Genomic DNA, 56832 nt, shown 5'->3' on the forward strand with positions numbered 1-56832 from the left:
GGAAGCGGAACCCGACGGCGAGAGGGAGCACCATGGAACCCGAACGCGTCGTTCTGGAACTCCCCCGACGCATGCGAGTGAGGGAAGCGATGCCTCGACTGAGCCGCGCGAAGAAGCGGGAACAGAAACGCGCCGACACCGCGGACTCCGTGACCGCGCCGATCGACGTGCATGTCCCCGTCGCCGGTCCGGGCGCGGGCGGTGCGTCGATCGGCGGCGTCCCCGTCACCGCGTCCCCGGGCGAGGAGATCCAGCACGTCGTCCTGACCCACCTCCAGCGCATCGCCCTCGCCGCCGGCCACGCCACCGTCCACGACGAGCGCATCGGTTACGTCGTCCCGCTGCTGGTCGAGGCCGACGGATCCAGCCGCTTCACCGCCGAGCCCCTCCGGACGGCTCCGCCGCCGCCCCCGGCGCTCGGGCATGCCGTACGGCCCGCGCTCCCCGCGGCGCCCGCCCCCGCGGCGAGCGACCCCGCACCGGACACCGAGCCCCATGAGGACCGGTTCACCCAAGTCCTACGACCGCTGCCGGGCCCGGCGCAGGACCCCTCGCCCACCTTCCGGCTGCGCCCCCTGCCCGAGCCGGTGCAGGACGCCGCCCCCGGCACGGTCGCGCCACCGCTGGGCGAGTTCGGCCCACCGCCACGCATGGACGCCCCCGCGGACGTCCCGACAAACACCCCCGCGGACGTCCCGACAAACACCCCCGCGGACGTCCCGACGCACGCCCCCATCGAGGCACCGGTGGACGCGCGGCCGGAACCGAAGGACGGACCGCAGGCCGCCACCCTCATCCCCGTCTCGGACCCGGCGCCGCTGCCGGTCTCCACCCCGGCCCCCAGCCCCAGCCCGGTCCCGATCCCGGTCACCAACCCCGAACCCCACCCGGACCCCGACCCGAAACCCACCCCGCCCCGCGGCTTCGACGCGGTCGCCGAAGCCGTCCTCGGTGAGGCGTCGCCCGGCGCCACAGCCGATGCCTCCCCGTTCGCCGAGCCGATGGCGCGGATCAACGAAGCCGTGACGGCGGGGCGGACCGCGGAGGCGTCGGAGCTCGTGGAGCGGACCGTGGCGGAGGCGTCGGCGGTGCTGGGCCCGGAGCACCCCGAGGTGCTCCGGATCCGTGAACTCGGCGCGTACATCGCCTACTTGGCGGGCGACCCGGAGCGTGCCTTCGCCCTCTCCCTCGACGTGGCGCGCAGGCACCACGGCGCCCGGGACGCGGAGGCGGCGTACGGCAGCCTCCATGGCGCGGCCACGGCCTGGCGTGCCGTGCGGGACCCGGCGCTGGGGCTGCGCCTGGGCCGGGACCTGCTCGGGCTGTGGGCCGAGCTCACGACCGAGGGCGGTCCGGCCGCCGACGACGTCGAGGAGCTGGAGTCGGCCCGTGCCCGCATGGACCGCCTCGCCGCCCGAGCCGCCAAGTCGGCCGAACCGCCCAGGAGTTGAATCAGTCGGTCACTCCGACAGCTCCCACACCGCGTAGGCGACGGCGTCGCTGTTGCGGTCGAGGGCGGTGTCGTTGATGTTGGACGTGGTGTCGCAGGACGAGTGGTAGCAGCGGTCGAAGGACTGCCCGGCCGTACCGCCCCACTTGGTCACCTGTGCCGCGGTCTTCGTGCGGCTCGCGCCCGTGAACAGGCCGCCCACCGGCACGCCGGCGCTCTTGAACGGCGCGTGGTCGGAGCGGCCGTCGCCCTCGGTCTCGATCTCGGTCGCGACGCCGAGGCCGGCGTAGTAGTCCTTGAAGGTCTTCTCGATCGCGGGGTCGTCGTCGTAGACGAAGTAGCCGGGGTTGGGTGAGCCGATCATGTCGAAGTTCAGGTAGCCGCTGATCTTCGCGCGGTTGGTGGAGGAGAGGTTGTTGACGTAGTAGCGGGAGCCGACGAGCCCCAGCTCCTCCGCGCCCCACCAGGCGAACCGCAGATGCTTGGTGGGCTGGTAGGCGGCCCGTGACACGGCGAGCGCGGTCTCCAGGACCGCCGCCGAGCCGGAGCCGTTGTCGTTGATGCCGGGGCCGGAGGAGACGCTGTCGAGGTGGGAGCCGGCCATGACGACCTGGTTGGTGTCGCCGCCGGGCCAGTCGGCGATCAGGTTGTAGCCGGTGCGGCCGGAGGACGTGAACTGCTGGATGGCCGTCGTGTATCCGGCGGCGTCCAGCTTGGCCTTCACATAGTCGAGGGAGGCCTTGTAGCCGGGGCGGCCGTGGGCGCGGTTGCCGCCATTGGCGGTGGCTATGGACTGGAGCTGGGTGAGGTGGGCCTTCACACCGGCCACGGGGATGTCGGGCGCGGCGGCCACCGAGGGCGTGGACGCCGCGCCGGCTATGGATCCGCCGGAGATCAGCAGGACGACCGAGGCGGCGCCGGCCGCCATCGCACGCCCGGAGACGGAGAGCTTCATGTGGGGGGCTCCGAATTCCGTGGGGAACTCTGCGGGGTTGGCCACAGGAGTTCCACAGTGAATGGGGTGCCTGGATGGTGAAGCTGAAACTGACTCTCCGTCAAGAGGGCTATTCGGACAGGGGGTTAGAAATAGGGAAAACCCTGTGTGCGCGTCACTGCACGCAGAACTCGTTCCCCTCCGGATCCGCCATCACCACCCACTCCCCGCCCGGCTCCTGCACCCGCCGCAGCACACTCGCCCCCAGCCCCTCCAGCCGCCCGACCTCACCCTCACGCTCACCGGGCGCCGCGTGCAGATCGAGATGGAGCCGGTTCTTGACGGTCTTCTCCTCCGGCACGCGCTGGAACAGCAGCCGCCGTCCCCGTCCGGTGCCACTGTCCTTGTCGTACGGGTCGTCCGGATGCCGTACGGCCACCAGGTCCCGGAAGGCGAGCCGGGCGTGGAACTCGACGGCGGCCTCCCGCGGCAGCGCGCCGAGTTCCAGCAGCCGCTCGATGAGGGCGTTGTTGTCCTCGACCTCGTAGTGCAGCGCGGCGGCCCAGAAGTCGGCCTGGGACTGGGGGTTGGCGGAGTCGATGACGAGCTTGAAGTGCAGGGGCGCAGGGGTGGTGCCGGATTCCTGAGTCATGCGACCACTCATAGGCGGTACGGGAGCCGGGGCGCAATGGGAATCGCCGGTCGGCGGACCGGGGTCGCCCACCGGTGCCGACCGGTGCTCGCGTGTCAGGCGTCCACGGCGGCGGACGCCGGCTTCTCCCGGTCGCCGCCCGGCTGCGAAAGCCCCCGCGGGACGCTGATCGCGGCCACCCTGGCCCGCCGCGCCGCGCGCCACGCGTCCGCCGTGAGCAGCGTCAACGCCAGCCAGACCAGCGCGAACCCGGCCCATCGCTCGGCCGGCATGGCCTCGTGGAAGTACAGGACACCGATCAGGAACTGGAAGACCGGCGCCAGGTACTGAAGCAGCCCCAGCGTCGAGAGCGGCACCCGGATCGCCGCCGCGCCGAACAGGACCAGCGGCAGCGCGGTGACGGCGCCGGCGGCCGCGAGCAGCGCCGCGTGCCCGAACCCCTCCGTGGTGAAGGTCGACTTCCCCTGTGCCGTCAGCCAGGCCAGATACCCGACCGCGGGCAGGAACTGGATCGCGGTCTCCGCGGCCAGCGACTCCACGCCGCCGAGATTGACCTTCTTCTTCACGAGCCCGTAGGTGGCGAAGGAGAAGGCGAGGACGAGGGAGATCCACGGCGGCCGGCCGTAGCCGACGGTCAGCACGACCACCGCGGAGAAGCCGACGCCGACCGCCGCCCACTGCACAGGCCGCAGCCGTTCCTTCAGGAGCAGCACGCCCATGGCAATGGTGACGAGCGGATTGATGAAGTACCCGAGCGAGGCCTCGACGACATGGCCCGAGTTCACGGACCAGATGTAGACGCCCCAGTTGACGGTGATCACGGCCGAGGCCACGGCGATCAGCGCCAGCCGTCGCGGCTGCCGTATCAGCTCACGCGCCCAGGCCCAGCGCCGTATGACGAGGAGTGCTCCCGCCACGAACACGAGGGACCAGGCCATCCGATGGGCGAGGATCTCGACCGACCCGGCGGGTTCCAGCAGCGGCCAGAACAGCGGGAACAGTCCCCAGATCCCGTATGCCGCGAAGCCGTTCAGCAGACCTATGTGCCGCTCGCCCTTGGACTTCCCGGTCACGGCCCCTCCTTCGTGCCCTCTGGTGCCGCGTCCCTACGTCGGCCCGCACGAAGGTAACGCCGAAAGCCCCCGCGTGTCATGCCCGTATCGCCATACGGTCATGACAGGCAGGGGCTGGAGCGCCCGGGTTGCACCGGGGGGTGCGGGTCAGCCCTTCAGTGCGGCCGAGATCGCCTCGGTGAGCGGCGTGGTCGGACGGCCCGCCAGACGGGACAGGTCCCCGCTGTCGATGACCAGCTCGCCCTTCGCGATGGAGGCGTCCACGCCGGCAAGGATCGCGGCCAAGGGCTCCGGCAGTCCGGCGCCGGCCAGGATGCCGGTGAGGACCTCGCCGGAGACGGGGTTCTCGGCGATCTCCCGGCCGGTCTGCCCGCTCAGCTCGGCGGCGTACTCGGCGAGGCTCCAGGCGACGTCGCCACCCAGCTCGTACGTCTGGTTCTCGTGCCCCTCGCCGGTCAGTACGGCGACGGCGGCGGCCGCGTAGTCGGCGCGGGAGGCGGAAGAGATACGGCCCGCGCCGGCGGCGTGGGTGACCGCGCTGTGCTCCAGGACGGGGGCGAGGTTCTCGGTGTAGTTCTCGTGGTACCAGCCGTTGCGCAGCAGCGCGTACGGCAGCCCCGACTCCAGCAGCGCCTTCTCGGTGCCGCGGTGGTCGTCGGCGAGGGCGGCGGTGAGGCTGCCGGGGGCGCTGGTGTAGGCGAGCAGGGCGACGCCGGCGGACTTGGCGGCGTCGATGACGATCTGGTGCTGACCGACGCGGCCCTTGTCGAACTCGTTGCCGGATATGAGCAGCACCTTGTCGCCGGCCGCGAACAGTCCGTCGAAGGTCTCGGGGGTGTTGTAGTCCGCGACGGCGAGCTTCACGCCCCGTTCGGCGAGGTCGGCGGCCTTCTCGGGGGTGCGGACGACGGCGGTCACCTGGCCGGCCGGAACCTTCTCCAGCAGCTGCTCCAGGACGTGGCGGCCCAGGTGTCCGGTGGCTCCGGTGACGACGATGCTCATGATCAGAACTCCTTGTGGGGTGCGTTGTCACTAACCCTAGGAGCGGCACTAACTCAGCGAAAGTACCCACTTTGAAGTAAGGTACTGGCATGACGGTAAGTGGCGTGGAGAGTGTGACGGCAAGCAGGTACTACGTCGGCGAGCAGATGTGTCCGCACCGGCTGGTCCTGGAGCACGTCACCAGCCGCTGGGGCGTCCTCGTCCTGATCCAGCTCCAGGAGCGGCCCTTCCGCTTCAGCGAGCTGCGCCGTGCGATCGGCCGGGTGAGCGAGAAGATGCTGACCCAGACCCTCCAGATCCTGGAACGCGACGGCCTCGTCCATCGCGACGCCAAGCCCGTGATCCCCCCGAGGGTCGACTACTCCCTCACCGATCTGGGCCGCGAGGCGGCGGAACAGGTGCGTGCGCTCGCGCTGTGGACCGAGCGGCGGATGGGCGAGGTGCAGAAGGCGCGCGAGGTGTACGACGCGCGAAAAGGCGGCTCTGAGCAGGGATGACGCGGGCGCCCGGGCCTCGTCGGCAGGAATGCCCACGGCGCCTGGGGGCACACATATGTCAGGGCGTTGGTCGACATGCGAGACACGTCCTTCCATGCGCCCCCTTTCCGCCTCCCACGCCGCCTTTGACGGGCGGGCAATGTGGAGGCGGAGTGCTACGCCCACCCGTGTGCCGACTCGCGCTGCCACCGCATGGCGCACGTTCACTGGACCCAGGGGGTTGCCTTGACATGGCCACACAGACTCCGGCCGCCCGGCCCAGCAGGATCGGTTCTGCGGTAATGGTGGGACTCGGTTTCGTGCGTGCGCCGTTCAGCCGTGGCCGTCGCCGGCGTCAGGAGGAACTCATGCTGGAACTGTTGCGCCAGCTGACGCGGATGACCGAGGAGATGCGCCGGGCGAATCTGATCCAGCAGTACCGGCTCTCCGTGGAGCAGATGGATCGAGCGATCGACGATCCGGCGCTGGCTGCGGCCATGAGCACGCTGACTGGGCTCTCCGAGCGCAGACGCCGGCAGATGCTCTTCTCCAACCGTCAGTACGGGGTGCTTCTGATGGCTCACCGCGTGGGTGTCTACGACTGGGACGAGCTCGTCGGCCACCTGCGTGTCCTGTGCCGCAACGAGGTGTTCGCGGAGTACTGGGCCTCCACGGTCGAGCATCGGCGCAGCGTCCCCGACGAGTCCCTCGAAAGCCGCGTCGGGTCGGTCGTGGACGGCATGTTGGAGGACTTACGGGATGATCCGGACGAATGGTGGGTCGTAGGCCCCGTTCCTGAGTCGCGGGAATGAATGTGAGAGGGGTCACATTTGAGGGCGCACCCCATGTAAGATCCAGAGCACTGTGAACCCAAGGGGCGTCACTCATCGAGTGGCGCCCCTTGAGACGCGGGGCTGCGCGGCCCCGAGAGGGGACCGCTCAGGTGCGCGACGAAGTCTCGCCGTTCCGAATCGCCCGTCGGATTGGGGACGCTCCTGCCTTGCGGGGGAGTGGAACCGGCGAGACATGTCCGGACCTGTTCGAACTCAGCAACGGCGATTTCGCGGTCATCGGCACCGAGGCCACGGCCGACCTCGACCCGCACCTCCCCCCGGACGCGGCCCGGGCGGACTACGAGCGCATCGTCGTCATCACGCGTGACACCCTCATCCGCGCCAAGAGGGACATCCCCGACGCCTGACGCAGAGGGCCCGGACGCCGTAGTGCGCCCAGGCCCTTCGTCATACCGTCGATCAGCCGCTGGTCAGCCGACCACCGTCCAGGTGTCCCCACCCGCCAGCAGCGCCGCCAGGTCCCCCTTGCCGTTCTGCTCGATCGCCGAGTCCAGCTGGTCGGCCATCTGTGTGTCATACACCGGGCGGTCCACCGCGCGGAACACGCCGATCGGGGTGTGGTGCAGGGTGTCCGGGTCGGCCAGGCGGGACAGGGCGAAGGCCGTGGTCGGGGACGCGGAGTGGGCGTCGTGGACCACGATCTGCGACTCGTTCTCCGGTGTCACCGTGACGACCTTCAGGTCACCGGTCTGCGCGTCGCGGACCACGCCGCGTGCGCCGTCGGTGCCGAAGCGGATCGGCTGCCCGTGCTCCAGGCGGATCACCGCCTCCTCCGCCTGCTGCCTGTCCTTCAGGACCTCGAAGGCGCCGTCGTTGAAGATGTTGCAGTTCTGGTAGATCTCGATCAACGCCGTACCCCGATGGGCCGCCGCCTCGCGCAGCACCTGGGTGAGGTGCTTGCGGTCGGAGTCGACCGTGCGGGCCACGAAGGACGCCTCCGCGCCGATCGCGAGGGACACCGGGTTGAAGGGCGCGTCCAGCGAACCCATCGGCGTCGACTTGGTGATCTTGCCGACCTCGGAGGTCGGGGAGTACTGGCCCTTCGTCAGGCCGTAGATCCGGTTGTTGAACAGCAGGATCTTGAGGTTGACGTTGCGCCGCAGGGCGTGGATCAGGTGGTTGCCGCCGATCGACAGCGCGTCGCCGTCGCCCGTGACCACCCACACGCTCAGGTCCCGGCGCGACGTGGCCAGCCCTGTCGCGATCGCGGGGGCGCGGCCGTGGATGGAGTGCATCCCGTACGTGTTCATGTAGTACGGGAAGCGGGACGAACAGCCGATGCCCGAGACGAAGACGATGTTCTCCTTGGCCAGCCCCAGCTCCGGCATGAAGCCCTGGACCGCGGCCAGGATCGCGTAGTCACCGCAGCCGGGGCACCAGCGCACTTCCTGGTCGGACTTGAAGTCCTTCATGGACTGGCGGGCCTCGGCCTTGGGGATGAGCGAGAGCGCCTCGATCGTGCCTTCCGTGGACGTCTCAGGCATCGATGGCCTCCTTGAGAGCCTTGGCAAGCTGTTCCGCCTTGAACGGCATGCCGTTGACCTGGTTGTACGAGTGGGCGTCCACCAGGTACTTCGCCCGGACCAAAGTGGCGAGCTGGCCGAGGTTCATCTCGGGGATCACCACCTTCTCGTAGCGCCCGAGTACCGCGCCCAGGTTGCGCGGGAACGGGTTCAGATGGCGTAGATGCGCCTGCGCGATCGACTCGCCCGCGGTGCGCAGGCGGCGTACGGCGGCCGTGATCGGGCCGTACGTCGATCCCCAGCCCAGCACCAGCGTCTTCGCCTCGTGCGGGTCGTCGACCTCCAGGTCCGGCACCTCGATGCCGTCGATCTTGGCCTGGCGGGTGCGGACCATGAAGTCGTGGTTGGCCGGGGCGTACGAGATGTTGCCCGTGCCGTCCTCCTTCTCGATGCCGCCGATCCGGTGCTCCAGGCCCGGGGTGCCCGGGATCGCCCATGGCCGGGCGAGGGTCTGCGGGTCGCGCTTGTACGGCCAGAAGACCTCGCTGCCGTCCTCCAGGGTGTGGTTCGGGCCCTGCGCGAACTGCACGGTCAGATCCGGCAGCTCGTCCAGCTCCGGGATCCGCCAGGGCTCGGAGCCATTGGCCAGATAGCCGTCCGACAGCAGCATCACAGGAGTGCGGTACGTCAGCGCGATCCGCGCCGCCTCCAAAGCCGCGTCGAAACAGTCGGCCGGAGTGCACGGGGCGACGATCGGGACGGGTGCCTCGCCGTTGCGCCCGAACATCGCCTGGAGCAGGTCCGCCTGCTCGGTCTTGGTCGGCAGGCCGGTGGACGGCCCGCCCCGCTGGATGTCGATCACCAGCAGCGGCAGCTCCAGGGAGACCGCGAGGCCGATGGTCTCCGACTTCAGCGCCACGCCCGGGCCGGACGTCGTCGTCACCGCCAGCGAGCCGCCGAAGGCCGCCCCCAGTGCCGCGCCGATGCCCGCGATCTCGTCCTCGGCCTGGAAGGTCCGTACGCCGAAGTTCTTGTGCCGGCTCAGCTCGTGCAGGATGTCCGAGGCCGGGGTGATCGGGTACGAGCCCAGATAAAGCGGCAGGTCCGCCTGGCGGGACGCGGCGATCAGCCCGTAGGACAGCGCCAGGTTCCCGGAGATGTTCCGGTAGGTGCCGACCGGGAAGGCCGTAGTCGCCGGGGCGATCTCGTAGGAGACGGCGAAGTCCTCGGTCGTCTCGCCGAAGTTCCAGCCTGCGCGGAAGGCGGCGATGTTGGCGGCCGCGATGGCGGGCTTCTTGGCGAACTTCGACTTCAGGAACTTCTCGGTGCCCTCGGTCGGGCGGTGGTACATCCAGCTCAGCAGGCCCAGCGCGAACATGTTCTTGCTGCGCTCGGCCTCCTTGCGGGTGAGGTCGAACTCCTTCAGCGCCTCGACCGTCAGAGTCGTCAGCGGCACCGGGTGGAGGCTGTATCCGTCGAGCGAGCCGTCCTCCAGCGGAGAGACGTCGTAGCCCACCTTCTGCATCGCCCGTTTGGTGAACTCGTCCGTGTTGACGATGATCTCCGCGCCGCGCGGCACATCGCCGAGGTTGGCCTTCAGGGCCGCCGGATTCATCGCCACCAGCACGTTCGGTGCGTCGCCCGGGGTCAGGATGTCGTGGTCGGCGAAGTGCAGCTGGAAGGAGGACACGCCCGGCAGGGTTCCGGCAGGAGCGCGGATCTCGGCGGGGAAGTTCGGCAGCGTCGACAGGTCGTTGCCGAAAGACGCCGTTTCCGAGGTGAAGCGGTCGCCGGTGAGCTGCATACCGTCGCCCGAGTCCCCCGCGAATCGAATGATCACTCGGTCCAGCCGGCGGACGTCCTTCGTCGTCCCTGCCGGTTTGCGCTGCTCTCCCACGACGGCTTCGTCGGCCTGCTCGGATGGGCTACTGACCTGGCTGGTCACTGAACTGGACCTCCTTCGAGGCGGCTGTCTGGGCATGGCCTTCCCGCAAGCCTTCCCAGGATCAACCCTACGTCCGTAAAGGTCGCCCTCCCCGGGCCATTCGCATGACGGACATGGATGTGAAGCGGTTCGCCACCCTGACTTGTCATGATTCACACGCCCCCCGGCGCTGCTTTTGAAGACGCTCCCTGTTGTTTGTTCGGTTGCCGTATTCGCATCCGTCCGGTGGACGCCGGAGCGGTCACCCACCTGACTGACACGGGATCGGCCCGTCAGGAGTTCAGGTAGGTGAGGACCGCGAGTACGCGTCGGTGATCCCCGTCGCTCGGGGACAGCCCGAGCTTGAGGAAGATGTTGCTGACGTGCTTCTCGACGGCGCCGTCGCTCACCACCAGCTGCCGGGCGATGGCGGAGTTGGTCCGCCCCTCGGCCATCAGCCCCAGGACCTCGCGCTCGCGTGGGGTGAGCCCCGCGAGGACGTCCTGCTTGCGGCTGCGGCCCAGCAGCTGGGCGACGACCTCCGGGTCCAGCGCCGTACCCCCCTGGGCCACCCGCACCACCGCGTCCACGAACTCCCGGACCTCGGCCACCCGGTCCTTGAGTAGATAGCCGACCCCTCTGCTGGAGCCGGCCAGCAGCTCCGTGGCGTACCGCTCCTCCACGTACTGCGACAGCACGAGCACTCCGAGTCTTGGGTGGACCTTGCGCAGCAGCACGGCCGCCCGCACCCCCTCGTCGGTGTGCGTCGGCGGCATCCGTACGTCCGCGACCACCACGTCCGGCAGCTCGCCCTGCGCGTCCAGCTCCGTGATGGTCTTCACCAGCGCGTCGCCGTCCCCCACCCCCGCCACGACCTCATGCCCACGGTCGGTCAGCAGCCGGGTCAGTCCCTCCCTGAGCAGCACCGAATCCTCGGCGATGACCACCCGCACCCTGTCCTCCACGATCCCCGGCCCCCCGAGCCTTGGCGTTCGGCCGAGCGCGCCCCGGCCCTGTCGTCCCTCGCGACCTCAGTATCCCGCGATCGGCTCTTCCGCACCGGGCCTGTGGATAACCTGTCGGCCGCAGTTCGGATCGCGTGGGCACGAAGGGGGCGAATTGGGGGCGCAAGCTCAGGGGGTCCTTGCGAACAAACGGAAAGCCGGCACTGGGAAGTCCGGCAGTAGGAGAGCCGACGCCGGCACCTGAAAGCCCGGCACCTGACAGCCCGAGCCTTGGAAGGCCGGCCAAAGGGGAACCCGGCATACGGCCCACCGCGAACCCGGTATACGGAATCCCGGCATACGGATCCGGCATACGGAATCCGGCCTGCGGACCCGGCAAATGGAATCCGGCCCAGGGAATCCGGCACACGGAAATCCGGCCCCGAACCAACCGGAGCCGGATCCGCACCTGAGCGGGCCGAACGGCACACCCGGAACTAAACGGTCCGCCAGGGCAGCTCCGCCGTTATCCGAGTCGGCCCGCCGACCGGCGAGTCCACCACCAGAATTCCGTCCACCGCGTCCAGCCGCTCGGCCAGCCCGGACAGGCCCGAGCCGCCGGAGGTCGCCGCGCCGCCGATGCCGTTGTCCACGACCTGCAGCATCAGCCGGTTCTCCACCCGCCACACATCCACGGCCGCCCAAGTGGCTCGCGAATGCTTGCTGATGTTCTGCAGCAGCTCCGACACCGTGAAGTACGCGATCCCCTCGATCGCCGGCACCGGCCGCTCCGTCAGGTCGACCTGGACCTCCACCGGCACCGTGCACCGCGAGGAGACCGCCGACAGGGCCGCGTCCAGGCCGCGGTCGGTCAGGACGGCCGGGTGGATGCCGCGGGCCAGATCGCGCAGCTCCTGCAGCGCCGTCTTCACCTCGCCGTGCGCCTCGTCGACCATCCGTGCCGCCGCCTGCGGGTCCTCCGCCAGCTTCTCCTTCGCCAGGCCCAGATCCATGGCCAGGGCCACCAGCCGGGCCTGGGCGCCGTCGTGCAGGTCGCGCTCGATGCGCCGCAGGTCGGCAGCGGCCGTATCGACCACCACACCGCGGTCGGACTCCAGCTCCACCACGCGCGTGGCCAGCCGCGACGGCCCGAGCAGGCCATGCACCAGCAGCCGGTCCACCGTCGTCAGCGCCCGCACGATCCAGGGCGTGGCCAGCGTGAACAGCAGGCCCACCAGTGCGGTGACCGTGATCTCGAAGGGGTTGTCGAGGTACATGCGGTGGGTCTCGTCGCCGTACAACTGAAGACCGTCCTGACCGGCCCACATCGGGAAGACCCAGAACCACAGCGGATACGTCAGCATGGCCCAGCCGAAGGCCCACACGTTCACCGCGACCACGAAGGAGAACGTCGCCCACGGCAGGTGCAGCACCGCGTACAGCAGCGAACGCCACGACGTGCCGCTCTTCAGGACGGCGCCCATCCAGCCCATGAAGCCGCGCTTGCGCATCCGCAGCGGCTCCGGCTCGGCGACCTCCAGGTCCAGCAGCGCACGCGCGCGTACCCGCTCCAGCGCCCCGAAGCCGCGGCAGCCGGCCAGGCCCGCCGCCAGCACTGGGATGCCGAGGAACGTCACCAGCAGGCCCACGCCCAGCGACACCATCGTGATGGCGTACACGAACAGCATGATGCTGATCGGCAGGCTCAGCAGCACATACCCGAACTCGCGCCAGCTGCGCCCCTCGAACGGCGCCCGCAGCCCGGCCGGCAGCCGGTGCCGCCGCTCGCCGCCGTGCTCGGGAAGGCCGCGCTCGGGGAAACCGAGCCCCTGCCCGTAACCCTGTCCGTACTCCGTGGCCATCGGCGTCGTCCGTTCTCCTCGTCCCGTCAGCCCCGCCGGGGCTGTGCCGTCGTAACTCCACCCTCCTCGACCACAGGTCCGCGGAACATGGAGGCCGTCGGCGTCTTGAACGGGGGGTTTTCCCTACCCCTGCCCTGCGGTGCGGTCCCGCCAGGGCAGCTCGGCCGTCACCGTCGTGGGGCCGCCCTGCGGCGACTCGATGACGAACAGTCCGTCCACGGCCTCCAGCCGGTCGGCGAGCCCGCGCATGCCCGTGCCGCCCTCCCGTCTCCCACCACCACCCTCAACCGAATCGCTGCGCGATGTACCTCCATTTCCCAGGCGCGCGCCGCCCCGGCCGTCGTCCCACACCTGGATGAGCAGCCGGTCGTCCGAGCGCCACACGTCGACCGACGCCGACTTCGCCCCGCTGTGCTTGCTGATGTTCTGCAGCAGCTCGGAGACGGTGAAGTAGGCGATGCCCTCGATGGCCGCGGCCGGCCTGGACGGCAGGTCGGCGGTCACCTTCACGGGCACCGTGCAGCGTGAGGCGACCGACGACAGGGCGGCGTCCAGGCCGCGGTCGGTCAGGACGGCCGGGTGGATGCCGCGCGCCAGATCGCGCAGCTCCTGGAGCGCGAGCTTCACCTCGCCGTGCGCCTCCTGGACCATCGAGGCCGCGGCGTCCGGGTCCTCCAGGAGCTTCTCCTTGGCCAGGCCCAGCCCCATGGCGAGGTTGACCAGGCGGGCCTGCGCGCCGTCGTGCAGATCGCGCTCGATGCGCCGCAGATCGGCGGCCGCCGTGTCCACGACGACCCCCCGGTCCGACTCCAGTTCGGCGATACGGCGCTCCAGCTCGTCGGAGGGCGACAGCAGGCCGCGCACCATCGCCCGGTCCGCGTTCGTCAGGCCCCGCGCGATGAAGGGCAGCACCGGCCACAGTACGAACAACGAGGTCAGCGCGATGACGAAGGTGAGGATGCCCCAGGGCAGGCGGATGAAGTCGTACAGGATCGTGCGCCAGCCGACCGGGTCCTTCAGCGCCATCCACAGCTGCGGGAAGAAGCCGTCCTTGCCGCCGCGCAAAGGCAGCGGACTCGGCTCGGCCACCTCCACGCTCAGCAGCGCACGCGCGCGTGCGCGCTCCATCTTGCCCAGCTGCCGTGCACCCACCAGGCCGGCCGCCAGCAGCGGGAAGCCGATCACCGTCAACGTCAGCAAGGCACCGGTGAACAACACCACCGCGACATAGGTGAAGCCGAGCAGGGCCAGCGGAAGGTTCGCCAGGAGGTGCGCGATCTCCTTCCAGGTCTGCCGGTCGTAGGCGAAACGGGCCGGTGGCAGCGGTGGCTGCTCGCGTTCGGACCGCCGTGAGGCGTCCCACGAAGGGCTGGGGCGTTCGGTCATATGGGCTAGCGTGCCGCGCGGCGGGCCGCCGCGCCATGGAGCGGGCCGCCGAGATCTCCGGGGGAAAACCCCACCCCGTGACCGACCGGGCAGCACATCCCCGCGTCTCGACGAGATCTCAACGCGTGACGGGCTGCTTACGGTCTCTTTAGCAGGGCCTAGACTCCCGTGCGTACAGATCGTCGAACAGGGGTGTTCACGCGATCACATATCGCAGGACACTGGTCACAGGGCCTGTTCCTGGGGCATCGGTCACGAGGTCAGGGAGCGAGGGGCGGACGTGTCGGACCAGACCGTCGTCGTCGCGGCGGACGCGCAGGCCGGGCGCCATGTGGTCGTCGCGGCGGACTACTTCCAGTCCTACTCGGTCGTCGGACTGCTCGCCCTCGTCGGCGTGCTGTTCGTCGCCGTCGCGTTCGGAGCGGGCCGCCTGCTGCGCCCCGTGGTCCCCACGCCCGAGAAGCTCATGACGTACGAGTGCGGCGTCGACCCCGTCGGCGAGGGCTGGGCGCACACCCAGGTCCGGTACTACGTCTACGCCTTCCTGTACGTGATCTTCGCCATCGACTCGATCTTCCTGTTCCCCTGGGCCACGGTCTTCGCCGACCCGGGCTACGGCGCGACCACGCTCGTCGAGATGTTCATCTTCCTGGGCTTCCTGGCCGTGGGCCTGCTCTACGCATACAAGAAGGGCGTCCTGGCATGGACGTGACGCCAGACACCGAGGGGCAGCCGGTACTGCTGCCGGAGCCGAAGCGGCTGGGCGCACTGGCCCGTCTCGCGCCGGAGCCGATGAAGGTGATCCTGAACTGGGGCCGCCGCTACTCGCTCTGGGTCTTCAACTTCGGCCTCGCCTGCTGCGCGATCGAGTTCATCGCCGCGTCGATGGCCCGCCACGACTTCATCCGCCTCGGCGTGATCCCCTTCGCGCCCGGCCCCCGCCAGGCCGACCTCATGGTCGTCTCGGGCACGGTGACGGACAAGATGGCCCCGGCCGTCAAGCGGCTGTACGAGCAGATGCCCGAGCCGAAGTACGTCATCTCCTTCGGGGCGTGCTCCAACTGCGGCGGACCGTACTGGGACTCCTACTCCGTCACCAAGGGCGTCGACCAGATCATCCCCGTCGACGTCTACGTCCCCGGCTGCCCGCCGCGCCCCGAGGCGCTGCTCCAGGGCATCCTGAAGCTCCAGGAGAAGATCGCCCGGGAGTCGCTGGGGGAGCGGTACGGCAGCGGGACGGCGCGCCCGTCGGCGGCGGCGTTGCAGAGCGGGTTGGTGCGGGGGCCGCAGGTGCCGGGTGCGGGTGGTGCCGGTGGTGCCGGTGGTTCGAGTGACGCCGGTGGTGCGGGTGGTGTCGGCGGTACGGGCGCCACGGGCTCGGGGGAGGCCGCCCGATGACGACGATCGGCTGGCTGCCCGCCCCTGTCGAAGACCTCTTCGGTCCGGAGGCGACGGCCGAGGAGTCGTACGAGGTCCTGACGGTCGACGTACCCCCGGCCTCCTGGATCGCCGCGCTTGAGGCGGCCCGCGACGAGCTGGGCTGCACCTACTTCGACTGGCTGAGCGCGGTCGACGAACCGGGCACGGGTTTCCGCGTCGTGGCCCACGTCGCCGCCCTTTCTCCGGTACGGCGCCTCCTGGTCCGTACGACGGTCCCGCACGAGGCGCCGACGCTGCCCTCGGCGGTGGGCGTCTACGCGGGCGCGGCCTGGCACGAGCGGGAGACGCACGAGATGTTCGGCGTGGTGTTCTCCGACCACCCGGCCCTTGACCACCTGCTCCTCCCGGACAACTTCGAGGGCCACCCCCTGCGCAAGGACTTCGTCCTGGCGGCCCGCGTCGCCAAGGCCTGGCCCGGCGCCAAGGAACCCGGCGAGTCCGAGCACGGCGGCCCCAAGCGCCGCCAGATGCTCCCGCCCGGCGTCCCCGACCCGAACGAGTGGGGCCCTCTGAAGGGCCAGCTTCCCCCTGCCCCGGCCCGCCCGGCCCGTGCCGTGGGCCGCACAGCGGGAGACCGCCCGGCCCGAGCGACCGGCGATCGGCCGGCACGGACAGCGGGCGAACGACCGGTGCGTCGTGCTCGTACGGCGGCGGAGGGTTCGGCGAGTCAGGCGGTGCCGGAGGCCGGGGCGGCGGAGGGTGCTGCGCCTGCGCCTGCGCGTCGTGCTCGTACGGCGGCGGAGGGTTCGGCGAGTCAGGCGGTGCCGGAGGCCGGGACGCCCGAGGGCACTAATCCTCCGTCCGGCCCTCGCCGCTCGCGCAGCGCCTCGCAGGGCTCGGCGAGCCAGGGGACCACGCCGGACGCCGCGGCGCCCGAAGCCGCCGCCCCCGCCGAGTCGGCGCCCGAACCTGCCGCCCCCGCCGAGTCGGCGCCCGACACGGCCACCTCCGAGGCGGCGCCCCCCAAGGCGCCCCGCAGCCCGGACGCCCCGTGGCACCACGCCCGTCCGGCCTTCGACGAGCCGGAGCCCGAGCGCCCGTCCGAGCCGCAGCCCGAGCGCCCGTCCGAGTCCGAGCCCGAGTCAGGGCCGGAACCGGAATCGGCACCCGCGCCGTCCGACGGCGCTGAGGCGGCGCCCACCGCCGAGCCCGCCCCTGATGCAGACCCCGCAGACCGCAACGACTCCGCAGGAGGCCCGCAGTGAACGACGCGCTCGACGTCACCCTGCGACTCCTGATCGTCTTCGTCGTCTTCCTCACCTTCCCCCTGATCATCGGCCAGACCGAGCACAAGGTGATGGCCCACATGCAGGGCCGCCTCGGGCCGATGTACGCCGGTGGCTTCCACGGCTGGGCCCAACTCGTCGCCGACGGCGTGAAGTTCGCGCAGAAGGAGGACGTCGTCCCGGCCGGCGCCGACCGCCGTATCTTCCAGCTCGCCCCCGCCGTGGCCCTCCTGCCTTATCTGCTCGTCCTCCTCGCCATCCCCATCGGCCCGAGCGAGGGCGCGGTCGGCGAGGTCATCGACGCGGGCATCTTCTTCGTCCTCGCCGTGATGGGCGTGGGCGTGCTCGGTTCGCTCATGGCCGGCTGGGCCTCGGCCAACAAGTTCTCCCTCCTCGGCGGCTTGCGCACCGCCGCCCAGCTCCTGGCCTACGAACTCCCGATGCTGCTCACCGCCGCCTCCGTGGCGATGGCGGCCGGCACCGTCTCCCTCCCCGGCATCCTCGACGCCTTCGAGTGGTGGTGGCTGCCCTGGCAGATCGTCGGCGCGATCGTCTTCTTCATCGCCGGACTGGCCGAACTCCAGCGCCCGCCCTTCGACATGCCCGTCGCCGACTCGGAGATCATCTTCGGCGCCTACACCGAGTACACCGGCCTGCGCTTCGCCCTCTTCCTCCTTGCCGAGTACGCCGGAATCGTCGTCCTGTGCGGCCTGACCACCGTCCTCTTCCTGGGCGGCTGGCACGGCCCGTGGGGCGCGGACGGCCTCGGCTGGGTTTGGACCCTGCTGAAGACGGCCGTCCTTGCCTTCATCGTGATCTGGCTCCGCGTCACCTACCCCCGCCTGCGCGAGGACCAGCTCCAGAAGCTCTCCTGGACCCTCCTGGTCCCGCTCTCCCTCGCCCAGATCGCCCTCACCGGCGTCGTCAAGGTGGTGATCCAGTAACCATGTCCCGCCCGTCACCCGACCACCACCCCTCACCGACGCCCTCCGGGCGGCCCCGCCTGTCGATTCCTGGAAGCGGCCTGGCCAAGGGCCTGGCCGTCACCCTCCGCACGATGACGAAGAAGTCCGTCACCGCGCAGTACCCGGACACCCAGCCCGACCTCCCGCCCCGCACCCGTGGTGTGATCGGCCTGTTCGAGGAGAACTGCACGGTCTGCATGCTCTGCGCCCGCGAGTGCCCCGACTGGTGCATCTACATCGACTCCCACAAGGAGACGGTTCCGGCGGCGACCCCGGGTGGCCGCGAGCGCAGCCGCAACGTCCTCGACCGCTTCGCCATCGACTTCGCCCTGTGCATGTACTGCGGTATCTGCATCGAGGTCTGTCCTTTCGACGCCCTGTTCTGGTCCCCGGAGTTCGAGTACGCCGAGACCGACATCCGCGAGCTCACCCACGAGCGCGACAAGCTCCGCGATTGGATGTGGACCGTCCCGGCCCCACCCGCTCTCGACCCCGGCGCGGAGGAGCCCAAGGAGATCGCCGCCGCCCGCAAGACCGCCGAGAAGCTGGCGGCCGCGCAGGCCGAGCCGACCGAGCCGACCCAGGCGCAGGAGGGCGAGTCGTGAGCCCCACCTCCGCCGCGCTGACGACGGCCGCCGACACCCACGGTTTCCTCTCCCCGACCGGCGTCGAGATCGCCTTCCTCCTCGTCGGCCTGGTCACCTTCGGCGCCGCCCTGGTCACCGTCACCACCCGGCAGCTGGTGCACGCCGCCCTGTGGCTGGTGGTCGCGCTCGGCGGGCTCGCCGTCGAGTACCTCCTGCTCACCGCCGAGTTCATCGCCTGGGTGCAGGTCCTGATCTACGTCGGTTCCGTCGTCGTCCTCCTTCTCTTCGGTCTGATGCTCACGAGGGCCCCCATCGGCCGCTCTCCGGACGCCGACTCCGGCAACCGCTGGGTCGCCCTCACCGTGGCCGTCGCCGCCGCGGGCACCCTGGTCTGGGTGGTCGTCGACGCCTTCCGCACGACCTGGATCGACCTCGACGGTCCCGCCGCCGGCTCCACCCGGGCCACCGGCGAGAGCCTCTTCCAGAACTGGGTCCTCCCCTTCGAGGCCCTCTCCGTCCTCCTCCTCGCCGCCCTGGTCGGCGCGATCGTCCTGTCCCGCAAGGCGAAGGAGACCGCCCCCGAGCCCGGCGCCCCGAGCGAGAAGGAGCCGCGCTGATGCATCTCGCCTATCCCGCCGTACTCTCCGCCCTCCTCTTCTGCACCGGCCTGTACGGCGTCCTCGCCCGCCGCAACGCGATCCTGGTCCTGATGTCCGTCGAGCTGATGCTCAACGCCGTCAACCTCAACCTGGTCGCCTTCGACGTCTGGCTCAGCAAGGCCGCCGAGGAGACCCTGCACTCCGGCCAGGCCCTGACCCTGTTCACCATCACCGTCGCCGCCGCCGAGATCGGCATCGGCCTGGCGATCGTCCTCGCCGTCCACCGCAACCGCGGCACCGCCGACATCGACAAGCTCCGCGACACCGCCGAGGGTCACGAGAGCGACGGCCCCGACCACGACGCCCTCACCACCGGGCAGGCCGAGAAGGCTGAGGCCACCGCGTGACCACGACCACCCTCGCCGTACTCGTCCCCCTCCTTCCTTTCCTCGGCGCCGTGGCCGGGCTGCTCCTGGGCCGCACGGCCCCCGGCTTCGTCCGCCCGCTCGCGATCCTGCCGACGCTCGCGTCCCTGGTGCTGGCGGCGGTCGTCGCCGTGCGCCAGGGCGGCGACCAGGCGATCAACGCCGCCACCGAGCTCACGCCCACCGGCTCGGTCCCGATCGAACTCGCCCTGTACATCGACGGCTTCGCCGCGCTGGTCGCCGTACTCGTCGGCGTCGTCGCCACCTGCGTGCAGATCTACTCGACGGGCTACCTGCGCGAGGACCCGCGCTACCCCTCCTACGCCGCGCTCGTCTCCCTGTTCACCTCCGCGATGCTGCTCGTCGTCTACTCCGGCGACCTGATGGTGCTGCTGGTCGGCTGGGAGATCATGGGCATCTGCTCGTACTTCCTGGTCGGCCACTACTGGGAGACCCCGGAGGCCCGTGCCGCCTCCATCAAGGCCTTCCTGGTGACCAAGCTCGGTGACGTCCCTTTCCTCATCGGCCTGTTCGCGCTGGCCACCGACGCCGGTTCCTTCCGCATCACGAAGGTCCTCGACACCGTCGCGAACGGCGGACTCGAAAACCCGACCCTGATCGCTCTGCTGCTTCTCGCGGGCGTGGCGGGCAAGTCGGCGCAGTTCCCGCTGCACACCTGGCTTCCCGACGCGATGGCCGGCCCGACGCCCGTCTCCGCGCTGATCCACGCCGCGACGATGGTCGCCGCCGGTGTCTATTTCGTCGCCCGGCTCCTTCCGGTTTTCGAGGCATCCCAGGCCGCGATGATCGTCCTCGCCGCGATGGCCGCCGTCACGATGATCGGCTCCGGCCTCGCCGCGCTCGCCCAGGACGACATCAAGCGCGTCCTCGCCTACTCGACGATCGGCCAACTCGGCTACATGACCGGCGCGCTCGCCGTCGCCGACCGCGGTGCCGCCGTCTTCCACCTCCTGTCCCACGGCGCCTTCAAGGCGCTGCTGTTCCTCGCGGCCGGCGTGATCATCCACGCCGCCGGCACCAACTCGCTGGCCGCCATGTCCCGCATGGGCCACTTGCGCGACCGCGTCCCGGACGCCTTCTGGACGATGACCGTGGCGCTCCTCGCGCTCGCCGCGATCCCGCCGTTCAGCGGCTTCTTCTCCAAGGAGTCCGTCCTCGGCGCCGCCGAGCAGGTCGCCACCGGCCACACCGAGCACGCCCCCGGCGCCACGGGCTGGCTCGTCCTCGTCTCGGGCCTGCTCACGGCCCTGCTCACCGCCGCGTACGCGATGCGCCTGTGGCTGCTGGCCTTCCGCGGCCGGGGCGCCGAGGCCCCCGACCACGGCAGGCAGCCGCTGACGATGACCGTGGTGCTGTGGGTGCTCGCCGTGCCGTCCCTCGCCGTCGGCGGGCTCGCCTACCGCGTGCTGCCCGACTGGTTCGACGGCCGTGATCTCACCCCGACCCTCACCACCTCCGTTCTCGGCACGGGCGTGGCCCTGGTCGGCGGCATCGTCACGTACGCGGCCTGGCGGCACACCACGGCGGTGGCGGCTCGTGCTCAGCTGGGTGCGGTAGCGGCTCACCCCGAGGGTGACGCCGCCCAGGTCGAGGCGGAGGCCATGGCCGGCCATGAGCCCGTCAACCGACACGTGGCCGCCGCGCCCGACCCGGCGGACCCGAGCCGTCTGCTGCTCGGCCCGCTGTACCGTCACGCGGCCGTCGGCTTCCACGTCGACGCCGTGTACTCGGCGCTGTTCGTCCGCCCAGTCCAGGCCGGCGCGAGTCTCGTCCGGTTCCTCGACCGCGAGGTCGTCGACACCTACGTACGCGGCGCGGGCGCCCTACCCCGCTGGCTCGGCATCGCCGTACGGCGCGCCCAGACCGGCAATGTGCAGACCTATGTGAGCGCGCTGCTCGCCGGCACCGTCGTCCTCGCGGTCGCCGCCGTCCTCGTCGCCACGGGAGCGTGAGCAGGCGTGATCGATATCAACGAGTCCGTGATGCAGTTCCTTCTGGCGTTCGTCGTCGTCGGCCCGCTCCTCGGCGCCGCCGCCGCTCTCCTGCCCACCCCGCCCGGGCTGAAGGGGAAGTCCCCCGACCAGGCCGTGCTCCGGCACGGCGTCACCGTCGCCGGCGCGGTGCTCATCGCGGCGATCGTCCTCACGCTCGGCTTCGACCACGACCAGCCGTCGAAGATGCAGGCCAGCACGGACATCAGCTGGATCCCCGCACTCGACGTGCGCATCCACCTCGGCATCGACGGCATCTCTCTCCCCCTTGTCGTCCTGACCGCGCTGCTGACCTTCCTCTGCGCGCTCTACTCGTACTTCAAGATGCCTTCGGGCCCGACCCCGAAGGCCTTCGTCGCACTGGTGCTCGTCCTGGAGTCCGGCACCCTCGCCACCTTTGCCGTCCTCGACCTGCTCCTGTTCTTCCTCGCCTTCGAGATGGTCCTCATCCCGATGTACTTCCTCATCGCCCGCTGGGGCGGCGAGGGCCGCGCCGCGGCCGCCTGGAAGTTCATCCTCTACACGCTGCTCGGATCCGTGGTCATGTTGCTCGGCCTGCTCCTGATCGGAATCAAGGCGGGCACATTCGACATGGTGGCACTCGCCACTGACAACGGCCGGTCGCTGACCACATCCGTGCAGGTCATCGCGGTTTTGGCGATCGGTCTCGGGCTCGCGGTGAAGACGCCGATGTGGCCGTTGCACAGCTGGCTGCCCGACGCCCACACCGCCGCCCCGACCGTCGGCTCGGTCCTGCTGGCCGGTGTGCTGCTGAAGATGGGTACGTACGGGTTCGTCCGGATTCTGCTGCCGATCACCCCGGACGGCTTCGCCGACTTCGCGCCCTACCTCGCCGCCTTCGCCGTCGTCGGGATCATCTACGGATCGCTGGCCTGCCTCGCCCTCGCCAAGCAGGGTGCGAAGGGCGACCTCAAACGCCTCATCGCCTACTCCTCGGTCGGCCACATGGGCTTCGTCCTGCTCGGCATCGCCACGATGACCCCGACCGGCGTGAACGGCGCCCTGTTCGCGAACATCGCCCACGGCCTCATCACCGGCCTCCTCTTCTTCCTGGTCGGCGCGCTGAAGGACCGTACGGGGACCACCGACCTCGACACCCTCGCCGACAAGACCGGCGCGGCCCTCTACGCCAAGACCCCCCGCCTCGGCGGCCTGCTCGCCTTCGCCGCGGTCGCCTCGCTCGGGCTGCCGGGGCTCGCCGGGTTCTGGGGCGAGATGCTCGCGCTGTTCGGAGCGTTCGACCCCGCCCCCGAGCTCAGCCGCCCGGCCTTCCTCACCTTCATGGCGATCGCCGCCTTCGGCACCCTGCTCACGGCCGCGTACCTGCTGGTCGTGGTCCGCCGCGTCTGCATGGGTGCCGCGCCCCAGGAGGCCCCGAAACTCGCCGACGTCCAGAGCTACGAGTTCGCGGCCTGGACCCCGCTCGTCGCCCTCACCGTCGTCGCCGGACTGTGGCCGAAGACCCTCCTCGGCCTGACCGACCCGGCCGTGCAGCAGCTCCTCGCAGGAGGCACCCGATGAGCTCCCTGGCCCAGCCGATGGCCGCGAACCTCGTCCAGTCCGTCGACTGGCTCGCCGTCGCGCCGCCCACCATCGCGGCGGCCGTCGGACTCGTGGTCCTCGTCGCCGACCTGTTCATCGCGGAGCACAAGAAGGCGGTGCTCGGCTGGACGTCCGTGGCCGGCCTGGCCGCCGCCGCGCTCCTGCTGCTGCCCCTCCTGGACGGCGACCGCTCCACGTTCTGCCTGGCGGGCGACGCCGGCCTGTGCAGCTATACGGCCGACCGCTTCACCCTCGTCATCCAATTCCTGGTCCTCGGCGGCGCACTCCTCGCGGCCCTCCTGTCCGTCACCGCGCTCAAGGACGCCAACAAGCAACTCCCCGAAGGGGAGTTCTGGTTCCTGCTGCTCTCCTCCGCCGCCGGAGCCGCCCTGCTGCCCGCCTCCCGGGACCTGGCGACCCTCATCGTCGCTCTGGAAGTCGCCTCGCTTCCCGCCTTCGCGCTCGTCGGCCTGCGCCACGGCGACCGCAAGTCCTCCGAAGCCGCACTGAAGTTCTTCCTGTCCTCGGTCACCGCGACCGCGGTCAGCCTCATGGGCATCAGCTTCGTGTACGCCTCCACGGGCACCCTCTACCTCACGCAGATCGCCGACCGCGTTCAGAACGTCGACGGACAGCTCCAGACCCTCACCCAGACCGGAGTCGTCCTCACCCTGGTCGGCTTCGCCTTCAAGACGGCCGCCGTGCCCTTCCACTTCTGGGTACCGGACACCTACGTAGGGGCGCCGCTGCCGATCGCCGCCTACCTGTCGGTCGTCGGCAAGGCGGTCGGCTTCACCGGGCTGATCCTCGTCACCGTCATCATGCTGCCGTCGTACGCCGACGTCTGGGGCCCCGCCCTCGCGGCGCTCGCCGCCCTCACCATGACCGTCGGCAACGTCGGTGCCCTGCGCCAGCAGGCCACGCGCGCGTACAGCGCGGTACGCCTGCTCGCCTGGTCCTCCGTCGGCCAGGCCGGCTACCTCCTGGTGCCGATCGCCGCCGCCGCTTACTCGGACGACGCCGAGCGCTCCATCGGCTCCACCGTCGCCTACGCCCTCATGTACGCCGCCGTGAACCTCGGCGCCTTCGCGGTGGCCGCACTCGTCGGCCGCACGAAGACCCTCAACCGCATCAGCGACTACCGCGGCCTGTACGCGCGCAACCCCCTGTCCGCCCTGATCCTGGCCTTCTTCCTGCTCTGCCTCGCCGGACTCCCGCCGGGCATCATCGGCCTCTTCGCCAAGGTCACCGTCTTCTCCGCCGCCGTGGACGCCGGGCTCGGCTGGCTGGCCGTGGTCATGGCCGTCAACGTCGTGATCGCGCTGTTCTACTACCTCCAGTGGACGGCCCTGCTGTTCCGCGCCCCCGAGGGCGAGCCCGTCAGGTACCTCGCCCCCGCACCGCTCACGGCCGCGATGGCCGTCACCGGGGTCGTCGGCATCGTCCTGTCCGGAGCCCCCCAGCTGATCCTGCGGTTCGCCGACACCGGGCTCTTCTGAGCCCTGGCGCCCAGCCCTGGGGGCGTTCCGCACGCGCGCGCGTGGGACATCCCGCCTCCCACGCGCGCGGGCGCGTTCACCCGTACGGCCCACGCCCGCCGCCGTACGCACAAGGGAACCCGTGGCCCTCGCCTGGCGTTGACCAGTACAGAAGGGTCCACTGGACGTGACACCACGGCACCAGTGGCATCGCAGATCGACCAGCAAAGGGTTCCCCTGCCGCACCACTTGGAGGGCGTACCGTGCACCGCCGGCACAACGGGCTCAGGACCGCAGTCCTCCTCGGGGGACTGTCCGCAATCATCATCGTCATCGGCAGTTTCTTCGGCCGCATGGGGCTCGTCATCGCGGTGGTCATCGCGCTGGGCACGAACGCGTACGCCTACTGGAACAGCGACAAACTGGCGCTACGCGCGATGCGCGCCCGTCCGGTCAGCGAGTTCGAGGCCCCGGGGCTGTACCGCATGGTCCGCGACCTCTCCACCCAGGCCCGCCAGCCGATGCCGCGCCTCTACATCTCACCGACGGAGGCGCCGAACGCGTTCGCGACGGGCCGCAACCCGCGCAACGCCGCCGTGTGCTGCACTGAAGGAATCCTGCGCATTCTCGACGAGCGCGAACTGCGCGGTGTCATCGGCCACGAGTTGAGCCATGTCTACAACCGCGACATCCTGATCTCGTCGGTCGCCGGGGCCCTCGCCTCGGTGATCATGTTCCTGGTCAACTTCGCGTGGCTGATCCCGATCGGCCGCTCCGATGACGACGACGGCCCCGGCATCCTCGGCCTGCTGCTGATCATGATCCTCGGGCCGCTCGCCGCCGCGCTCATCCAACTGGCGATCAGCCGCTCCAGAGAGTACGAGGCCGACGCGTCCGGGGCCCAGCTCACCGGTGACCCGCTCGCCCTGGCCAGCGCGCTGCGCAAGCTCGACGCCGGCACCAAGCAGCTTCCGCTGCCACCCGAGCCGCGCATCGAGACCGCCAGCCACATGATGATCGCGAACCCGTTCCGCCCAGGTCAGGGGTTCTCCAAGATGTTCTCCACCCACCCGCCCATGGCGGAGCGTATCTCCCGGCTCGAGAGGATGGCTGGTCCCCGGTGAAAACCATCCTGAACGTCATATGGCTCGTCCTGAGCGGCTTCTGGCTGTTCCTCGCCTACCTGGCCGCGGGCCTGCTGCTGTGCATCACCATCATCGGCATCCCGTTCGGCATCGCGGCCTTCCGCATCGGCGTCTACGCCCTGTGGCCCTTCGGGTACACGACGGTCGAACGCCGCGACGCCGGAGCCCCTTCCTGCATCGGCAACGTGCTGTGGCTGGTCCTGGCGGGCTGGTGGCTCGCCATCGGCCACATCGTCACCGGCCTGCTGCTGTGCGTCACGATCATCGGCATCCCGTTCGGCATCGCCAACTTCAAGCTGATCCCGGTGTCGCTGTTCCCGCTGGGCCGCGAAATCGTGCCGACGGACAGGCCGTTCGCGTCGAGCTGGTAGCCGGGCGCGACGCGGGGAACGGGCGAGGGTTTTCCACAATCCGGCGGTTATCCACAGCCCGGACCGATTGTCAGTGGCGGCTTGCATCATGAATGCATGACCGAGTACGAGCAGTTGCTGACGAGGGTGGCGGACAAGGCCCGCAACACCCGACCGTGGGGCTGGACTTCACTTCCCGAGCCCGTGGACGCGGCCACCGTGGCCCGTGCCGAGGCCGCCCTCGGCTTCCGACTGCCGCCGCTGCTCGCCGACCTCTACCTGCGCATAGGAGACGGCGGATTCGGCCCGGAGTACGGCCTGTTGCCCCTGCTCGACAGCCTTCCGGCCGGCGAGCCCGCCGCTGTCACGCAGTACCTCGCCAACCGCGACAGCGCCCGCAAGGACCCCGACTGGCCCTGGCCCGAGGGCGTCCTGCCGATATCCCACTGGGGCTGCGCGATGTACGCGTGCGTCGACTGCCTCAGCCCTCAGTCCACCGTCCTGCTCTTCGAGCCGAACGCCGACGACGCCGACCACGCGTGGTACGTGGACGCCCCGAGCCTCACACACTGGCTGCGCGCCTGGACCGACGGCACGGGCTGGTACGAGGAGATGAACGAGGAGCTGGAGATGGCCCCTTGGGCCGACTTCCGCATACGCACGACGGCGGCACCCGCGTCCTGACCGGCCCTGCCGCCGCGATGCGGCCCCGCCTCCCACCCTCGCCCTGCCTACCCGGCAGCCTCCTGGTCTACCGCCCCCGCGCCGCCACCCACCGCCGTACGCCATACGCGACCACGCCCACCGCCAGCACACCCGCACCGACAACCACCGAGACCCCCGGAAGGGAGAACGCCAGAACCACGCACCCGAGAAGCCCCACTACGGGTACGACGCGCGAGGTCAGGGCGGAGTCGAGAGTCCAAGCGGACGCGTTGGCCACCGCGTAATAGGCCAGCACACCGAACGACGAGAACCCGATCGCGCCCCGCACATCCACCGTGGCCGCCAGCACCGCGACCACCGCGCCCACGGCGAGTTCGGCCCGGTGGGGGACCTGGAAACGCGGATGCACGACCGCCAGGGCACCGGGCAGATGCCGATCGCGGGCCATGGCCAGCGTCGTCCTGGAGACACCCAGGATCAGCGCGAGCAGCGAGCCGAGCGCGGCGACGGCGGCGCCCACCCGTACCACCGGCGCCAGCCCCGGCACCCCGGCCGCCCGTACCGCGTCGGCCAGCGGTGCGCCCGCCTGCCCGAGACCTTCCGACCCCAGAACAGAAAGGACAGCCACCGCCACACACGCGTACACCACCAGCGCGATGCCGAGGGCCAGCGGAATCGCCCGCGGAATGGTGCGCGCGGGGTCCCGCACCTCCTCGCCGAGGGTCGCGATCCGCGCGTATCCGGCGAACGCGAAGAACAGCAGCCCCGCCGCCTGAAGCACTCCGCCGACGCCGCCCGAGGCCCCGATGTCCAGACGCCCGGCATCGGACTCCCCGGACCCCAGACACACGACCACGACACAAGCGAGGACAGCGAGGACCACAGCCACGATCGCCCGCGTCAGCCAGGCGGACTTCTGGACGCCGCCGTAGTTCACCGCGGTCAGCGCCACCACGGCCGCGACCGCCACCGCGTGTGCCTGCTCCGGCCAGACGTACGCGCCCACGGTGAGGGCCATCGCCGCACAGGAGGCCGTTTTGCCGACCACGAACGACCAGCCCGCGAGATACCCCCAGAACGGCCCGAGCCGTTCGCGCCCGTAGACGTAAGTGCCACCCGAGGCGGGATACAGGGCGGCCAGTCGCGCCGACGACGTGGCGTTGCAGTAGGCGACCACGGCCGCGACCGCCAGCCCGAGCAGCAGTCCTGACCCGGCCGCGCGCGCCGCCGGCCCCAGCGCGGCGAAGATCCCGGCTCCGATCATCGAGCCGAGCCCGATCACCACGGCGTCCCCGACCCCCAGGGTGCGCCGCAGCTCGGACGAGGCGGAGCTGGGCTGTGTCATGGCCGGAACCCTACTGATCGCTGCAACCGAGGGATGCCACCGTGTCGTCCTGTCCATCAACGGAGCACGAACAAGCGCGCCCGAGATCACAGTGCCGGAAAAGTGCAGGCACAGCGCGGAGGGGCAGGTTCAAGGCATGACGATCATCAGCTGGATCATTCTGGGGCTGTTGGCCGGGGCCATCGCCAAGTTCCTGCTGCCGGGCCGCGACCCGGGCGGCTTCATCGGCACGACGCTGATCGGCGTCGCGGGCGCGTTCATCGGCGGCTGGATCTCGGCCCGCTGGCTGGACCACCCGATCACCACGGACTTCTACGACGGCGCGACATGGGCCTCGGCGATCGGCGGCTCCCTCGTGCTCCTGATCGCCTACCGCCTCCTGTTCGGCCATTCCCGCAGCTGAACGGGACAGCCTGAGAGCGACACCTCCGGACCGCAGCCAGCAGGCGAGAAGGGTGGGCATCCACAACGGGTGCCCACCCTTCCTCGTACATCCGACTCAACCGGGCCGGCCGACTCAGCCGGAACGACCGGCCGACGATCAGCCGCTCCGGTGAATCAGCCGCTCGGCGGATCCCTCGCCTACCGGTAGTTCACGAACTGCACCGCGAAGTCGAAGTCCTGGCCCTTCAGCAGGGCGATCACGGCCTGGAGGTCGTCACGGCTCTTTGAGCTGACCCGCAGTTCGTCGCCCTGCACCTGGGCCTTCACGCCCTTCGGGCCCTCGTCGCGAATGATCTTCGCCACCTTCTTCGCGTTCTCCTGGGAGATGCCCTCCTCGATCGACGCGAAGATCTTGTACTCCTTGCCCGAGAGCTGGGGCTCGCCCGCGTCCAGGGCCTTCAGGGAGATCCCACGCTTGATCAGCTTGGACTGGAAGACGTCGAGGATGGCGTTCACCCGGTCCTCGGAGTTCGCCTCCATCAGGATCTTTTCACCGGACCACGAGATCGAGGCACCCACGCCCTTGAAGTCGTAGCGCTGCGAGATCTCCTTGGCGGCCTGGTTGAGGGCGTTGTCGACCTCCTGCCGCTCGACCTTCGAGACGATGTCGAAACTGGAGTCGGCCATGTCCTGTGGCTCCTTGTATCGGGGTGCGTGTGGGGTGCGAATCGGCGGGTGTGGGGGTGGCCGCCGAGCCCGGGGCAGGCCCCGGACCGCATCCGGACAAGCCTAGCCACCCGTCGTCCCCCGGGAGGCGATCAATCGGGTGGCGAAGCACCCCTCCACATCGGGTATTGTTTACGTCGTTGCCAGCGAGCACCGCCGAAGAGCGGTTCGAACGGCAGCAACCCCGGCGGTGTGCCCGAGCGGCCAAAGGGAGCAGACTGTAAATCTGCCGGCTCAGCCTTCCCAGGTTCGAATCCTGGCGCCGCCACACGGAAACAAAGGGTCCGTGACCTGCGTTCATTGCAGGTCACGGGCCCTTTGTCATGCGCTGCCGAACGGGACAGGCTGTCTCACCCCGTCTCGATGTGTGTGGACGGAGCGTGGACGGGACTTTCACCGTTACCCGCGTCGCTCCACGTGTCGAGGGAGTGGTTCCACTTCATCTCCGGGCCGACCGAGGCAGTTGACCCGAGGCCTGTCGCTCCGAGGGTTTGGGGTGAACTCACTGAGCGCGCATGGGAGCGCCGCTGCCAGAAACCGGCCAGATGATCTTGAGGACTACAATCGGGCCCAACCCCTCACTCGACCAGAGGGGTTCACGCTGAGATGCGTGACTGAGGAACGGGGTGCGAGATGAAGAAGACAGTCGGCAGAATCGCCATAGCTTTCGCCGTGGCCGTCGGCGGCCTGGTGGCCACTAGCGGTACGGCGAACGCATACGGCACCGGGGATTGCTCGTACTCGAAGCAGAGGACGGCGTCGGGCAGCGGGGACTCGGTCATCCTTCAGATCTGGCGGTGCCCGGACGGGCACGACTACGCCAAGGGGATCATCTCCGGCAGCGCCAACGCCTCCAAGGCGCGGGTGTGGATGGACGACTCGATCAACGGCGGGCGCAGCTGGACCGCGCGCCAGTACACGACCAGCCCGTCGAGGTCGACGCAGACGCCGCAGAACAACCTGCTGTTCGACGGCTCGCCGCACAAGGTGCGGGCATGTGGTGACACCAGCGGTCACCGGACCATCTGCACTGCCTGGTACTGACCTGGCCGGCCGGGTCGCCGACCGCAGCCGGTCCGCCGGTCCGCGTCACGGAGCCGCCGCTCACTTCTCGTGGGCGGCGGCTCCGTGCGCACGGGGCAGCGGTGGGGTTCTGCTCGGTTTCGCGTTGGGGGTCGGGCCCGCACCACGCGTCCGACGGCGACGCTAGAGGCACACTGACCCCATGAGCACGCGTCGCAGAAGTTGCCCCGAGTGCCGGCGGGAGATCGCCGTCGTCGCCGGTCGGTTCGCACGGCACGACCCGCCGGGCGCTCGGGAGAGTGCGGAGCTCGTGTCGTGTCCCGGATCACGGCGACTGGCGGAACTCGGTGCCGCGCAGCCCGCGTTGGACGGGTACGTCGTGCCCGACTTCCCCGGCCAGCTTCCGCTGTTCTGAGCGCAAGCGCACCACCTGCGTGGCTCTCAGGTCACGCTGGCGCGCCCTGGCCGCCTGCCCGCACGTCCATCCGCGTGACAAGCCCGTCCTCGTCGAACCGGTAGACATGCTCGATCGTCTCGCGCGCCCATTGATCGCCCGTAGCGTCGCGCGCCCCGGGTCGTACGGTCACCACGACGGCCTCGCCGTCATCGTCCGGGCGCAGCCCCTCCAGCCGTACGAGGGGGTGCCCGGCGGCGAACTGCCGTGCCCAGTACGCCCGTACCGCCTCGTAGCCGTGCAGTCGGACTCCGTCGAGGACGTTCGGCCAGTTCACGTCGGGGGCGAGGCACTGCTGCATGAAGGGCTCCCGCTCGTCCGTCGAGAAGACCTCGTACATGCGGCGCAACAGCGCCTCCCGCGCGGCGGGAATCCCCTGCGCGCCCATCTTCAGTTCCCTGCCACCGACTTCACCGCCACCGCCACCGGAGCCGAGCCGCTGATCAGTTCCAGTGTCAGGCCGTTCGTCGCCGGGGTGTCGAGCAACTCCGCCAGTACTGCGGCCACGTCGTCGCGCGGGATCGGGCCGCGGCCGGTGTGGGCCTCCAGGCGCACCTGGCCGGTTCCGGCGTCGTTCGTCAGCATTCCGGGGCGCAGGATCGTCCAGTCCAGCGCGTCCAGGCCGCGGACGTACTCGTCGGCGGCGCCCTTGGCGCGAAGGTAGACGTCGAAGATCTCGTCGCCCTTGTGCTGCGGGTTCGCACCCATCGACGACACGACCACGAAGCGGCGTACGCCCGCCCGGACCGCCGCGTCGGCGAACAGGACCGCCGCGCCCTTGTCGACCGTGTCCTTGCGGTTCGTCCCGCTGCCCGGACCCGCGCCGGCCGCGAAGACCGCCGCGTCCGCGCCCTGGAGATGGGAGGCGACCTCCTCGACCGAAGCCGACTCCAGGTCCAGCACTACGGGTTCGGCACCGGCCTCCCGCAGATCGTCGCCCTGTTCGGCCTTGCGGATGATTCCCGCGACCTCGTCGCCGCGCGCGGCGAGCAGCTTCTCCAGCCGCAGCGCGATCTGACCATGACCACCAGCGATGACAATGCGCATGATTCCGACCGTACGCCCGGACGGCCGCATCCGCCGCACGACTTCAGCCACGCCTCAGTGCTTTCGAGGCGCGCGCCCCGAATGCGTAAGCGCCGGGCGTGCGAGCCGCGTGCGCTTTCGCGATCGAGCGCCCCTCCATGCGCCCGTCCAAGCGCCCTTCGCGGCCCGCCCGCCTACGCCACCCACCCACACCACCCCGCCTACGCCACCCCTCCTACACCCGCCCACACAGCCTCACGACAACTCCCCCCGCCCCTGCCGAGGCAAGCCCAACTCCGCGGCCACCGCCGAGTTGCAGTACTCCCGCACCGCGCTCGTCCGCGCCACCACGCGCCCCCGGTGCACCACGATGCGGCTGTACGCCAGCGACAACGCGCCCGACAACCGGTCCCCGCGCACCGCCAGCAGTTCGGCCGGGAAGCCCGCCTCCACCCGCACCTCGGGCAGCCCCAGGGCCGCACGCGCCGAGGAGCTCACACAGTCGTACGCGTCCTCGGGGCGCAGCCCATGGCGGGAGGACAGCAGGTACGCGGCCTCCAGCGGGTCCCCGCGGCCGACGGGGTTCGACACGTCCCGCAGGGCGCCGCTTCCGGCGGCGACGCGTACACCGGCGGAGCGCAGTAGCCGTACCGGCGCTGTCGCCCGGCGTTCCACGCCCCCGCAGCCGCCCTGTGGCAGGCACACCACCGTCACCCCGGCCGCGGCGAGCTGGTCCGCGGCCCGGGAGGCCACCTGGGAGGGCAGGCGTCCCAGGCCGCCGCACGGGCCCAGCGTCACGCCGGGGCGCAGACCGCCCGCCATCGCGGCGACGCGGGACAGCCGCGCCGGGTCGGTGGCGTCGGTGTGCAGGTCGACGGGGCAGCCGTGCTCGGAGGCGACCTCCAGGACCGCCTCCACATAGCCCGTCGGATCCGGGTCCAGGTCGGGACAGCCGCCGACCACCGACGCGCCCATCTTCAACGCGTCCCGCAGCATCGCGAGCCCGTCGGCCCCGGCCACGCCGGTCAGCAGCCGCGGCATCGCCACCGTCGTCAACTCGGTGAGCCCGCGCAGCGAACGCCGTGCCTGCTGGACGGCGCCGAGCGCGTTCAGCTCCTGGATCTCGTCCACGCGTACGTGTGCCCGAAGCGCCGTCGCCCCGTGTCCGAGCTGGAGCAGGGCGGCCTCCGTGGCCCGGCGCTGGACGTCATGGGGGTCGTAGGAGACCGGCCCGCCCTCGTCGGCGGAGAGCGCGGTGTCGCCGTGGGCGTGCGGCTCGGCCGGGGCCGGCAGGAGCAGATAGCCGCCGAGGTCCACGCGCGCGGCGCACGCGCGCGTGCCGCCCGCCAGGCTCCCGGCGGTGCCGACCGCCTCGATGCGCCCGCCGTCCAGCCGTACGTCCACGGTGCGGCCGTCGGTGAGGCGCGCCCCGCACAGCAGCAGAGCACCCGGGTCGGCCGGTCCGGACGAGCCCGACGAGGACGACGAGTGGGGCGGCTGGGGGTGGCTGTCGGGCATCGCACTCCAGAGGCAAGATCACGCAGAGTGAGTCGAGCCTAGGGTGGCGAGGGGGCGTCGGCTCGCAGGAGCGCAATAGTCGTACCGGTGTGGTCCGCCGAACGGGACCCTGTCCGGGGTACCGCGGAGGCGTGCGAGGCGGCTGTGTGGTCCGCCGATCGGCCGCAGGCCGGGGCCGCGAAACGGATTTGGGTGAACGGCGGCTGAGCGTGTAATGTCTTCATCGCTCGCCCCAATAGCTCAGTCGGTAGAGCGTCTCCATGGTAAGGAGAAGGTCTACGGTTCGATTCCGTATTGGGGCTCTGGTGTGGGAGGTTCCCGTCGCTAGGCGGGGACCGATCGCATCACAGCGGTGTAGCTCAGTCGGTAGAGCAAGCGGCTCATAATCGCTGTGTCACCGGTTCAAGTCCGGTCACCGCTACTGACAGTAGCCGATTGTGGGGTCGGTCCTTCGATCGGCTACTCTTTTATGCGTTATACGTCCCATCCGTTCGTCAAGGAGCACTCACGTGGCTGCCACCGACGTCCGCCCGAAGATCACGCTGGCCTGCGTGGAGTGCAAGGAGCGGAACTACATCACCAAGAAGAACCGGCGTAACAACCCGGACCGACTGGAGATGAAGAAGCACTGCCCGCGTTGCAACGCGCACACCGCGCACCGCGAAACGCGATAAATCAGGCTCGTACGCGAGGCCGCCCCCCACAGTGGGGGCGGCCTCGCGTCGTTTCAGGCCCGGTTACCGGTCGGTTCCGCCCGGCAGCCAGCAGGTCAACCGCAGCAGACAGCAGGAGGTACCGAGCCATGGCGCTCGACCAGTCCTTCGTGGGGCGGAGCTATCCGCCCACCGAGCCCTATGAGGTGGGCCGGGAGAAGATCCGTGAGTTCGCGGAGGCCGTGGGGGACACCAACCCGGCGTACACCGACCCGGAGGCCGCCAAGGCGCTCGGTCACCCGGATGTGATCGCCCCGCCGACCTTTGTCTTCTCGATCACCTTCAAGGCAGCCGGACAGGTCGTCGAGGACCCCCAGCTGGGCCTGGACTACAGCCGGGTCGTGCACGGTGACCAGAAGTTCGCCTACACCCGGCCGGTGCGCGCCGGCGACCGGCTGTCCGTCACCTCGACCATCGAGGCCGTCAAGTCCATGGCTGGCAACGAGATCGTGGACATCCGCGGCGAGGTCCACGACGAGGCGGGCGAGCACGTCGTGACCGCCTGGACGAAGCTCGTGGCCCGCGGGGCGGATGCCGAAGAAGGGGAGGGCTGAGCGGCTATGACGGCGAAGATTGCGTACAGTGACGTCGAGGTCGGCACCGAGCTGCCCGCCCAGAGTTTCCCCGTGACCCGTGCCACGCTCGTCCAGTACGCGGGCGCCTCCGGGGACTTCAACCCGATCCACTGGAACGAGAAGTTCGCCAAGGAGGTCGGGCTGCCGGACGTCATCGCGCACGGCATGTTCACCATGGCCGAGGCGATCCGTGTGGTCACCGACTGGACCGGCGACCCGGCGGCGGTTGTCGAGTACGGCGTCCGGTTCACCAAGCCGGTCGTCGTGCCGAACGACGACCAGGGCGCCACGATCGAGGTCAGCGGCAAGGTCGCGGCCATGCTCGACGACAACAGGGTCCGTGTGGACCTGACCGTGGTCAGCGAGGGCCGCAAGGTGCTCGGCATGTCGCGGGCGGTCGTACAGCTCGCGTGAACGGCACGCGCGTGCCGTGAGGTAAGGGGCGTTCTCCATGGTGGGGCGCCCCTTACGTGTTCCTGCCGGCACCCTGTTGACTAAGTTAGTGATTGAGTACTAACTTAGCTATATGGTCAGGATGAGTGCAGAGGAGAGGCGCGAGAGCGTCATCCGTGCGGCGATGACCGAGTTCGCCCGCGGCGGCTACTACGGCACCTCCACCGAGGCGATCGCCAAGCGGGTCGGTGTCTCGCAGCCGTATCTCTTCAGGCTCTTCCCGGGCAAGAAGGCGATCTTCCTCGCGGCGTCCCGACGCTGCGTGGAGGACACCATCCGGATGTTCGAGGAGGCCGCCGAAGGGGTGGAGGGCGAAGAGGCCCTGCACGCCATGGGTGCCGCCTACCGGAAGGTCGTCTCGGAGCAGCCCGAGCAGCTGATGATGCAGATGCAGATGTACCTCGCCGTGGCGGCCGCCGAGCAGGAGGGTGACCACGAGTTCGGCGAGGCGGTGCGGGCCGGCTGGACCCGCCTGTGGGACACCGTCCATCTGCCGCTGGGGGCCGACGTCGGTCAGACGACGACCTTCATGGCGTACGGGATGCTCATCAACTGCCTGGTGGCCATGGGCTTTCCGCCGGATCACCGGGTCTGGGCGGGGATGGACCTGACAGGGCGGGACGAGGAGCGGGAGTAGGAGCGGGGTGGCGAGGGTCGCCCTGCCTTTTTATGAACGCCAAAGTTAGTGATCAATAACTATCCGCGAACTACTCGTTCAAGCGGAATGCATCACCCCAGGGGAAGCGATGTCACACCACACCGATCAGAACGCGCGGACAGCCCGCCCGGGCGGGGCCGTATGGGCCCTCGTCATCACCAGCGTCGCCGGGTTCATGGCCGCGCTCGACAACCTCGTCGTCACCACCGCACTGCCCTCCATCCGCAAGGACCTGGGTGGAGCGCTGCATGACCTGGAGTGGACGGTGAGTGCGTACACACTCACCTTCGCCGTCCTGCTGATGTTCGGCGCGGCCCTCGGCGACCGTTTTGGCCGTCGCCGGCTCTTCCTCGTCGGCATCTCGATCTTCACCGTGGCCTCCGCCGCCGCGGCCCTCGCGCCCGGCATCGACTCCCTGATCGCCGCCCGCGCGGTGCAGGGCGCCGGCGCGGCGATCATGATGCCGCTGACGCTGACCCTGCTGACCGCGGCCGTGCCCGTGGCCAAGCGCGGGATGGCGTACGGCATCTGGGGCGCCGTCAACGGGCTCGCGATCGCATCCGGGCCGCTCATCGGCGGTGCCCTCACCGAACACATCTCCTGGCAGTGGATCTTCTGGCTGAACGTTCCGCTCGGCCTCGCCCTGCTGCCGCTCGCCCGCCTGCGCCTCGCCGAGTCGCACGGCACCGGCGCCCCGCTCGACATCCCCGGCACCCTGCTCGCCAGCGGTGGCCTGTTCGGGATCGTGTACGGCCTGGTGCGCGGCCCGGCCGACGGCTGGACCGGACGTCTCGTCCTGACCGGCCTGTTCGCCGGCGGCGCGCTCCTCGTCGGGTTCGTCCTGTACAGCACCCGCGCCAAGAACCCGATGCTGCCGATGCGGCTCTTCCGCTCCCGGGCCTTCTCCGGGATCAACGCCGCGAGCATGCTGATGTTCCTCGGCATGTTCGGGTCGATCTTCCTGCTCAGCCAGTACATGCAGGGCGTGCTCGGCTACTCGCCGACCGAGGCGGGGCTGCGGATGCTGCCGTGGACCGGCATGCCGATGCTCGTCGCGCCGATCGCCGGGATCCTCGCCGACCGCATCGGTGGCCGGCCCGTCGTCGCCACCGGACTGTTCCTCCAGGCCGCCGGCCTCGCCTACCTGGCGTCCGTGGTCACCGTCGACGTCTCCTACGCCGCCCAGCTGCCCGGCCTGATCATCAGCGGCGTCGGCATGGCCCTGTTCTTCGCCCCGGCCGCCCACCTGGTCATGTCCAGCGTCCGGGCCTCGGAGCAGGGCGTCGCCTCCGGCGCGAACAACGCCCTGCGCGAGGTCGGCGGCGCGCTCGGCATCGCCGTCATGGCGTCGATCTTCTCCGTACAGGGCGGCTACGAGACCGGCCAGACCTTCGTCGACGGCCTGCAGCCCGCCCTGGTCACTGGCGCCGCGGTCGTCGCCGTCGCCGGCCTCGCGGCCCTGGTGATCCCGTCGCGGCGGCGTGGCGGCGCGGCCGCGGGCCCGACCGAGCAGGCATCGGAGCCCGTGCTGGAGACGGCAGCGCACTGACCGCCGGCCGACCCCCGAAACCATGAGGAGGAATCATGCCCACCCTTCCCTGGACCGTCCCGAACCCCGCACCGCACGGCACCGAGGTGCATGTCTTCGCCTCCCGCTTCGAGACCCACACCCTCTGGGGAGCGCTCCGCTTCCTCGCCCGTACGCCGGGCGTGTGGCGGCAGGTGAGCCGGGCGCCCGGCGCGTACGGGGCCTCCCTGAAGGCCGAGCCCTTCAAGCGGACCTTCTGGACGCTGTCCGCCTGGGAGTCGCCCGCGGCGCTGAAGGACTTCGCCCGCTCGGGCACCCACGCCCCGACCTCGCGAGGTCTGTCGGCCCAGATGCTGGACGCGAAGTTCGCCACCTGGCAGGTGTCGAGCGACGAGCTCCCGCTCGACTGGACGGAGGCGTTCCGACGGCTGACCTGAACGGCACGCGCGCGTGGAGCGCGCATCGGCCCCGGCACTCCACAGGGGTGCCGGGGCTGTCGGTGCCGTCTCGTAGTCTTGAGCGCGTGCAGGAACTCCACGACGCTCCCCTCGCCCCCTTCACCACCTTCCGGCTGGGCGGCCCCGCCACCCGCCTGGTCACCGCCACCACCGACGCCGAGGTGATCGACGCGGTGCGCGAGGCCGATGCCGCCGGGACCCCGTTGCTGCTCATCGGCGGCGGATCGAACCTGGTCATCGGCGACAAGGGCTTCGCGGGCACCGCACTCGTCATCGCCACGAAGGGCTTCGAGCTGGACGGCACCGCGCTCGAACTGGCCGCCGGCGAGGTGTGGACCGAAGCCGTCGCCCGCACCGTCGAGGCCGGGCTCGCCGGGATCGAGTGCCTCGCCGGAATCCCCGGCTCCGCGGGCGCCACGCCGATCCAGAACGTCGGAGCCTACGGCCAGGAAGTCTCCTCGACGATCACCGAGGTGATCGCCTACGACCGCCGGACCGGCGAGACGGTCGTCATCCCGAACGCCGACTGTGGCTTCTCCTACCGCCACAGCCGCTTCAAGGCCGACCCCGAGCGCTACGTCGTCCTGCGCGTCCGCTTCCGCCTGGAGGACGCCGACGGGCTCTCCGCCCCCGTCAAGTACGCCGAGACGGCCCGCGCCCTCGGCGTCGAGGTGGGCGACCGCGTGCCCCTGGCCACCGCTCGAGAGACGGTGCTGAAGCTGCGTACCGGCAAGGGCATGGTCCTGGACCCCGAGGACCACGACACCTGGTCGGCCGGATCCTTCTTCACCAACCCGATCCTCACCGACGAGCAGTTCGCGGCGTTCCACGCGCGCGTGCGTGAGCACCTCGGCGAGGGCGTCGCGCCGCCCGCCTACCCGGCAGGGGAGGGGCGCACCAAGACCTCCGCGGCCTGGCTCATCGACAAGGCCGGCTTCACCAAGGGGTACGGCACGGGCCCCGCCCGTATCTCCACCAAGCACACCCTCGCCCTCACCAACCGCGGTGAGGCGACCACCGAGGACCTCCTCGCGCTCGCCCGCGAGGTCGTCGCCGGTGTGCGTGAGACCTTCGGCATCACGCTGGTCAACGAGCCGGTGACGGTCGGCGTCAGCCTGTAACCCCGTCTCGCCGGGTCCTTCGGGCGGCCCTCAGTAGGCGACGCCCACGCCCTGCTTCACCGTGGCCGGGTCGCCGACCGCCGCCAGCATGGCGTGCGCCACATCGGCGCGCCCCAGGAAGCGGCCCCGGACCGGGAACCCGCCCACGACCTTCCGGTACGAGCCGGTGAGCGGCTTGTCCTGAAGGCGGGGCGGCCGTACGGCCGTCCAGTCCGTGGCGCTGCGGGCCAACTCCGCCTCCATCTCGCGCAGATCGGTGTAGATGTCCTTGAGGACGGCCGAGACGATGCCGCGCACCGCCCGGTCGGCGAACCCGTCGCCCTCCGGTTCGGGGCCGACCGGCGCCGCGCTCACCACGACCAGCCGCCGCACCCCCTCGGCCTCCAGGGCACCGAGCACCGTACGCGTCAGACGCGCCGCGATCCCGGCGTCCTTGCGGCTGCGGGCGCCGAGCCCGGACAGCACCGCGTCCCGTCCGGCGACGGCGGGGCGCAAGGCCTGCGGGTCGGTCAGATCCGCGCGGAACACCTCCAGACGGTCCCCGGTGACGGGGAAGCGGGCAGGGTCCCGTACGACGGCCGTGACCTCGTGACCGGCGTCCAGCGCCTGGCGGACGATCTCCTTGCCGATGCCTCCGGTGGCACCGAAGACGGTGAGTTTCATGAGGTCTCCCGTGTGGGTGAGAAGTGATGGGTGAGAAGGGATGGGTGAGAACTGATGGGTCAGAACTTGGTGGGTGAGTATTCACTCACCCCCTTCTCCTCTAGAGTGAGTAAGTACTCACCCACCCGTCAAGGGCGATTGGAGACTTCATGGAAAACCGACCCACCCGCGTTCGACTGCTCGACGCCGCCCACGACCTGATGCTCACGGTCGGGCTGGCACGGGCCACGACGAAGGAGATCGCGCGGGCGGCCGGGTGCTCCGAGGCGGCGCTGTACAAGCACTTCGCGAGCAAGGAGGAGCTCTTCATCCAGGTGCTCACCGAGCGGCTGCCCCCGCTCCGCCCGCTGCTCAGCGGCCTCGCGGCCGAGCCCGGTCGGCACTCCCTGGAGGAGAACCTCACCGAGATCGCCCGCCAGGCCGCGCTGTTCTACGAGCAGAGCTTCCCGATCGCCGCCTCGCTGTATGCGCAGACCGAGCTCAAGCGGCGACACGACGAGGCCGTACGGCAGATGGGGGCGGGCCCGCACGTGCCGATCCAGGAGCTCGACACCTACCTGCGGGCCGAGCAGGAGAGGGGCCGGGTCCGTACGGACGCGGACACGTTCGCGGCGGCGTCGCTGCTGATGGGGGCCTGCGCGCAGCGGGCGTTCGCCTATGACGCGACCAGGGAGGCGGTGCGGCCGCCGGTGGACGAGTTCGCCGCCCGGCTGGCCCGCACGCTGCTCGCCGGGATCGCCGACTGACCGGCCGACGCCGTCGGCCGAATCGCCCGCGTCGCCGACCGGCGGGGCCTAGGCGAGCCAGTCGTCCACCCCCGCCAGCAGCTTGCCCTTCATCTCCTCCGGCGCCGCCGACGCGCGCACCGACTGCCGGGCCAGTTCCGCCAGCTCCTCGTCCGTGAAGGCGTGGTGGCGGCGCGCGAGGTCGTACTGGGCGGCGAGACGCGAGCCGAAGAGCAGGGGGTCGTCGGCGCCGAGGGCCATGGGGACGCCGGCCTCGTACAGGGTCCGCAGCGGGATGTCCTCGGGCTTCTCGTAGACGCCGAGGGCGACGTTCGAGGCGGGGCACACCTCGCAGGTCACGCCCTTTTCGGCGAGGCGCTTCAACAGCCGCGGGTTCTCGGCCGCCCGCACCCCGTGGCCGATCCGGTTCGCGTGCAGGTCGTCCAGGCAGTCCCGGACCGAGGACGGGCCGGTCAGCTCGCCGCCGTGCGGGGCCGACAGCAGGCCGCCCTCGCGGGCGATGTGGAAGGCGCGGTCGAAGTCCCTTGCCATGCCCCGGCGTTCGTCGTTCGACAGCCCGAAGCCGACCACGCCCCGCTCGGCGTACCGCACCGCGAGCCGCGCCAGCGTGCGGGCGTCCAGGGGGTGCTTCATCCGGTTCGCGGCGACCAGGACGCGCATCCCGAGGCCCGTGTCCCGCGACGCCGTCTCCACCGCGTCCAGGATGATCTCCAGCGCCGGGATCAGACCGCCCAGCCGGGGGGCGTACGACGTCGGGTCGACCTGGATCTCCAGCCAGCCCGAGCCGTCCTTGATGTCCTCCTCCGCGGCCTCCCTGACCAGCCGCTGGATGTCCTCCGGCCGCTGCAGGCACGAGCGTGCCGCGTCGTACAGCCGCTGGAAGCGGAACCAGCCGCGCTCGTCCGTCGCCCGTAGCTTCGGCGGTTCCCCACTGGTCAGTGCGTCGGTCAGCGCCTCGGGCAGGCGCACACCGTATTTGTCGGCCAGTTCCAGCAGGGTCGCCGGCCGCATCGAGCCGGTGAAGTGCAGGTGCAGATGGGCTTTCGGCAGTTCAGAGACATCACGTACACGCTCCATTCCAGGATCCTGCCGCACGTCCGCACCGTCCCGGTAGCGGTTTCCCCTTTAGTGGTCTTGCTCGCACAAACAAATGGGGGCACCACTTCCGGAAATCCGGAGGTGGTGCCCCCATGGCAGGAGGCGGACGTCAGTCCCTGGCCTCCGCCAGCAGCTTCTGGATCCGGCTCACGCCCTCGACGAGGTCCTCGTCACCCAGCGCGTACGACAGCCGCAGATAGCCAGGCGTGCCGAAGGCCTCACCTGGGACGACCGCGACCTCGGCCTCCTCCAGGATCAGCTCGGCCAGCTCGACGCTGCTCTGCGGGCGCTTGCCGCGGATCTGCTTGCCGAGCACGGCCTTCACCGACGGGTACGCGTAGAAGGCGCCCTCGGGCTCCGGGCAGAGCACGCCGTCGATCTCGTTGAGCATCCGCACGATCGTCTTGCGGCGGCGGTCGAAGGCCTCGCCCATCTTCGCGACGGCGTCCAGGTCGCCGGAGACGGCGGCGAGGGCGGCCACCTGCGCCACGTTCGAGACGTTGGACGTCGCGTGGGACTGGAGGTTGGTCGCGGCCTTCACCACGTCCTTCGGGCCGATGACCCAGCCGACCCGCCAGCCCGTCATGGCGTACGTCTTGGCGACACCGTTGACCACGATGCACTTGTCGCGCAGCTCGGGGAACAGGCCCGGCAGGGAGACCGCGGCGGCGTTGCCGTAGACCAGGTGCTCGTAGATCTCGTCCGTCAGCACCCACAGGCCGTGCTCGAGGGCCCAGCGCCCGATCGCCTCGGTCTCGGCCTCGCTGTAGACGGCGCCGGTCGGGTTGGACGGCGACACGAAGAGGACGACCTTCGTCTTCTCCGTACGGGCAGCCTCCAGCTGCTCCACGGAGACGCGGTAGCCGGTGGTCTCGTCGGCGACGACATCGACCGGGACACCGCCGGCCAGGCGGATCGACTCCGGGTACGTCGTCCAGTACGGCGCCGGGACGATGACCTCGTCGCCCGGGTCGAGGATCGCGGCGAAGGCCTCGTAGATGGCCTGCTTGCCGCCGTTGGTGACGAGGATCTGCGAGACGTCCGGCTCGTAGCCGGAGTCGCGCAGCGTCTTCGCGGCGATCGCGGCCTTCAGCTCGGGCAGACCGCCGGCCGGGGTGTAGCGGTGGTACTTCGGGTTCTTGCAGGCCTCGATGGCGGCCTCGACGATGTAGTCCGGGGTCGGGAAGTCGGGCTCACCGGCGCCGAAGCCGATCACCGGACGCCCGGCGGCCTTGAGGGCCTTGGCCTTGGCGTCCACGGCGAGGGTGGCGGACTCGGAGATCGCGCCGACTCGGGCGGAGACCCGGCGCTCGGTCGAAGGGGTTGCAGCGCTCATGGGACCCATCGTTTCAGACCGGAAACGCGGGCGGCACGCGGGTTTCACGGACTGAACACCGGCTGAACATCCGTCCGGATCGGGCCCCCGGCCTGGGCGATCTTGCGTCGAGGCCCTGTTCGGCGCCCGTCGATCTTTCGTGTATCAAGTCCCTGGCGGGCACTTTCTGTTCGACGGCGCGCCCAGGACCACGTACACTCTCACCTCGTTGGCCTTCAGCAGCCGCACTCGAACGGTGCACAGCGAGCACTCGCCCGGATGCGGTACGTTGGGGGACACACAAAGGGTCGTAGCTCAATTGGTAGAGCACCGGTCTCCAAAACCGGCGGTTGGGGGTTCAAGTCCCTCCGGCCCTGCTACACACACCATCGCCAGGATGTGTGCGCATGTACGTACAGTATTGCAACGCCGTGCGGCTCGGTCCGGGCGCGGCACGGCCACGACCCGGGATTCAGGTGAGGACGAATGGCGGACGCCGTGGGCTCCATCGACACGCCTGACGCCCAGGATGAGGCGCAGGAGAAGAAGGCCCGCAAGGGTGGCAAGCGCGCGAAGAAGGGTCCGCTGAAGCGGCTTGCCCTCTTCTACCGCCAGATCGTCGCGGAGCTCCGCAAGGTCGTCTGGCCGACGCGCAATCAGCTGACGTCGTACACCACCGTGGTGATCTTCTTCGTCGCCATCATGATCGGCCTGGTGACCGTGATTGACTATGGGCTCGACCACGCCGCCAAGTACGTGTTCGGCTGAGCCGAGAGCGAAGGGCGCCGTGGTTACCGGCGCCCCTTTTCGCATGTTCCACCCCTTGTATCCAGGAAGAAGCAGCCACCGTGTCTGACCAGAACCTGAACCACGCCGTCGAGCCGGACGAGTCCGTGGAAGACGAGCTCGACATCGTCGAGGGCGCGGACGAGGACCTGGACGAGGTCGAGGCTGCCGATGCCGAGGCGGGCGAGCCGGCCGAAGAGGCCGCGTTGCACGTCGAGGACGCCGAGGACGCTGACGAGTCCACCGAGGAAGAGGCCACCGACGAGGAGGCCGCCGACGAGGAGGCCGAGCCGGTCGACCCCGTCGCCGCCCTGCGCGAGGAGCTGCGCACGCTTCCCGGCGAGTGGTACGTCATCCACACCTACGCCGGTTACGAGAACCGCGTGAAGACGAACCTGGAGCAGCGCGCCGTCTCGCTGAACGTCGAGGACTACATCTTCGCGGCCGAGGTGCCGCAGGAAGAGGTCGTCCAGATCAAGAACGGCGACCGCAAGACGATCAAGCAGAACAAGCTCCCGGGTTACGTCCTGGTCCGCATGGACCTGACCAACGAGTCCTGGGGCGTCGTCCGCAACACCCCCGGCGTCACCGGCTTCGTGGGCAACGCCTACGACCCGTACCCGCTGACCCTGGACGAGATCGTCAAGATGCTCGCCCCGGAGGCCGAGGAGAAGGCCGCCCGCGAGGCCGCCGAGGCCGAGGGCAAGCCCGCCCCGCAGCGCAAGGTCGAGGTCCAGGTCCTGGACTTCGAGGTCGGCGACTCGGTCACCGTCACGGACGGTCCGTTCGCCACGCTGCAGGCCACGATCAACGAGATCAACGCCGACTCCAAGAAGGTCAAGGGCCTGGTGGAGATCTTCGGCCGCGAGACGCCGGTCGAGCTCTCCTTCGACCAGATTCAGAAGAACTAGCGGCACAGCAGCTCTCACGAAGGGCCTCCCGACCGGCGGTTTTCCGCTGGTGGGAGGCCCTTTCGTCGTATACGTCGTCGCTCGCGCCGAACGTATCCGGCCAGCTGTCCCCAATAAATGTGTGCTGCACCACAACCATCGGGCGCCTCCGCCGGTCTGACTTGATGACCGAAACGCGTGGACAGCGTTCTTCATGGTGTTCTCAAGCTCTTTGTGGCGATTCGCCCTGGGCTGCGCGCTGCCCGCGTGGGCAATCGGTACCCGTCGAGTCAGTCACCAAGAAGTAGGGGGAACTTCCTCATGCGTGCTCGCACCATCCTGGTCGTGGCGGCCGCGTCCGCCTGTGTCCTCGTGCCGACGACCTCCGCCGTCGCCGGCACGGGCCCCGCCCCGTCGCCCAACAAGCAGAACCTGACCGCCCGTTCGGCCGCCCCGTCGGAGGCGGGCAACCCGCTGAGCACCAAGGCGCAGGCGGCCGGGGTCTGTTCCGACGCCTACCAGATCGGCGCCACCGCCTACATCAACCGAGGCGGCGCGCACGTGGCCTCGGTGAAGCAGTTCTACTCGCCCAGGTGCAAGAGCAACTACGGCTATGTCTGGGTCTGGCAGAGCTTCCGCGACAAGATCAAGGACTACGACGTCAGCACCGGCGTCTACAGCTACGCCCGTGACGAGATCGTGGGCCAGGACTGGTGGAACGCCACCAACAGCCAGGAGTTCTGGTCCCTGCCCGCCGACACGGTGAGCGAGTGCACGGCGGCCATCGGCACCCTGCGCGCTCCCGGCGACCCGGTGCCGGGCCAGGCCACCACGGCCAAGCGCTGCTGACCCCGTCCCGCCCCCTGAGTCCCGGCCGTCGCGCGGCGGCCGGGACTCGCCTTGTCCGGGGTCTGCGCGGCCGGGCGCCTGAGCTGCCGGTTTTGGCCCTGACGCGTTTCCCGTTATCGTTGTGCGGTATGCCTCCATCCGGATGATCCGGACGTCCACCGTTCCAGGTGGCCAAGCGGTACGGATGGCGGCGGAACACCTCTCACTAAGGACCCGGAGAGAGCATGCCTCCCAAGAAGAAGAAGGTCACGGGGCTTATCAAGCTCCAGATCCAGGCCGGTGCGGCCAACCCGGCGCCGCCGGTCGGCCCCGCGCTGGGCCAGCACGGCGTCAACATCATGGAGTTCTGCAAGGCCTACAACGCCGCGACCGAGTCGCAGCGCGGTTGGGTCATCCCGGTGGAGATCACGGTCTATGAGGACCGTTCCTTCACCTTCATCACCAAGACGCCGCCGGCCGCCAAGATGATCCTCAAGGCCGCGGGCGTGGAGAAGGGCTCTGGCGAGCCGCACAAGACCAAGGTCGCCAAGATCACCGAGGCGCAGGTCCGCGAGATCGCCACCACCAAGATGCCCGACCTCAACGCCAATGACCTGGACGCCGCGTCCAAGATCATCGCCGGCACCGCCCGTTCCATGGGCATCACGGTCGAGGGCTGAGCCCAACCCCCCGAAGCAGAAGTGAGTGGCGGGGCCTGCTCGGCCCGGACCACAACTCCTAAGAAACCACAGGAGCAGTAGTGAGCAAGCGCAGCAAGACTCTCCGCGCTGCGGACGCCAAGGTCGACCGGGAGAAGCTCTACGCCCCGCTCGAGGCCGTCCGTCTCGCCAAGGAGACGTCCGCGACCAAGTTCGACGGCACCGTCGAGGTCGCCTTCCGTCTGGGTGTCGACCCGCGTAAGGCCGACCAGATGGTCCGTGGCACCGTGAACCTTCCGCACGGCACCGGCAAGACCGCCCGGGTCCTGGTCTTCGCGACCGGTGACCGTGCTGCGGCCGCGGAGGCCGCGGGCGCCGACATCGTCGGCTCCGACGAACTGATCGACGAGGTCGCGAAGGGGCGTCTGGACTTCGACGCCGTCGTCGCCACCCCGGACCTCATGGGCAAGGTCGGCCGCCTCGGCCGCGTGCTCGGTCCCCGTGGTCTCATGCCGAACCCCAAGACCGGCACCGTGACCCCGGACGTCGTCAAGGCTGTCACCGAGATCAAGGGTGGCAAGATCGAGTTCCGCGTCGACAAGCACTCGAACCTGCACTTCATCATCGGCAAGGCGTCCTTCGACGACACCAAGCTGGTGGAGAACTACGGCGCGGCCCTGGACGAGATCCTCCGTCTGAAGCCGTCCGCCGCCAAGGGTCGCTACATCAAGAAGGCCGCCATCACCACCACGATGGGCCCCGGCATTCCGGTCGACCCGAACCGCACCCGCAACCTCCTCGTCGAGGAGGACCCGGCCGCGGTCTGAGCCAACGGCTCACCAGGCTCGACGACGGGCCCCGCACCCTTCCCGGGTGCGGGGCCCGTCCCCTTTCTCTCCGTCCGTTTGTCAGTGCCCTGGGTTAACGTGCATTCACGGGATTCGCTCAGGGGGGACGGATGACGAGCACGAGGGCGCGCCGATCGGCGCTCTGGGTCGCGCTGCTGACCGCGCTGACGGCCCTGGCCGCCTGCACCTCCTCCGACCGCTCCGAGGGGCGGGACCGCCCGACACCCTCCCGTGCCGTGACGGCCGCCCTGCGCACCGTCGAGCGGTCCACCGACCGGGCCGACTCCGCGCGCGTTCAGTCCACGACCACGGTCGGCTCGGCCCTGTCCATGAAGGCCCACGGCACCCTCGCCTGGCACGACGACCTCACCGGCGCCCTGACGATCACGTACACGGGCGGCACCACGGCCGAGACGATGCGCCGCCTCGGCACCACGTCGATGCAGGCCCGCTATCTCCCCGACGCCTACTACGCGCGCATGGGCGAGGCGTTCGCCGAGAAGGCCGACGGCAAGCACTGGATCAAGTACGCCTACGAAGACCTGGAGCGCCTCGCCGGCAGCTCCGGAGCCGACCTCGCCGACCAGATGCGCGGCACCGCCCCGCACACCTCGGTGAAGCTGCTGCTGTCCTCCACGGACGTGCGCAAGGTCGGTGAGGAGAAGGTGAGCGGCGAGCGCACCACGCGCTACTCCGGCACGGTCCGGGTGGCCGGCGCCACCTCGCAGACCGTCGACATATGGGTCGACGACCGGGACCTGCTGGTCAAGAAGGTCGAGAAGGGCCGCACAGCCACGGGGCAGCTGACCCAGACCGCCTACTACAGCGACTACGGCGTGCAGGCCACGGTCGAGAAGCCGCCGGCCGGGGACACCGCGGACCTGGAGGAGCTGCTGAAGGAAGGGACCCTCGGCGGCACCTCGTAGATCTCGGCGCACAGGTATTCGCAGGACCGCTGCCGCACTCCTGGGCTACGCTCCCGATCTTGCCGTGCGCCGACCCCGCACCGGCCATGTGTTCCTTGGGGGGAATCAATTGAGGCTTTCCGTACGCGCCGCTGCCCGTGCCGCTCTGCCCGCCGCCGCGCTGCTCCTCGCCGGCTGCGGGACGGGATCCGGCGCCGAGCAGCCCGCCGCGGGCTCATCGGCCGCCGACGCCGTCACGCGGGCCGTGGAGAAGACCGAGAGCGTCACGTCGCTGCACTACCGGGTGACCGGACAGTTCCCGGAGCGGGGGCGCATAGCCGACGAGGGGACCGTCCGTACGAAGCCGGTGGTGGCCAGCCTCAGGACGACCAACCTGAGTGGCGAGGAGCGGGGCACGACCGAGCTGCGTCTGGTCGGCGGGGTGTTGTACGGCAGCGCGACCAGCGACATGGTCGCGCGGATCGGCGGCCGGCACTGGATCAGCTACGGCCCGGCCGCGAACTTCACCACGGACAGCGGCCTGCGCATGGACGTCGGCAGCCTGCGCGACCAGGTAGGCCGCAACCCGGCCCGGGAGGCCGCGTTCCTGGCCACCGCACAGGACGTGAAGAAGGTCGGCGACGAGAAGGCCGACGGCACCGACACCACGCACTACGCGGGAACGGCCGCCATCGACGATCTCCGTGCCTCGCTGAAGGAGATCGAGGACAAGGCCACCCGGGAGGGACGCGAGCGCAGTCTCGACCAGTACGACAAGGCGGGCGTGGACGAGCTCACCCTGGACGTCTGGATCGACGGCGACGACCGCGTCAAGCGGGTGCGCACCCAGGGCTTCGGCCGGCACGGTGCGCTCGACCTCACCCTCACCATCCTCGACTACGGCAAGTCCGTGACCGTCCGCGCACCCCGCCCCGACGACACGGCGGACCTGCGCAAGCCGCTGGAGAAGAACGGGAGCTGACGGCCGTAGGGACCGATTTGCCTGACGGCGATCGCGTCCCGTACTCTCCTACAGAAGCCAAAGACCGCTGGTCGTTGCCGTGCGCTCGTCAGAGAGCGCGGTGGCCGAAGGATCCGCTGAACTGCGGACGACCCGCGCAGGTGACCGTGGAAGTGCTCCCGGAGTTCGCTGCTCACGCTACGAATGCCCGGTTGAGCTACGCCCCGTGCGCCTGCGCCGGGGCGTTTCGTTTACCCAGCCCCTTCCGAGCGGTCCCATCACCCGGAAGGAGGCCGACGCTCTATGGCAAGGCCCGACAAGGCTGCCGCGGTAGCCGAGCTGACGGAGCAGTTCCGCAGCTCGAACGCCGCCGTGCTGACCGAGTACCGGGGTCTCACCGTGGCGCAGCTCAAGACGCTGCGTCGTTCGCTCGGTGAGAACGCCCAGTACGCCGTGGTGAAGAACACGCTGACCAAGATTGCGGCCAACGAGGCCGGGATCAACACGCTCGACGACCTGTTCAACGGTCCGACGGCGGTCGCCTTCGTCACCGGTGACCCGGTGGAGTCGGCGAAGGGTCTTCGTGACTTCGCCAAGGACAACCCGAACCTCGTCATCAAGGGCGGTGTCCTTGACGGCAAGGCGCTGTCCGCCGACGAGATCAAGAAGCTTGCGGACCTTGAGTCCCGCGAGGTTCTGCTCGCCAAGCTGGCGGGCGCCATGAAGGGCAAGCAGACGCAGGCTGCTCAGGTCTTCCAGGCGCTCCCGTCGAAGCTCGTCCGCACCGTGGACGCGCTTCGTGCCAAGCAGGACGAGCAGGGCGGTGCCGAGTAACTCGGCTCGCGAAATGACCGCCGCCTGAGGCGCTCCGCCTGAGGCAGAGGTCGTAGCGGGCCGAACGTACGCCCGCCAGACATGTACATCCCGGCACCAGCCGAAATTAGTGGAAGGAAAGCCATCGTGGCTCTCACCCAGGACGAACTGCTCGCCGAGTTCGAGGGCATGACCCTCATCCAGCTCTCCGAGTTCGTGAAGGCGTTCGAGGAGAAGTTCGACGTCACCGCCGCCGCCGCGGTCGCCGTTGCGGGCCCGGCCGGTCCGGCCGCCGCCGCCCCGGCCGAGGAGGAGAAGGACGAGTTCGACGTCATCCTCACCGGCGCCGGCGAGAAGAAGATCCAGGTCATCAAGGTCGTGCGTGAGCTGACCTCCCTGGGTCTGAAGGAGGCCAAGGACCTCGTGGACGGCGCCCCCAAGCCCGTTCTCGAGAAGGTCGCCAAGGACGCCGCCGAGAAGGCCGCCGAGTCCCTCAAGGGCGCCGGCGCCTCCGTCGAGGTCAAGTAACACCTCTCGGTCGAGCACGACCGTCGCGCTTGCTGAAAGCAGCCTCCTGAGGCTGTAACGCAGTCGCACCGAAGAGCGATCATCCATTCGGGTGGTCGCTCTTCGGCGTTCCTGGGGGCGCGGCCACGGTTACCTTGCGCCCGCTACGGCGGGGGGTATGGTGATCTTCATCGTGTCTCCGGGCCGTCCTCGGTTCGGGCATGGGGGCCTTGACGAACCGCACGCAGCGCGCAATTCTCAGGACGCGTCGCCACAAGGATCCGAATCCGAGGCATGGATCGGCGACGAAGAGGGCAGTATCAACCTGCATTGAGGGCAAGCAGGCCGAGGGCGTTGAGAACAACGAGGGTCGCGAAAAACCCGGACTGGACATCAGTGTGCCAAGTGGCTACACTGACCCTTTGCGCTGCCTGTTAGCTGTCCCCTGCCCGTCACCAGGGGCATGCCCTCGCTTGAGCACCGATGACCGGACCATCCCTGACCTGGCCATTCTTTGGTCGGAGAAGGAACCCCCTGTCTCTGTGCGCCGGTGAGGGGCCGGTACGCGCGTAGTGAGTCCGAGCCCTCGGAAGGACCCCCTCTTGGCCGCCTCGCGCAACGCCTCGACCGCGAATATGAACAACGGCGCCAGCACCGCCCCGCTGCGCATCTCCTTTGCAAAGATCAAGGAGCCCCTCGAGGTTCCCAACCTGCTCGCGCTGCAGACCGAGAGCTTTGACTGGCTGCTCGGGAACACCGCCTGGCAGAGTCGGGTCGAGGCGGCTCTGGAGTCCGGTCAGGACGTCCCCACCAAGTCCGGTCTGGAGGAGATCTTCGAGGAGATCTCTCCGATCGAGGACTTCTCCGGGTCGATGTCGCTGACGTTCCGCGACCACCGCTTCGAGCCTCCGAAGAACTCGATCGACGAGTGCAAGGAGCGCGACTTCACCTACGCCGCCCCGCTCTTCGTGACGGCGGAGTTCACCAACAACGAGACCGGTGAGATCAAGTCCCAGACGGTCTTCATGGGCGACTTCCCGCTCATGACGAACAAGGGCACGTTCGTCATCAACGGCACCGAGCGTGTCGTGGTGTCGCAGCTGGTCCGTTCCCCCGGTGTCTACTTCGACTCCTCCATCGACAAGACGTCCGACAAGGACATCTTCTCCGCCAAGATCATCCCGTCCCGGGGTGCCTGGCTGGAGATGGAGATCGACAAGCGCGACATGGTCGGTGTCCGTATCGACCGCAAGCGCAAGCAGTCCGTCACCGTCCTGCTCAAGGCGCTCGGCTGGACCACCGAGCAGATCCTCGAGGAGTTCGGCGAGTACGAGTCGATGCGCGCCACCCTGGAGAAGGACCACACCCAGGGCCAGGACGACGCGCTGCTCGACATTTACCGCAAGCTGCGTCCGGGCGAGCCCCCGACCCGTGAGGCCGCGCAGACGCTGCTTGAGAACCTCTACTTCAACCCGAAGCGTTACGACCTCGCCAAGGTCGGCCGCTACAAGGTCAACAAGAAGCTGGGTGCGGACGCTCCGCTGGACGCGGGCATCCTGACCGTCGAGGACGTCATCTCGACGATCAAGTACCTGGTCAAGCTGCACGCGGGTGAGACCGAGACGGTCGCCGACAGCGGTCAGACGATCGTCGTCGAGACCGACGACATCGACCACTTCGGCAACCGTCGTCTGCGCAGCGTCGGCGAGCTCATCCAGAACCAGGTCCGCACGGGTCTGGCTCGTATGGAGCGCGTCGTCCGTGAGCGCATGACGACTCAGGACGTCGAGGCGATCACGCCGCAGACCCTGATCAACATCCGGCCGGTCGTCGCCTCCATCAAGGAGTTCTTCGGCACCAGCCAGCTGTCGCAGTTCATGGACCAGAACAACCCGCTGTCGGGTCTCACCCACAAGCGCCGTCTGTCGGCTCTTGGCCCGGGTGGTCTCTCCCGTGAGCGGGCCGGCTTCGAGGTCCGTGACGTGCACCCGTCGCACTACGGCCGCATGTGCCCGATCGAGACGCCCGAAGGCCCGAACATCGGTCTGATCGGCTCGCTCGCCTCGTACGGCCGGGTCAACGCGTTCGGTTTCGTCGAGACCCCCTACCGCAAGGTGATCGACGGCCAGGTCACCGACGAGGTCGACTACCTGACCGCCGACGAGGAGGACCGCTTCGTCATCGCGCAGGCCAACGCCGGCCTGAACGACGACATGCGCTTCTCCGAGAACCGCGTCCTGGTCCGCCGTCGTGGCGGCGAGGTCGACTACGTCGCCGGTGACGACGTGGACTACATGGACGTCTCGCCGCGCCAGATGGTGTCGGTCGCGACCGCCATGATCCCGTTCCTCGAGCACGACGACGCCAACCGTGCCCTCATGGGCGCGAACATGATGCGTCAGGCGGTGCCGCTCATCAAGAGCGAGTCCCCGCTCGTCGGCACCGGCATGGAGTACCGCTCCGCCGTCGACGCCGGCGACGTGGTCAAGGCCGAGAAGGCGGGTGTCGTCCAGGAGGTCTCCGCGGACTACATCACCACCGCCAACGACGACGGCACGTACATCACGTACCGCCTGGCCAAGTTCGCCCGCTCCAACCAGGGCACCTCGGTCAACCAGAAGGTCATCGTCAACGAGGGCGACCGGATCATCGACGGCCAGGTCCTGGCCGACGGTCCGGCCACCGAGAACGGCGAGATGGCGCTGGGCAAGAACCTGCTCGTGGCGTTCATGCCGTGGGAGGGTCACAACTACGAGGACGCGATCATCCTGTCGCAGCGCCTCGTGCAGGACGACGTCCTCTCCTCGATCCACATCGAGGAGCACGAGGTCGACGCCCGTGACACCAAGCTCGGCCCCGAGGAGATCACCCGGGACATCCCGAACGTCTCCGAGGAGGTCCTCGCCGACCTCGACGAGCGCGGCATCATCCGGATCGGTGCCGAGGTCGTCGCCGGTGACATCCTCGTCGGCAAGGTCACGCCCAAGGGTGAGACCGAGCTGACGCCGGAGGAGCGCCTGCTGCGCGCCATCTTCGGTGAGAAGGCCCGTGAGGTCCGTGACACCTCGCTGAAGGTCCCGCACGGCGAGATCGGCAAGGTCATCGGCGTCCGCGTCTTCGACCGTGAAGAGGGCGACGAGCTGCCGCCGGGCGTGAACCAGCTGGTTCGTGTCTACGTGGCGCAGAAGCGCAAGATCACGGACGGTGACAAGCTCGCCGGCCGTCACGGCAACAAGGGTGTCATCTCGAAGATCCTGCCCATCGAGGACATGCCGTTCCTCGAGGACGGAACTCCGGTCGACATCATCCTCAACCCGCTGGGTGTGCCGTCCCGAATGAACCCGGGACAGGTCCTGGAGATCCACCTCGGCTGGCTCGCCAGCCGTGGCTGGGACGTCTCCGGTCTCGGTGAGGAGTGGGCGCAGCGCCTGCAGGCCATCGAGGCCGACCAGGTCGCCCCGGGCACCAACGTCGCCACCCCCGTCTTCGACGGTGCGCGTGAGGACGAGCTCGCGGGTCTGCTGGAGCACACGATCCCGAACCGCGACGGCGAGCGCATGGTGCTCCCGACCGGTAAGGCGCCGCTGTTCGACGGCCGCTCGGGTGAGCCTTTCCCGGAGCCGATCTCGGTCGGTTACATGTACATCCTGAAGCTGCACCACCTGGTCGACGACAAGCTGCACGCCCGCTCGACCGGCCCGTACAGCATGATCACCCAGCAGCCGCTGGGTGGTAAGGCCCAGTTCGGTGGCCAGCGCTTCGGTGAGATGGAGGTGTGGGCGCTGGAGGCTTATGGCGCCGCTTACGCCCTCCAGGAGCTGCTGACCATCAAGTCCGACGACGTCACCGGCCGCGTGAAGGTCTACGAGGCCATCGTCAAGGGCGAGAACATCCCCGAGCCCGGCATCCCCGAGTCCTTCAAGGTGCTCATCAAGGAGATGCAGTCGCTCTGCCTGAACGTGGAGGTGCTGTCCAGCGACGGTATGTCCATCGAGATGCGTGACACCGACGAGGACGTCTTCCGCGCAGCGGAGGAGCTCGGCATCGACCTGTCCCGGCGCGAGCCGAGCAGCGTCGAAGAGGTCTGACGGGAGTCCGGCGGGGCCCTCACCCACAGGGCCCCGCCGACCCCCAGGCCCCCGTATCAGACCAAAGACTTACAACCCTGAGAGGGATTGACGCATAGTGCTCGACGTCAACTTCTTCGATGAGCTCCGGATCGGTCTGGCCACCGCTGACGACATCCGTCAGTGGAGCCACGGCGAGGTCAAGAAGCCCGAGACCATCAACTACCGCACCCTCAAGCCCGAAAAGGACGGACTCTTCTGCGAGAAGATCTTCGGTCCGACCCGGGACTGGGAGTGCTACTGCGGCAAGTACAAGCGTGTCCGGTTCAAGGGCATCATCTGTGAGCGCTGTGGCGTCGAGGTGACTCGCGCCAAGGTGCGCCGTGAGCGGATGGGCCACATCGAGCTGGCCGCGCCCGTCACGCACATCTGGTACTTCAAGGGTGTTCCTTCGCGCCTCGGCTACCTGCTGGACCTGGCGCCGAAGGACCTCGAGAAGGTCATCTACTTCGCGGCGTACATGATCACGTTCGTCGACGAGGAGCGCCGTACCCGCGACCTGCCCTCCCTGGAGGCGCACGTCTCCGTGGAGCGTCAGCAGGTCGAGAACCGCCGGGACGCCGACCTGGAGGCCCGCGCCAAGAAGCTCGAGACGGACCTCGCCGAGCTTGAGGCCGAGGGTGCCAAGGCCGACGTGCGCCGCAAGGTGCGCGAGGGTGCCGAGCGCGAGATGAAGCAGCTGCGTGACCGTGCGCAGCGCGAGATCGACCGCCTCGACGAGGTGTGGACCCGCTTCAAGAACCTCAAGGTCCAGGACCTCGAGGGCGACGAGCTGCTCTACCGCGAGCTGCGGGACCGCTTCGGCACCTACTTCGACGGTTCGATGGGTGCCGCGGCGCTGCAGAAGCGCCTGGAGTCCTTCGACCTCGACGAAGAGGCCGAGCGCCTCCGCGAGATCATCCGTACCGGCAAGGGCCAGAAGAAGACCCGTGCGCTGAAGCGGCTGAAGGTCGTGTCTGCCTTCCTGCAGACCTCCAACAGCCCCAAGGGCATGGTCCTCGACTGCGTCCCGGTCATCCCGCCGGACCTTCGCCCGATGGTGCAGCTGGACGGTGGCCGCTTCGCGACCTCCGACCTGAACGACCTGTACCGCCGTGTGATCAACCGCAACAACCGTCTGAAGAGGCTGCTTGACCTCGGCGCTCCCGAGATCATCGTCAACAACGAGAAGCGCATGCTTCAGGAGGCTGTTGACGCCCTCTTCGACAACGGTCGTCGTGGTCGCCCGGTCACCGGTCCCGGTAACCGTCCGCTGAAGTCCCTCAGCGACATGCTGAAGGGTAAGCAGGGTCGATTCCGTCAGAACCTGCTCGGCAAGCGTGTGGACTACTCCGCGCGTTCCGTGATCGTCGTCGGTCCGCAGCTGAAGCTGCACCAGTGCGGTCTGCCCAAGGCGATGGCGCTGGAGCTCTTCAAGCCGTTCGTGATGAAGCGCCTGGTCGACCTGAACCACGCGCAGAACATCAAGAGCGCCAAGCGCATGGTGGAGCGCGGCCGCACGGTCGTGTACGACGTCCTCGAAGAGGTCATCGCCGAGCACCCGGTTCTGCTGAACCGTGCGCCCACCCTGCACCGCCTCGGCATCCAGGCCTTCGAGCCGCAGCTGGTCGAGGGCAAGGCCATCCAGATCCACCCGCTCGTCTGCACCGCGTTCAACGCGGACTTCGACGGTGACCAGATGGCCGTGCACCTGCCGCTGTCCGCGGAGGCGCAGGCCGAGGCCCGCATCCTGATGCTGTCCTCGAACAACATCCTCAAGCCCGCCGACGGCCGTCCGGTGACGATGCCGACCCAGGACATGGTCCTCGGTCTGTTCTTCCTGACGACCGACAGCGAGATGCGGAACGTGAAGGGCGAGGACCGCTCCTTCGCGTCCGTGGCCGAGGCGATCATGGCCTTCGACGCGGGCGAGCTCTCGCTCCAGTCGAAGATCGACATCCGCTTCCCGGTCGGCACCATCCCGCCCCGCGGCTGGATGCCGCCGGCGCAGGAAGAGGGCGAGCCGGAGTGGCAGCAGGGTGACTCGTTCCGTCTGCGGACGACTCTGGGCCGCGCGCTCTTCAACGAGCTGCTGCCCGAGGACTACCCGTTCGTCGACTACGAGGTCGGCAAGAAGCAGCTCTCCGAGATCGTCAACGACCTCGCCGAGCGCTACCCGAAGGTCATCGTGGCGGCGACGCTCGACAACCTGAAGGCGTCCGGCTTCTACTGGGCCACCCGTTCCGGCGTCACCGTCGCCATCTCCGACGTCGTCGTTCCCGACGCGAAGAAGGAGATCGTCAAGGGCTACGAGGCGCAGGACGAGAAGGTCCAGAAGCAGTACGAGCGCGGTCTGATCACCAAGGACGAGCGCACCCAGGAACTCATCGCGATCTGGACCAAGGCGACCAACGAGGTTGCCGAGGCCATGAACGAGAACTTCCCGAAGACCAACCCGATCTTCATGATGGTGAACTCGGGTGCACGAGGCAACATGATGCAGATGCGTCAGATTGCCGGTATGCGTGGTCTGGTGTCGAACGCGAAGAACGAGACGATCCCGCGTCCGATCAAGGCCTCGTTCCGTGAGGGTCTGTCCGTGCTGGAGTACTTCATCTCCACGCACGGTGCCCGTAAGGGTCTGGCGGACACCGCCCTGCGTACCGCCGACTCGGGTTACCTCACCCGTCGTCTGGTCGACGTCTCCCAGGACGTCATCATCCGCGAGGAGGACTGCGGCACCGACCGTGGCCTCAAGCTGGCCATCGCCGAGCGTGGCGCCGACGGCGTCCTGCGCAAGGCGGACAATGCCGAGACGTCCGTGTACGCACGCTGCCTCGCCGAGGACATCGTCGTGGACGGCAAGGTGCTCGCCCCGGCGGGCGTCGACCTCGGTGACGTGCTCATCGACCAGCTGGTCGCGGCCGGCATCGAGACGGTCAAGACCCGCTCGGTCCTGACCTGCGAGTCTGCCGTCGGCACCTGCGCGATGTGCTACGGCCGTTCGCTGGCCACCGGCAAGCTGGTCGACATCGGTGAGGCGGTCGGCATCATCGCCGCCCAGTCCATCGGTGAGCCCGGTACCCAGCTGACGATGCGTACCTTCCACACCGGTGGTGTGGCCGGTGACGACATCACCCAGGGTCTGCCGCGTGTCGTCGAGCTCTTCGAGGCCCGTACCCCGAAGGGTGTCGCCCCGATCTCCGAGGCCACCGGCCGCGTCCGGATCGAGGAGACCGAGAAGACCAA

General features: G+C 69.4%; 56 protein-coding genes and 4 tRNA genes (1 of these 60 cut by a window edge). 43 read left to right on the plus strand and 17 right to left on the minus strand.

The genetic code is table 11. The annotated features are described in order from the left end of the window. Positions 1-89: 89 nt before the first annotated feature. Positions 90-1451, plus strand: coding sequence for a tetratricopeptide repeat protein (locus tag OG254_RS28855; RefSeq protein ID WP_405587271.1), 1362 nt, complete (start codon positions 90-92; stop codon positions 1449-1451). Positions 1452-1460: 9 nt separating this feature from the next. Here the strand turns inward: OG254_RS28855 and OG254_RS28860 are convergent, their stop codons facing one another. From OG254_RS28860 to OG254_RS28875, 4 genes are all read right to left on the minus strand, one after another. Further along, complete coding sequence (locus OG254_RS28860; RefSeq protein WP_405587274.1) at positions 1461-2405, minus strand: M28 family metallopeptidase; 945 nt, start codon at positions 2403-2405, stop codon at positions 1461-1463. A 154-nt stretch (positions 2406-2559) separates the two neighbouring features. Next, on the minus strand, positions 2560-3036 hold the full coding sequence (locus OG254_RS28865) for a VOC family protein (RefSeq protein ID WP_405587277.1): 477 nt from the start codon (positions 3034-3036) through the stop codon (positions 2560-2562). A gap of 95 nt (positions 3037-3131) precedes the next feature. Further along, positions 3132-4109, minus strand: a complete 978-nt coding sequence (gene rarD, locus OG254_RS28870; protein WP_405587280.1) for an EamA family transporter RarD — start codon at positions 4107-4109, stop codon at positions 3132-3134. A 147-nt stretch (positions 4110-4256) separates the two neighbouring features. Then, positions 4257-5111: an NAD(P)H-binding protein gene (locus OG254_RS28875; protein ID WP_405587282.1), complete on the minus strand. Its 855-nt coding sequence runs from the start codon at positions 5109-5111 to the stop codon at positions 4257-4259. Between the two features lie 89 nt (positions 5112-5200). Here OG254_RS28875 and OG254_RS28880 point away from each other — a divergent pair, with 89 nt between their 5' ends. The 3 genes from OG254_RS28880 to OG254_RS28890 all read left to right on the plus strand — a co-directional run bounded on the left by OG254_RS28880 (position 5201) and on the right by OG254_RS28890 (position 6788). Continuing rightward, complete coding sequence (locus OG254_RS28880; RefSeq protein WP_405587285.1) at positions 5201-5608, plus strand: winged helix-turn-helix transcriptional regulator; 408 nt, start codon at positions 5201-5203, stop codon at positions 5606-5608. A gap of 230 nt (positions 5609-5838) precedes the next feature. Continuing rightward, the gene (locus tag OG254_RS28885; protein ID WP_405587288.1) at positions 5839-6399 is read left to right on the plus strand and encodes a DUF6082 family protein; all 561 of its coding nucleotides are present in this window, start codon (positions 5839-5841) and stop codon (positions 6397-6399) included. A 188-nt stretch (positions 6400-6587) separates the two neighbouring features. Next, positions 6588-6788, plus strand: a complete 201-nt coding sequence (locus OG254_RS28890) for a hypothetical protein (protein WP_405587291.1) — start codon at positions 6588-6590, stop codon at positions 6786-6788. A gap of 63 nt (positions 6789-6851) precedes the next feature. Here OG254_RS28890 and OG254_RS28895 read toward each other — a convergent pair whose 3' ends face one another. The 5 genes from OG254_RS28895 to OG254_RS28915 form a co-directional block, all read right to left on the minus strand. After that, positions 6852-7925 carry a 2-oxoacid:ferredoxin oxidoreductase subunit beta gene (locus OG254_RS28895; RefSeq protein ID WP_405587294.1) on the minus strand — a complete coding sequence of 358 codons (1074 nt, stop codon included), beginning with the start codon at positions 7923-7925 and terminating at the stop codon, positions 6852-6854. After that, positions 7918-9849, minus strand: a complete 1932-nt coding sequence (locus tag OG254_RS28900) for a 2-oxoacid:acceptor oxidoreductase subunit alpha (RefSeq protein ID WP_405587296.1) — start codon at positions 9847-9849, stop codon at positions 7918-7920. Before OG254_RS28900 ends, OG254_RS28895 begins: the two co-directional genes overlap by 8 nt. 272 nt (positions 9850-10121) lie before the next feature. Further along, positions 10122-10781, minus strand: coding sequence for a LuxR C-terminal-related transcriptional regulator (locus OG254_RS28905; protein WP_405595245.1), 660 nt, complete (start codon positions 10779-10781; stop codon positions 10122-10124). A 488-nt stretch (positions 10782-11269) separates the two neighbouring features. Further along, a complete protein-coding gene (locus tag OG254_RS28910) occupies positions 11270-12634 on the minus strand; it encodes a sensor histidine kinase (protein ID WP_405587299.1) in 1365 nt (454 codons plus the stop codon). A gap of 123 nt (positions 12635-12757) precedes the next feature. Next, positions 12758-14020, minus strand: coding sequence for a sensor histidine kinase (locus OG254_RS28915; protein ID WP_405587301.1), 1263 nt, complete (start codon positions 14018-14020; stop codon positions 12758-12760). Between the two features lie 280 nt (positions 14021-14300). Between OG254_RS28915 and OG254_RS28920 the strand changes: the two genes are divergently transcribed. The 13 genes from OG254_RS28920 to OG254_RS28980 all read left to right on the plus strand — a co-directional run bounded on the left by OG254_RS28920 (position 14301) and on the right by OG254_RS28980 (position 26494). Beyond that, on the plus strand, positions 14301-14732 hold the full coding sequence (locus tag OG254_RS28920; RefSeq protein ID WP_351199157.1) for an NADH-quinone oxidoreductase subunit A: 432 nt from the start codon (positions 14301-14303) through the stop codon (positions 14730-14732). Further along, positions 14723-15418: an NADH-quinone oxidoreductase subunit B gene (locus OG254_RS28925; RefSeq protein WP_405587303.1), complete on the plus strand. Its 696-nt coding sequence runs from the start codon at positions 14723-14725 to the stop codon at positions 15416-15418. Before OG254_RS28920 ends, OG254_RS28925 begins: the two co-directional genes overlap by 10 nt. After that, positions 15415-16665, plus strand: coding sequence for an NADH-quinone oxidoreductase subunit C (locus OG254_RS28930; RefSeq protein WP_405587306.1), 1251 nt, complete (start codon positions 15415-15417; stop codon positions 16663-16665). The genes OG254_RS28925 and OG254_RS28930 overlap by 4 nt, the downstream gene beginning before the upstream one ends. Beyond that, positions 16662-17630 (plus strand): NADH-quinone oxidoreductase subunit H, encoded by a 969-nt coding sequence (locus OG254_RS28935; protein ID WP_405587309.1) that lies wholly within the window; start codon positions 16662-16664, stop codon positions 17628-17630. The genes OG254_RS28930 and OG254_RS28935 overlap by 4 nt, the downstream gene beginning before the upstream one ends. Before the next feature lie 113 nt (positions 17631-17743). Further along, the gene (locus tag OG254_RS28940; protein ID WP_405595248.1) at positions 17744-18256 is read left to right on the plus strand and encodes a 4Fe-4S binding protein; all 513 of its coding nucleotides are present in this window, start codon (positions 17744-17746) and stop codon (positions 18254-18256) included. Between the two features lie 17 nt (positions 18257-18273). Further along, the gene (locus OG254_RS28945; RefSeq protein WP_405595250.1) at positions 18274-18855 is read left to right on the plus strand and encodes an NADH-quinone oxidoreductase subunit J; all 582 of its coding nucleotides are present in this window, start codon (positions 18274-18276) and stop codon (positions 18853-18855) included. Next, on the plus strand, positions 18855-19244 hold the full coding sequence (gene nuoK / locus OG254_RS28950; RefSeq protein ID WP_351199149.1) for an NADH-quinone oxidoreductase subunit NuoK: 390 nt from the start codon (positions 18855-18857) through the stop codon (positions 19242-19244). The genes OG254_RS28945 and nuoK overlap by 1 nt, the downstream gene beginning before the upstream one ends. Continuing rightward, the gene (locus tag OG254_RS28955; protein WP_405587312.1) at positions 19241-21235 is read left to right on the plus strand and encodes an NADH-quinone oxidoreductase subunit L; all 1995 of its coding nucleotides are present in this window, start codon (positions 19241-19243) and stop codon (positions 21233-21235) included. The genes nuoK and OG254_RS28955 overlap by 4 nt, the downstream gene beginning before the upstream one ends. A gap of 6 nt (positions 21236-21241) precedes the next feature. Then, positions 21242-22816, plus strand: coding sequence for a NuoM family protein (locus OG254_RS28960; protein ID WP_405587315.1), 1575 nt, complete (start codon positions 21242-21244; stop codon positions 22814-22816). Beyond that, the gene (locus OG254_RS28965) at positions 22813-24336 is read left to right on the plus strand and encodes an NADH-quinone oxidoreductase subunit N (protein ID WP_405587318.1); all 1524 of its coding nucleotides are present in this window, start codon (positions 22813-22815) and stop codon (positions 24334-24336) included. The genes OG254_RS28960 and OG254_RS28965 overlap by 4 nt, the downstream gene beginning before the upstream one ends. 242 nt (positions 24337-24578) lie before the next feature. After that, positions 24579-25439, plus strand: coding sequence for a zinc metalloprotease HtpX (htpX, locus tag OG254_RS28970; RefSeq protein ID WP_351199142.1), 861 nt, complete (start codon positions 24579-24581; stop codon positions 25437-25439). Next, the gene (locus tag OG254_RS28975) at positions 25436-25831 is read left to right on the plus strand and encodes a YccF domain-containing protein (RefSeq protein ID WP_405587321.1); all 396 of its coding nucleotides are present in this window, start codon (positions 25436-25438) and stop codon (positions 25829-25831) included. Before htpX ends, OG254_RS28975 begins: the two co-directional genes overlap by 4 nt. 96 nt (positions 25832-25927) lie before the next feature. Next, complete coding sequence (locus tag OG254_RS28980; RefSeq protein WP_405587324.1) at positions 25928-26494, plus strand: SMI1/KNR4 family protein; 567 nt, start codon at positions 25928-25930, stop codon at positions 26492-26494. Between the two features lie 67 nt (positions 26495-26561). Here the strand turns inward: OG254_RS28980 and OG254_RS28985 are convergent, their stop codons facing one another. Further along, positions 26562-27821, minus strand: coding sequence for an APC family permease (locus OG254_RS28985; RefSeq protein WP_405587327.1), 1260 nt, complete (start codon positions 27819-27821; stop codon positions 26562-26564). 136 nt (positions 27822-27957) lie between these two features. On the opposite strand from OG254_RS28985, the gene OG254_RS28990 reads away from it, so the two are divergent. Further along, positions 27958-28224, plus strand: a complete 267-nt coding sequence (locus tag OG254_RS28990; protein ID WP_351199134.1) for a GlsB/YeaQ/YmgE family stress response membrane protein — start codon at positions 27958-27960, stop codon at positions 28222-28224. Between the two features lie 179 nt (positions 28225-28403). Here the strand turns inward: OG254_RS28990 and OG254_RS28995 are convergent, their stop codons facing one another. Next, on the minus strand, positions 28404-28892 hold the full coding sequence (locus OG254_RS28995) for a YajQ family cyclic di-GMP-binding protein (RefSeq protein WP_351199132.1): 489 nt from the start codon (positions 28890-28892) through the stop codon (positions 28404-28406). Between the two features lie 225 nt (positions 28893-29117). On the opposite strand from OG254_RS28995, the gene OG254_RS29000 reads away from it, so the two are divergent. From OG254_RS29000 to OG254_RS29010, 3 genes are all read left to right on the plus strand, one after another. After that, positions 29118-29199 (plus strand) — tRNA-Tyr (locus OG254_RS29000). A gap of 365 nt (positions 29200-29564) precedes the next feature. Continuing rightward, positions 29565-29975, plus strand: coding sequence for a hypothetical protein (locus OG254_RS29005; RefSeq protein WP_405587330.1), 411 nt, complete (start codon positions 29565-29567; stop codon positions 29973-29975). Positions 29976-30156: 181 nt separating this feature from the next. Continuing rightward, complete coding sequence (locus OG254_RS29010; protein WP_405587333.1) at positions 30157-30369, plus strand: hypothetical protein; 213 nt, start codon at positions 30157-30159, stop codon at positions 30367-30369. 31 nt (positions 30370-30400) lie between these two features. Here OG254_RS29010 and OG254_RS29015 read toward each other — a convergent pair whose 3' ends face one another. The 3 genes from OG254_RS29015 to OG254_RS29025 all read right to left on the minus strand — a co-directional run bounded on the left by OG254_RS29015 (position 30401) and on the right by OG254_RS29025 (position 32952). After that, positions 30401-30796, minus strand: coding sequence for a nuclear transport factor 2 family protein (locus OG254_RS29015; protein ID WP_405587336.1), 396 nt, complete (start codon positions 30794-30796; stop codon positions 30401-30403). A 2-nt stretch (positions 30797-30798) separates the two neighbouring features. Then, positions 30799-31455: an SDR family oxidoreductase gene (locus tag OG254_RS29020; protein ID WP_147995127.1), complete on the minus strand. Its 657-nt coding sequence runs from the start codon at positions 31453-31455 to the stop codon at positions 30799-30801. 234 nt (positions 31456-31689) lie between these two features. Then, complete coding sequence (locus tag OG254_RS29025) at positions 31690-32952, minus strand: amidohydrolase family protein (RefSeq protein ID WP_147995128.1); 1263 nt, start codon at positions 32950-32952, stop codon at positions 31690-31692. Between the two features lie 229 nt (positions 32953-33181). Here OG254_RS29025 and OG254_RS29030 point away from each other — a divergent pair. From OG254_RS29030 to OG254_RS29070, 9 genes are all read left to right on the plus strand, one after another. Beyond that, positions 33182-33254: transfer RNA gene (locus OG254_RS29030), tRNA-Thr, on the plus strand. A 46-nt stretch (positions 33255-33300) separates the two neighbouring features. Beyond that, a tRNA-Met gene (locus OG254_RS29035) sits at positions 33301-33373 on the plus strand. Positions 33374-33461: 88 nt separating this feature from the next. Next, positions 33462-33626: a 50S ribosomal protein L33 gene (gene rpmG, locus OG254_RS29040; RefSeq protein WP_003948671.1), complete on the plus strand. Its 165-nt coding sequence runs from the start codon at positions 33462-33464 to the stop codon at positions 33624-33626. Positions 33627-33754: 128 nt separating this feature from the next. Next, entirely contained in the window at positions 33755-34219 is a 465-nt protein-coding gene (locus OG254_RS29045; RefSeq protein ID WP_147995129.1) for a MaoC family dehydratase N-terminal domain-containing protein, read from the plus strand. A 6-nt stretch (positions 34220-34225) separates the two neighbouring features. Beyond that, complete coding sequence (locus OG254_RS29050) at positions 34226-34654, plus strand: MaoC family dehydratase (RefSeq protein ID WP_405587340.1); 429 nt, start codon at positions 34226-34228, stop codon at positions 34652-34654. Between the two features lie 112 nt (positions 34655-34766). Then, positions 34767-35330, plus strand: a complete 564-nt coding sequence (locus OG254_RS29055) for a TetR/AcrR family transcriptional regulator (protein ID WP_405587343.1) — start codon at positions 34767-34769, stop codon at positions 35328-35330. A gap of 109 nt (positions 35331-35439) precedes the next feature. Then, positions 35440-36900, plus strand: coding sequence for an MFS transporter (locus OG254_RS29060; protein ID WP_405587346.1), 1461 nt, complete (start codon positions 35440-35442; stop codon positions 36898-36900). Between the two features lie 35 nt (positions 36901-36935). Continuing rightward, positions 36936-37316, plus strand: coding sequence for a DUF3291 domain-containing protein (locus OG254_RS29065; protein WP_405587348.1), 381 nt, complete (start codon positions 36936-36938; stop codon positions 37314-37316). A gap of 86 nt (positions 37317-37402) precedes the next feature. Beyond that, positions 37403-38458, plus strand: a complete 1056-nt coding sequence (locus OG254_RS29070) for a UDP-N-acetylmuramate dehydrogenase (protein ID WP_405587351.1) — start codon at positions 37403-37405, stop codon at positions 38456-38458. 30 nt (positions 38459-38488) lie between these two features. Here OG254_RS29070 and OG254_RS29075 read toward each other — a convergent pair whose 3' ends face one another. Continuing rightward, positions 38489-39121: an NAD(P)-dependent oxidoreductase gene (locus tag OG254_RS29075; protein ID WP_405587354.1), complete on the minus strand. Its 633-nt coding sequence runs from the start codon at positions 39119-39121 to the stop codon at positions 38489-38491. A gap of 149 nt (positions 39122-39270) precedes the next feature. Between OG254_RS29075 and OG254_RS29080 the strand changes: the two genes are divergently transcribed. After that, positions 39271-39867: a helix-turn-helix domain-containing protein gene (locus tag OG254_RS29080; RefSeq protein WP_351199108.1), complete on the plus strand. Its 597-nt coding sequence runs from the start codon at positions 39271-39273 to the stop codon at positions 39865-39867. A 48-nt stretch (positions 39868-39915) separates the two neighbouring features. Here the strand turns inward: OG254_RS29080 and OG254_RS29085 are convergent, their stop codons facing one another. Further along, positions 39916-40944, minus strand: coding sequence for an adenosine deaminase (locus OG254_RS29085; protein WP_351199106.1), 1029 nt, complete (start codon positions 40942-40944; stop codon positions 39916-39918). 130 nt (positions 40945-41074) lie between these two features. Beyond that, positions 41075-42301 carry a pyridoxal phosphate-dependent aminotransferase gene (locus tag OG254_RS29090; RefSeq protein ID WP_351199104.1) on the minus strand — a complete coding sequence of 409 codons (1227 nt, stop codon included), beginning with the start codon at positions 42299-42301 and terminating at the stop codon, positions 41075-41077. 283 nt (positions 42302-42584) lie between these two features. Between OG254_RS29090 and OG254_RS29095 the strand changes: the two genes are divergently transcribed. The 12 genes from OG254_RS29095 to OG254_RS29150 all read left to right on the plus strand — a co-directional run. Next, positions 42585-42657, plus strand: a tRNA-Trp gene (locus OG254_RS29095). A 109-nt stretch (positions 42658-42766) separates the two neighbouring features. Further along, on the plus strand, positions 42767-43048 hold the full coding sequence (gene secE / locus OG254_RS29100) for a preprotein translocase subunit SecE (protein WP_351199102.1): 282 nt from the start codon (positions 42767-42769) through the stop codon (positions 43046-43048). A gap of 80 nt (positions 43049-43128) precedes the next feature. Further along, positions 43129-43977, plus strand: a complete 849-nt coding sequence (gene nusG / locus OG254_RS29105) for a transcription termination/antitermination protein NusG (RefSeq protein ID WP_351199100.1) — start codon at positions 43129-43131, stop codon at positions 43975-43977. Between the two features lie 300 nt (positions 43978-44277). Further along, positions 44278-44805: a hypothetical protein gene (locus tag OG254_RS29110; protein WP_405587358.1), complete on the plus strand. Its 528-nt coding sequence runs from the start codon at positions 44278-44280 to the stop codon at positions 44803-44805. A gap of 224 nt (positions 44806-45029) precedes the next feature. Further along, a complete protein-coding gene (rplK, locus tag OG254_RS29115) occupies positions 45030-45464 on the plus strand; it encodes a 50S ribosomal protein L11 (RefSeq protein WP_016645192.1) in 435 nt (144 codons plus the stop codon). 80 nt (positions 45465-45544) lie between these two features. Beyond that, positions 45545-46270, plus strand: a complete 726-nt coding sequence (gene rplA / locus OG254_RS29120; RefSeq protein WP_405587362.1) for a 50S ribosomal protein L1 — start codon at positions 45545-45547, stop codon at positions 46268-46270. A gap of 131 nt (positions 46271-46401) precedes the next feature. Further along, on the plus strand, positions 46402-47217 hold the full coding sequence (locus OG254_RS29125; RefSeq protein WP_405587365.1) for a hypothetical protein: 816 nt from the start codon (positions 46402-46404) through the stop codon (positions 47215-47217). Positions 47218-47326: 109 nt separating this feature from the next. After that, positions 47327-48178: a hypothetical protein gene (locus tag OG254_RS29130; protein ID WP_405587367.1), complete on the plus strand. Its 852-nt coding sequence runs from the start codon at positions 47327-47329 to the stop codon at positions 48176-48178. Between the two features lie 282 nt (positions 48179-48460). After that, the gene (rplJ, locus tag OG254_RS29135) at positions 48461-48991 is read left to right on the plus strand and encodes a 50S ribosomal protein L10 (protein ID WP_351199091.1); all 531 of its coding nucleotides are present in this window, start codon (positions 48461-48463) and stop codon (positions 48989-48991) included. 123 nt (positions 48992-49114) lie between these two features. Next, positions 49115-49498 (plus strand): 50S ribosomal protein L7/L12, encoded by a 384-nt coding sequence (gene rplL / locus OG254_RS29140; protein ID WP_351199185.1) that lies wholly within the window; start codon positions 49115-49117, stop codon positions 49496-49498. Positions 49499-50079: 581 nt separating this feature from the next. Further along, positions 50080-53565: a DNA-directed RNA polymerase subunit beta gene (gene rpoB, locus OG254_RS29145; RefSeq protein WP_351199089.1), complete on the plus strand. Its 3486-nt coding sequence runs from the start codon at positions 50080-50082 to the stop codon at positions 53563-53565. A 97-nt stretch (positions 53566-53662) separates the two neighbouring features. After that, positions 53663-56832: the 5' portion of a DNA-directed RNA polymerase subunit beta' gene (locus OG254_RS29150; protein WP_405587370.1), read on the plus strand. The gene runs 730 nt beyond the window's last position; the window shows 3170 of its 3900 coding nt (coding positions 1-3170); the start codon lies at positions 53663-53665; its stop codon lies beyond the right edge, outside the window.

Origin of the sequence: Streptomyces sp. NBC_01092 (assembly GCF_045039535.1) — a bacterium.
Taxonomy (GTDB): domain Bacteria; phylum Actinomycetota; class Actinomycetes; order Streptomycetales; family Streptomycetaceae; genus Streptomyces.

Bases quoted from the DNA above. Each gene is read 5' to 3' on its own strand.
- OG254_RS29080 (WP_351199108.1), top strand. From the start codon at position 39,271: ATGGAAAACCGACCCACCCGCGTTCGACTGCTCGACGCCGCCCACGAC.
- OG254_RS28875 (WP_405587282.1), bottom strand. From the start codon at position 5,111: ATGAGCATCGTCGTCACCGGAGCCACCGGACACCTGGGCCGCCACGTC.
- OG254_RS29050 (WP_405587340.1), top strand. From the start codon at position 34,226: ATGACGGCGAAGATTGCGTACAGTGACGTCGAGGTCGGCACCGAGCTG.
- OG254_RS28855 (WP_405587271.1), top strand. From the start codon at position 90: ATGCCTCGACTGAGCCGCGCGAAGAAGCGGGAACAGAAACGCGCCGAC.
- OG254_RS29005 (WP_405587330.1), top strand. From the start codon at position 29,565: ATGAAGAAGACAGTCGGCAGAATCGCCATAGCTTTCGCCGTGGCCGTC.
- OG254_RS29045 (WP_147995129.1), top strand. From the start codon at position 33,755: ATGGCGCTCGACCAGTCCTTCGTGGGGCGGAGCTATCCGCCCACCGAG.
- OG254_RS28980 (WP_405587324.1), top strand. From the start codon at position 25,928: ATGACCGAGTACGAGCAGTTGCTGACGAGGGTGGCGGACAAGGCCCGC.
- OG254_RS28865 (WP_405587277.1), bottom strand. From the start codon at position 3,036: ATGACTCAGGAATCCGGCACCACCCCTGCGCCCCTGCACTTCAAGCTC.
- OG254_RS28990 (WP_351199134.1), top strand. From the start codon at position 27,958: ATGACGATCATCAGCTGGATCATTCTGGGGCTGTTGGCCGGGGCCATC.
- OG254_RS29125 (WP_405587365.1), top strand. From the start codon at position 46,402: ATGACGAGCACGAGGGCGCGCCGATCGGCGCTCTGGGTCGCGCTGCTG.
- OG254_RS29025 (WP_147995128.1), bottom strand. From the start codon at position 32,952: ATGCCCGACAGCCACCCCCAGCCGCCCCACTCGTCGTCCTCGTCGGGC.
- secE (WP_351199102.1), top strand. From the start codon at position 42,767: ATGGCGGACGCCGTGGGCTCCATCGACACGCCTGACGCCCAGGATGAG.
- OG254_RS28880 (WP_405587285.1), top strand. From the start codon at position 5,201: ATGACGGTAAGTGGCGTGGAGAGTGTGACGGCAAGCAGGTACTACGTC.
- OG254_RS29090 (WP_351199104.1), bottom strand. From the start codon at position 42,301: ATGAGCGCTGCAACCCCTTCGACCGAGCGCCGGGTCTCCGCCCGAGTC.
- OG254_RS29075 (WP_405587354.1), bottom strand. From the start codon at position 39,121: ATGAAACTCACCGTCTTCGGTGCCACCGGAGGCATCGGCAAGGAGATC.
- OG254_RS29010 (WP_405587333.1), top strand. From the start codon at position 30,157: ATGAGCACGCGTCGCAGAAGTTGCCCCGAGTGCCGGCGGGAGATCGCC.
- OG254_RS29015 (WP_405587336.1), bottom strand. From the start codon at position 30,796: ATGGGCGCGCAGGGGATTCCCGCCGCGCGGGAGGCGCTGTTGCGCCGC.
- OG254_RS29055 (WP_405587343.1), top strand. From the start codon at position 34,767: ATGGTCAGGATGAGTGCAGAGGAGAGGCGCGAGAGCGTCATCCGTGCG.
- OG254_RS29085 (WP_351199106.1), bottom strand. From the start codon at position 40,944: ATGGAGCGTGTACGTGATGTCTCTGAACTGCCGAAAGCCCATCTGCAC.
- OG254_RS28915 (WP_405587301.1), bottom strand. From the start codon at position 14,020: ATGACCGAACGCCCCAGCCCTTCGTGGGACGCCTCACGGCGGTCCGAA.
- OG254_RS28965 (WP_405587318.1), top strand. From the start codon at position 22,813: ATGAGCTCCCTGGCCCAGCCGATGGCCGCGAACCTCGTCCAGTCCGTC.
- OG254_RS29060 (WP_405587346.1), top strand. From the start codon at position 35,440: ATGTCACACCACACCGATCAGAACGCGCGGACAGCCCGCCCGGGCGGG.
- OG254_RS28910 (WP_405587299.1), bottom strand. From the start codon at position 12,634: ATGGCCACGGAGTACGGACAGGGTTACGGGCAGGGGCTCGGTTTCCCC.
- OG254_RS28940 (WP_405595248.1), top strand. From the start codon at position 17,744: ATGACGAAGAAGTCCGTCACCGCGCAGTACCCGGACACCCAGCCCGAC.
- OG254_RS29065 (WP_405587348.1), top strand. From the start codon at position 36,936: ATGCCCACCCTTCCCTGGACCGTCCCGAACCCCGCACCGCACGGCACC.
- OG254_RS28930 (WP_405587306.1), top strand. From the start codon at position 15,415: ATGACGACGATCGGCTGGCTGCCCGCCCCTGTCGAAGACCTCTTCGGT.
- OG254_RS28895 (WP_405587294.1), bottom strand. From the start codon at position 7,925: ATGCCTGAGACGTCCACGGAAGGCACGATCGAGGCGCTCTCGCTCATC.
- OG254_RS28860 (WP_405587274.1), bottom strand. From the start codon at position 2,405: ATGAAGCTCTCCGTCTCCGGGCGTGCGATGGCGGCCGGCGCCGCCTCG.
- OG254_RS29020 (WP_147995127.1), bottom strand. From the start codon at position 31,455: ATGCGCATTGTCATCGCTGGTGGTCATGGTCAGATCGCGCTGCGGCTG.
- OG254_RS28885 (WP_405587288.1), top strand. From the start codon at position 5,839: ATGGCCACACAGACTCCGGCCGCCCGGCCCAGCAGGATCGGTTCTGCG.
- nuoK (WP_351199149.1), top strand. From the start codon at position 18,855: ATGCATCTCGCCTATCCCGCCGTACTCTCCGCCCTCCTCTTCTGCACC.
- OG254_RS28985 (WP_405587327.1), bottom strand. From the start codon at position 27,821: ATGACACAGCCCAGCTCCGCCTCGTCCGAGCTGCGGCGCACCCTGGGG.
- rplJ (WP_351199091.1), top strand. From the start codon at position 48,461: ATGGCAAGGCCCGACAAGGCTGCCGCGGTAGCCGAGCTGACGGAGCAG.
- rplK (WP_016645192.1), top strand. From the start codon at position 45,030: ATGCCTCCCAAGAAGAAGAAGGTCACGGGGCTTATCAAGCTCCAGATC.
- OG254_RS28925 (WP_405587303.1), top strand. From the start codon at position 14,723: ATGGACGTGACGCCAGACACCGAGGGGCAGCCGGTACTGCTGCCGGAG.
- OG254_RS29110 (WP_405587358.1), top strand. From the start codon at position 44,278: ATGCGTGCTCGCACCATCCTGGTCGTGGCGGCCGCGTCCGCCTGTGTC.
- OG254_RS28995 (WP_351199132.1), bottom strand. From the start codon at position 28,892: ATGGCCGACTCCAGTTTCGACATCGTCTCGAAGGTCGAGCGGCAGGAG.